This window comes from Candidatus Limimorpha sp., assembly GCF_056203535.1.
This window is the reverse complement of sequence record NZ_JBADWU010000071.1, coordinates 1-51,163: the sequence shown is the minus strand read 5'-3', so window position 1 is coordinate 51,163 and position 51,163 is coordinate 1. Positions and strand designations below refer to the sequence as shown.

47 protein-coding genes and 2 tRNA genes are annotated in these 51,163 nt (G+C 43.9%); 23 read left to right on the top strand and 26 right to left on the bottom strand.

Going from position 1 to position 51,163, the window contains the following annotated elements:
* Positions 1 to 296: 296 nt before the first annotated feature.
* From AC06MN_RS08440 to AC06MN_RS08390, 11 genes are all read left to right on the top strand, one after another.
* Positions 297 to 2,363: a leucine-rich repeat domain-containing protein gene (locus tag AC06MN_RS08440; protein WP_475671925.1), complete on the top strand. Its 2,067-nt coding sequence runs from the start codon at positions 297 to 299 to the stop codon at positions 2,361 to 2,363.
* Positions 2,364 to 2,625: 262 nt separating this feature from the next.
* Entirely contained in the window at positions 2,626 to 3,834 is a 1,209-nt protein-coding gene (locus tag AC06MN_RS08435; protein WP_475671924.1) for a pyridoxal phosphate-dependent aminotransferase, read from the top strand.
* A gap of 57 nt (positions 3,835 to 3,891) precedes the next feature.
* Positions 3,892 to 4,899, top strand: a complete 1,008-nt coding sequence (locus tag AC06MN_RS08430; RefSeq protein WP_475671923.1) for a bifunctional heptose 7-phosphate kinase/heptose 1-phosphate adenyltransferase — start codon at positions 3,892 to 3,894, stop codon at positions 4,897 to 4,899.
* Complete coding sequence (ubiE, locus tag AC06MN_RS08425) at positions 4,892 to 5,590, top strand: bifunctional demethylmenaquinone methyltransferase/2-methoxy-6-polyprenyl-1,4-benzoquinol methylase UbiE (RefSeq protein ID WP_475671922.1); 699 nt, start codon at positions 4,892 to 4,894, stop codon at positions 5,588 to 5,590. The genes AC06MN_RS08430 and ubiE overlap by 8 nt, the downstream gene beginning before the upstream one ends.
* A gap of 70 nt (positions 5,591 to 5,660) precedes the next feature.
* Entirely contained in the window at positions 5,661 to 6,476 is an 816-nt protein-coding gene (porT, locus tag AC06MN_RS08420; protein ID WP_475671921.1) for a type IX secretion/gliding motility protein PorT/SprT, read from the top strand.
* Positions 6,477 to 6,614: 138 nt separating this feature from the next.
* Positions 6,615 to 6,691 (top strand) — tRNA-Glu (locus AC06MN_RS08415).
* A 42-nt stretch (positions 6,692 to 6,733) separates the two neighbouring features.
* Positions 6,734 to 7,702, top strand: coding sequence for a lipoate--protein ligase (locus tag AC06MN_RS08410; RefSeq protein ID WP_475671920.1), 969 nt, complete (start codon positions 6,734 to 6,736; stop codon positions 7,700 to 7,702).
* 4 nt (positions 7,703 to 7,706) lie between these two features.
* Positions 7,707 to 7,877: a hypothetical protein gene (locus AC06MN_RS08405; RefSeq protein ID WP_475671919.1), complete on the top strand. Its 171-nt coding sequence runs from the start codon at positions 7,707 to 7,709 to the stop codon at positions 7,875 to 7,877.
* 312 nt (positions 7,878 to 8,189) lie between these two features.
* Complete coding sequence (locus tag AC06MN_RS08400) at positions 8,190 to 9,194, top strand: class II fructose-bisphosphate aldolase (RefSeq protein ID WP_475671918.1); 1,005 nt, start codon at positions 8,190 to 8,192, stop codon at positions 9,192 to 9,194.
* Between the two features lie 90 nt (positions 9,195 to 9,284).
* Complete coding sequence (gene purB, locus AC06MN_RS08395) at positions 9,285 to 10,631, top strand: adenylosuccinate lyase (protein ID WP_475671917.1); 1,347 nt, start codon at positions 9,285 to 9,287, stop codon at positions 10,629 to 10,631.
* Positions 10,632 to 10,772: 141 nt separating this feature from the next.
* Complete coding sequence (locus AC06MN_RS08390; protein ID WP_475671916.1) at positions 10,773 to 12,602, top strand: ABC transporter ATP-binding protein; 1,830 nt, start codon at positions 10,773 to 10,775, stop codon at positions 12,600 to 12,602.
* Positions 12,603 to 12,665: 63 nt separating this feature from the next.
* Here AC06MN_RS08390 and AC06MN_RS08385 read toward each other — a convergent pair whose 3' ends face one another.
* Positions 12,666 to 13,031: a hypothetical protein gene (locus AC06MN_RS08385; RefSeq protein WP_475671915.1), complete on the bottom strand. Its 366-nt coding sequence runs from the start codon at positions 13,029 to 13,031 to the stop codon at positions 12,666 to 12,668.
* A 155-nt stretch (positions 13,032 to 13,186) separates the two neighbouring features.
* On the opposite strand from AC06MN_RS08385, the gene AC06MN_RS08380 reads away from it, so the two are divergent.
* From AC06MN_RS08380 to AC06MN_RS08370, 3 genes are all read left to right on the top strand, one after another.
* Positions 13,187 to 14,671, top strand: coding sequence for an aminoacyl-histidine dipeptidase (locus AC06MN_RS08380; RefSeq protein WP_475671914.1), 1,485 nt, complete (start codon positions 13,187 to 13,189; stop codon positions 14,669 to 14,671).
* Positions 14,672 to 14,827: 156 nt separating this feature from the next.
* The gene (rpmH, locus tag AC06MN_RS08375) at positions 14,828 to 14,974 is read left to right on the top strand and encodes a 50S ribosomal protein L34 (RefSeq protein ID WP_475671913.1); all 147 of its coding nucleotides are present in this window, start codon (positions 14,828 to 14,830) and stop codon (positions 14,972 to 14,974) included.
* Positions 14,975 to 15,520: 546 nt separating this feature from the next.
* Complete coding sequence (locus AC06MN_RS08370; protein ID WP_475671912.1) at positions 15,521 to 16,099, top strand: hypothetical protein; 579 nt, start codon at positions 15,521 to 15,523, stop codon at positions 16,097 to 16,099.
* A gap of 30 nt (positions 16,100 to 16,129) precedes the next feature.
* On the opposite strand, the gene AC06MN_RS08365 is transcribed toward AC06MN_RS08370, so the two are convergent.
* The 6 genes from AC06MN_RS08365 to AC06MN_RS08340 all read right to left on the bottom strand — a co-directional run bounded on the left by AC06MN_RS08365 (position 16,130) and on the right by AC06MN_RS08340 (position 23,032).
* Positions 16,130 to 17,071 carry a DNA methyltransferase gene (locus AC06MN_RS08365; RefSeq protein ID WP_475671911.1) on the bottom strand — a complete coding sequence of 314 codons (942 nt, stop codon included), beginning with the start codon at positions 17,069 to 17,071 and terminating at the stop codon, positions 16,130 to 16,132.
* A 404-nt stretch (positions 17,072 to 17,475) separates the two neighbouring features.
* Positions 17,476 to 17,841, bottom strand: a complete 366-nt coding sequence (locus AC06MN_RS08360; protein ID WP_475671910.1) for a hypothetical protein — start codon at positions 17,839 to 17,841, stop codon at positions 17,476 to 17,478.
* Positions 17,842 to 17,974: 133 nt separating this feature from the next.
* Entirely contained in the window at positions 17,975 to 21,016 is a 3,042-nt protein-coding gene (gene infB / locus AC06MN_RS08355) for a translation initiation factor IF-2 (RefSeq protein WP_475671909.1), read from the bottom strand.
* Positions 21,017 to 21,060: 44 nt separating this feature from the next.
* The gene (gene nusA, locus AC06MN_RS08350) at positions 21,061 to 22,320 is read right to left on the bottom strand and encodes a transcription termination factor NusA (RefSeq protein WP_475671908.1); all 1,260 of its coding nucleotides are present in this window, start codon (positions 22,318 to 22,320) and stop codon (positions 21,061 to 21,063) included.
* A gap of 47 nt (positions 22,321 to 22,367) precedes the next feature.
* On the bottom strand, positions 22,368 to 22,820 hold the full coding sequence (locus tag AC06MN_RS08345; RefSeq protein WP_475671907.1) for an LSm family protein: 453 nt from the start codon (positions 22,818 to 22,820) through the stop codon (positions 22,368 to 22,370).
* A gap of 141 nt (positions 22,821 to 22,961) precedes the next feature.
* Positions 22,962 to 23,032 (bottom strand) — tRNA-Gln (locus AC06MN_RS08340).
* Positions 23,033 to 23,145: 113 nt separating this feature from the next.
* On the opposite strand from AC06MN_RS08340, the gene AC06MN_RS08335 reads away from it, so the two are divergent.
* Together AC06MN_RS08335 and AC06MN_RS08330 are read left to right on the top strand one after the other, a co-directional pair.
* On the top strand, positions 23,146 to 23,463 hold the full coding sequence (locus tag AC06MN_RS08335; protein ID WP_475671906.1) for a DUF6922 domain-containing protein: 318 nt from the start codon (positions 23,146 to 23,148) through the stop codon (positions 23,461 to 23,463).
* A gap of 48 nt (positions 23,464 to 23,511) precedes the next feature.
* A complete protein-coding gene (locus AC06MN_RS08330; RefSeq protein WP_475671905.1) occupies positions 23,512 to 24,210 on the top strand; it encodes a hypothetical protein in 699 nt (232 codons plus the stop codon).
* A 244-nt stretch (positions 24,211 to 24,454) separates the two neighbouring features.
* On the opposite strand, the gene AC06MN_RS08325 is transcribed toward AC06MN_RS08330, so the two are convergent.
* Genes AC06MN_RS08325 through AC06MN_RS08315 form a run of 3 tightly spaced genes read right to left on the bottom strand, consistent with a single transcriptional unit; the run spans position 24,455 to position 29,350 of the window.
* Positions 24,455 to 25,630 carry a class I SAM-dependent methyltransferase gene (locus tag AC06MN_RS08325; protein WP_475671904.1) on the bottom strand — a complete coding sequence of 392 codons (1,176 nt, stop codon included), beginning with the start codon at positions 25,628 to 25,630 and terminating at the stop codon, positions 24,455 to 24,457.
* Between the two features lie 38 nt (positions 25,631 to 25,668).
* Positions 25,669 to 28,146, bottom strand: a complete 2,478-nt coding sequence (locus AC06MN_RS08320; RefSeq protein WP_475671903.1) for a T9SS type A sorting domain-containing protein — start codon at positions 28,144 to 28,146, stop codon at positions 25,669 to 25,671.
* A 55-nt stretch (positions 28,147 to 28,201) separates the two neighbouring features.
* A complete protein-coding gene (locus tag AC06MN_RS08315; protein WP_475671902.1) occupies positions 28,202 to 29,350 on the bottom strand; it encodes an AAA family ATPase in 1,149 nt (382 codons plus the stop codon).
* Between the two features lie 197 nt (positions 29,351 to 29,547).
* Between AC06MN_RS08315 and htpG the strand changes: the two genes are divergently transcribed.
* Positions 29,548 to 31,545 carry a molecular chaperone HtpG gene (gene htpG, locus AC06MN_RS08310; protein WP_475671901.1) on the top strand — a complete coding sequence of 666 codons (1,998 nt, stop codon included), beginning with the start codon at positions 29,548 to 29,550 and terminating at the stop codon, positions 31,543 to 31,545.
* A gap of 114 nt (positions 31,546 to 31,659) precedes the next feature.
* On the opposite strand, the gene AC06MN_RS08305 is transcribed toward htpG, so the two are convergent.
* The 7 genes from AC06MN_RS08305 to AC06MN_RS08275 all read right to left on the bottom strand — a co-directional run bounded on the left by AC06MN_RS08305 (position 31,660) and on the right by AC06MN_RS08275 (position 36,564).
* Positions 31,660 to 32,298, bottom strand: coding sequence for a hypothetical protein (locus AC06MN_RS08305; RefSeq protein WP_475671900.1), 639 nt, complete (start codon positions 32,296 to 32,298; stop codon positions 31,660 to 31,662).
* A 6-nt stretch (positions 32,299 to 32,304) separates the two neighbouring features.
* Entirely contained in the window at positions 32,305 to 33,342 is a 1,038-nt protein-coding gene (locus tag AC06MN_RS08300; protein ID WP_475671899.1) for a hypothetical protein, read from the bottom strand.
* Positions 33,343 to 33,346: 4 nt separating this feature from the next.
* Positions 33,347 to 34,048, bottom strand: a complete 702-nt coding sequence (locus AC06MN_RS08295; protein ID WP_475671898.1) for a hypothetical protein — start codon at positions 34,046 to 34,048, stop codon at positions 33,347 to 33,349.
* Between the two features lie 469 nt (positions 34,049 to 34,517).
* Positions 34,518 to 34,913 (bottom strand): hypothetical protein, encoded by a 396-nt coding sequence (locus tag AC06MN_RS08290; RefSeq protein WP_475671897.1) that lies wholly within the window; start codon positions 34,911 to 34,913, stop codon positions 34,518 to 34,520.
* A 128-nt stretch (positions 34,914 to 35,041) separates the two neighbouring features.
* Complete coding sequence (locus tag AC06MN_RS08285; RefSeq protein WP_475671896.1) at positions 35,042 to 35,278, bottom strand: XRE family transcriptional regulator; 237 nt, start codon at positions 35,276 to 35,278, stop codon at positions 35,042 to 35,044.
* 552 nt (positions 35,279 to 35,830) lie between these two features.
* Complete coding sequence (locus AC06MN_RS08280) at positions 35,831 to 36,172, bottom strand: hypothetical protein (protein WP_475671895.1); 342 nt, start codon at positions 36,170 to 36,172, stop codon at positions 35,831 to 35,833.
* A 155-nt stretch (positions 36,173 to 36,327) separates the two neighbouring features.
* Positions 36,328 to 36,564: a helix-turn-helix domain-containing protein gene (locus AC06MN_RS08275; protein WP_475671894.1), complete on the bottom strand. Its 237-nt coding sequence runs from the start codon at positions 36,562 to 36,564 to the stop codon at positions 36,328 to 36,330.
* A 604-nt stretch (positions 36,565 to 37,168) separates the two neighbouring features.
* Here AC06MN_RS08275 and AC06MN_RS08270 point away from each other — a divergent pair.
* The 5 genes from AC06MN_RS08270 (at position 37,169) to AC06MN_RS08250 (ending at position 40,125) form a co-directional block, all read left to right on the top strand.
* Positions 37,169 to 37,609, top strand: coding sequence for a TPM domain-containing protein (locus tag AC06MN_RS08270; RefSeq protein WP_475671893.1), 441 nt, complete (start codon positions 37,169 to 37,171; stop codon positions 37,607 to 37,609).
* Positions 37,575 to 38,408: a TPM domain-containing protein gene (locus AC06MN_RS08265; protein WP_475671892.1), complete on the top strand. Its 834-nt coding sequence runs from the start codon at positions 37,575 to 37,577 to the stop codon at positions 38,406 to 38,408. The genes AC06MN_RS08270 and AC06MN_RS08265 overlap by 35 nt, the downstream gene beginning before the upstream one ends.
* A gap of 43 nt (positions 38,409 to 38,451) precedes the next feature.
* Positions 38,452 to 39,132: a cell division ATP-binding protein FtsE gene (locus tag AC06MN_RS08260; protein ID WP_475671891.1), complete on the top strand. Its 681-nt coding sequence runs from the start codon at positions 38,452 to 38,454 to the stop codon at positions 39,130 to 39,132.
* Positions 39,133 to 39,226: 94 nt separating this feature from the next.
* Positions 39,227 to 39,592, top strand: a complete 366-nt coding sequence (locus AC06MN_RS08255) for a type II toxin-antitoxin system MqsR family toxin (RefSeq protein ID WP_475671890.1) — start codon at positions 39,227 to 39,229, stop codon at positions 39,590 to 39,592.
* Positions 39,593 to 39,594: 2 nt separating this feature from the next.
* On the top strand, positions 39,595 to 40,125 hold the full coding sequence (locus AC06MN_RS08250; protein ID WP_475671889.1) for a hypothetical protein: 531 nt from the start codon (positions 39,595 to 39,597) through the stop codon (positions 40,123 to 40,125).
* Positions 40,126 to 40,212: 87 nt separating this feature from the next.
* On the opposite strand, the gene AC06MN_RS08245 is transcribed toward AC06MN_RS08250, so the two are convergent.
* The 8 genes from AC06MN_RS08245 to AC06MN_RS08210 form a co-directional block, all read right to left on the bottom strand.
* Positions 40,213 to 41,337: a glycosyltransferase gene (locus AC06MN_RS08245; RefSeq protein WP_475671888.1), complete on the bottom strand. Its 1,125-nt coding sequence runs from the start codon at positions 41,335 to 41,337 to the stop codon at positions 40,213 to 40,215.
* Positions 41,330 to 42,445 (bottom strand): glycosyltransferase, encoded by a 1,116-nt coding sequence (locus AC06MN_RS08240; RefSeq protein WP_475671887.1) that lies wholly within the window; start codon positions 42,443 to 42,445, stop codon positions 41,330 to 41,332. Before AC06MN_RS08240 ends, AC06MN_RS08245 begins: the two co-directional genes overlap by 8 nt.
* A gap of 356 nt (positions 42,446 to 42,801) precedes the next feature.
* Entirely contained in the window at positions 42,802 to 44,115 is a 1,314-nt protein-coding gene (locus AC06MN_RS08235) for an FKBP-type peptidyl-prolyl cis-trans isomerase (protein WP_475671886.1), read from the bottom strand.
* 1 nt (position 44,116) lies between these two features.
* Positions 44,117 to 45,025, bottom strand: coding sequence for an FKBP-type peptidyl-prolyl cis-trans isomerase (locus tag AC06MN_RS08230; protein ID WP_475671885.1), 909 nt, complete (start codon positions 45,023 to 45,025; stop codon positions 44,117 to 44,119).
* A gap of 29 nt (positions 45,026 to 45,054) precedes the next feature.
* The gene (locus tag AC06MN_RS08225; RefSeq protein WP_475671884.1) at positions 45,055 to 46,779 is read right to left on the bottom strand and encodes an FKBP-type peptidyl-prolyl cis-trans isomerase; all 1,725 of its coding nucleotides are present in this window, start codon (positions 46,777 to 46,779) and stop codon (positions 45,055 to 45,057) included.
* A gap of 3 nt (positions 46,780 to 46,782) precedes the next feature.
* Positions 46,783 to 47,307: an FKBP-type peptidyl-prolyl cis-trans isomerase gene (locus tag AC06MN_RS08220; RefSeq protein ID WP_475671883.1), complete on the bottom strand. Its 525-nt coding sequence runs from the start codon at positions 47,305 to 47,307 to the stop codon at positions 46,783 to 46,785.
* A 2-nt stretch (positions 47,308 to 47,309) separates the two neighbouring features.
* Complete coding sequence (locus AC06MN_RS08215) at positions 47,310 to 48,323, bottom strand: DHH family phosphoesterase (protein ID WP_475671882.1); 1,014 nt, start codon at positions 48,321 to 48,323, stop codon at positions 47,310 to 47,312.
* Between the two features lie 71 nt (positions 48,324 to 48,394).
* The gene (locus AC06MN_RS08210) at positions 48,395 to 48,835 is read right to left on the bottom strand and encodes a helix-turn-helix domain-containing protein (protein ID WP_475671881.1); all 441 of its coding nucleotides are present in this window, start codon (positions 48,833 to 48,835) and stop codon (positions 48,395 to 48,397) included.
* 603 nt (positions 48,836 to 49,438) lie between these two features.
* Between AC06MN_RS08210 and AC06MN_RS08205 the strand changes: the two genes are divergently transcribed.
* Positions 49,439 to 50,080 carry an AlbA family DNA-binding domain-containing protein gene (locus AC06MN_RS08205; RefSeq protein WP_475671880.1) on the top strand — a complete coding sequence of 214 codons (642 nt, stop codon included), beginning with the start codon at positions 49,439 to 49,441 and terminating at the stop codon, positions 50,078 to 50,080.
* Between the two features lie 771 nt (positions 50,081 to 50,851).
* Here AC06MN_RS08205 and AC06MN_RS08200 read toward each other — a convergent pair.
* A partial coding sequence (locus tag AC06MN_RS08200; protein WP_475671879.1) for a hypothetical protein occupies positions 50,852 to 51,163 on the bottom strand: 312 nt, incomplete at its 5' end.

Below are 51,163 nucleotides of genomic sequence, written 5' to 3'. Positions count from 1 at the left end.
CCATGTCTGTCAGTCTTTTGCTTGTTTTGTTTTCTACCACTAAGATAGGTGAAAATCCTGACATGGCAATGTCCTGGGCAACTTTTTGTTGCTCAGGATTTTATTCCTTTTAATCTATTACAGGTGTGCGGAATTAAGGGTTTTTTACATTTTTGCCGTCTAAATTTGCAGCGTAATAACTCTAAATCTTATTTGCCATGAAAAAATTTTTCCTCACCCTTATCCTCGCCGCCTTTTGCGGCATGAGCAGCGCCTCGGCCTACGACTTTTCAGCAGTTTGCCCTACGGGACAGACCTTGTATTACAACATTACTGATGCTGTGAACCATGAGGTGGAGTTAGTCTGTCCATTCCCTTGGGGTTGGGATTTCGATGAACCGTTTGGTGAAATTGTTTTTCCAGCAACGGTAACTAATAGTGGCCAGGCCTATACAGTGAAGGCGATTGGAGACTATGCTTTCTATTCATGTGACAGTTTAATAGGTGATTTGATAATTCCTAACTCCGTGACCTCAATCGGTGTTTGTGCCTTTTTCGGAAGCGGTTTCACCGGTGAAATTGTCATTCCCGAAAGTGTGACTTCAATTGGCGAACTTGCATTTTCTTGCTGTTACAAGGTCACATCGCTAACATTCAACGCTACAGACTGCAAACACATAATATCAACAAATCCCTACGGAGTCACATCCCCCTTTTCAGATTGCTCGAACTTAAAGAAACTGACTATCGGAGAATCCGTACAAAAAATTCCTGATTATGCTTTTGCCGGATGCGATTTCTTGGAAGGAGAATTAATCATTCCCAACTCAGTGACCTCAATCGGTGATTGTGCCTTTTTCGGAAGCGGTTTCACAGGTGAAATTGTCATTCCCGAAGGTGTGGCTTCAATTGGCGGACTTGCGTTTTCTTGCTGTTACGAGGTCACATCGCTAACATTCAACGCTACAGACTGCACATTTGCATTTTCAATAAATCCCTACGGAGTCGAATTCACATCCCCCTTTTCAGAATGCTGGAACTTAAAAAAACTGACTATCGGAGAATCCGTACAAAAAATTCCTGATTATGCTTTTGCCGGATGCGATTTCTTTGAAGGAGAGCTGATCATTCCCAACTCCGTGGCCTCAATCGGCAATTTTGCTTTTTACAACTGTCGCAAATTCTCCAATGACTTAATCATTCCCAACTCTGTGACATGGATTGGAAAAAGTGCTTTTGAGGCTTGTAAAGGTTTCAGTGGTAACCTTACAATTGGGGATTCAGTAACTTCAATAGGAGATCGAGCTTTTTGTTTTTGTTCGGGCTTCAAACGCAATCTTACGATTGGCGATTCAGTAACTTCCATTGGAGAGCGAGCTTTTTATGATTGCTGTGGGTTTCAAGGTACTCTTACAATCGGCAATTCTGTAACTTCTATTGGAGATCATGCTTTCGAATATTGTTCGGAATTTAGAAGCAATTTGGTTATTCCAAATTCCGTGACTTCAATTGGCAAATATGCTTTCAACGAATGCAATGGATTTTGGGGAAAGTTAGTGTTATCAAAATCCATAATCATAATCGACACAGCTGCTTTTAGGTCCTGCAGTAGACTTTATGGCGACATAGACATTCCAAATTCCGTGTCAGAAATTCGAAGCGAAGCTTTCCTAAATTGCAATGGTTTCAATGGCGATTTAATCCTGCCGAATTCTGTAGAAAAAATTGAAGGCGATGCTTTTAAAGATTGTGCTTTTAGCTGTATCAAAGCAAATTGCAATGAGCCTCCTGTTCTTGGAACAAATGCCTTTGAAGGATTAAACTCCGATTTGCCAATCCAAGTTCCCTATTGTGCTTATGAAGCATACCAAACAACGGATGGATGGAGCCGATTCACTAACTACCAACAAAATCAGCCCTATCGTCTCATTGTCAAAACAAATCTTTCCACAATGGGAACTGCCAACATAATCCAAGAACCCGATTGTGAAAATGATGCCATTGTTGAAGCTGTGGCCTCAGAGGGCTATGCTTTCCTTCACTGGACAATCAACAATGAGATTGTTTCTTATGACAACCCCTACACATTCACTTTAAGCAAAGACACTTACCTCAGAGCAATTTTCAGTGGCTTGGGTGTCGATGACCATGAAATGACTAAAATCTCGCTCTATCCAAACCCTACCAATGGCATCTTTACTATAAAAGGTGAAGACATCGACAAGATAGAAGTTTATAACGCTCAAGGACAACTTATCAGAACTCAAATGATTTCAGGCGACCGAGCAGAAATCGACCTGTGCAATGCAGCAAGCGGAATGTATTTGGTGCGCATAACAAGCGACAAAGGAACTTTGATTGAAAGGAAAATCGTAAAGAACTGACAACGACAGGCACGATTTGTTTACTGGCAATAAATAAAACCCGATTATCCGCAAAAAAAAATGCCTTTTGGTCTTCCTATCAAAAAAAGACCTACCTTTGCAAACAAGTTTCAAAGAGATGATTCCATCACACTCTGCGATAACTTAATCGGATAGCTTTTCAGAAAGACTTTTTGTCCAAATGTCAACCAGTCTAAATGTCAAAGTGTCCAAAAGTCAAAATCAACAACTAATCGATTAAACAACAATCAAATAAACAAACATGGGCGAAATCATTTTATCAGACAGAGTCTTAAACATGGCCGAATCAGCAACTTTAGCCATGACCAACAAGAGCCGCGAACTCAAGGCTCAAGGTATCGACGTCATCAGCCTCAGCATCGGCGAACCTGATTTCAACACTCCTGAATCAGCAAAACAAGCCGGCATCGACGCCATCAACAACAACGACACACACTATCCTCCAGTACCTGGCACACCTGCACTGCGCAAGGCCGTGGCCGAAAAGCTGAAGAGAGACAACGGCTTGGACTATAAAGACACCGAAATCATCATTTCGAACGGTGCCAAGCAAGCCATCACCAACACTTTCCTCGCCATCCTCAACAACGGCGACGAAGTCATCATCCCTGCCCCATTCTGGGTTTCCTACCCTGAAATGGTGAAATTGGGCGGCGGCGTTCCTGTCATCATCAAGACCGACATCGAACACGATTTCAAAATCACTGCCGAACAGTTGGAAGCAGCCATCACGCCTAAAACCAAGGCCTTCATCATCAACACGCCTTGCAACCCAAGCGGTTCCGTCTTCACAAAGGCTGAACTTGCCGCCATCGCCGGCGTTTTGGCAAAACATCCGAACATCATCGTCATTTCCGATGAAATCTACGAATACATCCAGTACAACCAGAAGCACGAAAGCATGGGTCAGTTCACCGAACTGAAAGACCGTATGGTCATCGTGAACGGCGTTGCCAAAGGCTATGCCATGACAGGCTGGAGAATCGGCTACATTGCCGCTCCACAAGCCATCGTCAAGGCCACCAACAAGATTCAGGGCCAATACACTTCGGGCATCTGCACCATCGCACAAGCCGCTGCGCTGAAAGCTATGGAACTCAATCCTGACAACTCACCTGAAATCCAGGCTATGCTGAAAGCATTCCGCAAACGCCGCGATATGCTCCACGACATGCTGAACGAAATCCCAGGCGTGAAATGCAACATGCCTGCCGGTGCTTTCTATGTGTTCCCTGAAGTCAAGTCGTACTACGGCAAGACCGATGGCGAAACCACCATCAAAGGCAGCGATGACCTCTGCATGTTCCTGCTCTACAACGCCCACGTGGCTTGCGTGGCTGGTAACGCTTTCGGCAACGACGACTGCATCCGCCTCTCTTACGCAACTTCCGAAGACAAACTCATCGAAGCCGTCAAGAGAATCAAGGCTGCTTTGGCTAAACTGCATTAAAAAAATCACATCATTTATTACAAGCATAGGGGGAAACCTCTATGCTTGTTTTTCAGCATGAATATCACTTCCGAACATATTGACAGGCTTTTCGCATCATTCAACGGAATGCGTGTCATGATTATCGGCGACGTAATGATTGACGCCTACACGGAAGGCGTTGTCGAAAGAATGTCGCCCGAAGCACCCGTTCCTGTTCTCGATGTCAGGAAACGCTACAACCGTTTAGGAGGAGCCGCCAACGTTGCATTGAACATCAAGGCTTTAGGCGCAGAACCTTACATTTGTTCCGTCATCGGAAACGATTTAAAAGGAAAGAAATTCTTTCAGCTGCTCAACGAAAACGGCCTCGAAACAAATCACATTGCACAAAGCGGCTGCCGCTCTACCACTCTCAAAGAGAGAATCATCAGCAACGGCAAACAGATGATGCGCATCGACCAAGAAGACACTTTTGACTTGACAGATGAGGAACAGCAACAACTGACCGCCATCATCAACAAAACGGTTCAATCAGAAAAAATCGACTGTATCATCCTTCAAGATTACAACAAAGGCGTGCTGACCCAAAGCCTGATTGAAGCGACCATCGCCTTAGCCCGAGAAAAAAGCATTCCCGTTGTCGTCGATCCGAAAAAGAAAAATTTCCTCGCCTACAAAAACGTGACGCTTTTCAAGCCGAATGCAAAGGAATTGCGCGAAGGTCTGGCTGCCGAAGACAACAACAGCATTGAAAGCAACACGGCAAAGATTCAAGAACTGTTGCAATGCGAAATGGTTATGACCACGCTTTCGGAAAAAGGCATCATTATCCGTGCAAATACAGAAACAACTGAATTTCATCACATTCCAGCCCATCAGCGCGACATTGTGGATGTTTCAGGTGCCGGCGACACGGTTCTCAGCGTAGCTTCGCTTTGCATTGTGGCAGGTGAAAATCCATTCAACATTGCCGCCATTTCGAACATTGCGGGAGGCTTGGTTTGCGAAAAAGTCGGCGTCGTTCCAATCGACAAGGAAAAGCTCCGTTTGGAAGTCAAAAGCATATACGCCACAAATGCCTGACCAAAAGCACGTTACAGAGATGTTCGACGACATCGCGTCGCATTATGATTTTCTCAACCATCTTCTGTCCTTCCACATCGACAAAATCTGGCGCAGAAAAACCGCCCGTTTCATTGCCCGAAACAACCCAAAGACCATTCTGGACCTTGCCACAGGCACAGCTGACCTTGCCATACAATTAGCACGGAAATGTCCACTGGCAAAAATTACCGGCATCGACCTATCGGAAAAGATGCTTAACCTCGGACAAGAAAAAGTCAACGCAAGGCAGTTTGAACAACAAATCACATTAAATCAAGGCGATGCGTGCGATCTTCCTTTTGAAAACAACAGTTTCGATGCCATCACAATCGCTTTCGGTGTCCGTAACTTTCAGGATTTAGAAAAAGGAATCAAAGAAATGCAACGTGTTGTCAAAAAAGGAGGCTGCATTGCCATTTTGGAATTTTCGACACCTACCCAGCCCCTTTTCAAGACCCTATTCGGTTTCTATTTTCACAAAATCCTGCCCTTAATCGGCAAAACCATTTCAAGAAACAAATCGGCCTACCAATACCTACCCGATTCCGTTTCCAGATTTCCATCGCCCGACACCTTTATTATATTATTGAGCCGTTACGGCCTCAAATGCCGCAAAAAATGCAGTCTTTCCGGTGGAATTGCCACATTATATTGCATTGAGAAACAATAATTCGACCTTTTTTTATAGTTTTGCAGACTTATTTCAAACAATAAACCGCGAAAATCATCGTTTGACTGACATGAAAAAAGCATTCAGAATAATCGTCATCGCCCTATTGATAACGGCAGCCGGCATTAGCAACGCACAAGCCCAAAGAAGAGCCGTCAGATACCTTGCAAATTACGAAAACGAACCTTACCATTTCGGTTTCCTTTTGGGATTCAATTCCATGATGTACACCATCAAGACCGTTGAAGGCTACCAAAACATTCCGCACGCGCCAAACCAATGGCCAGCAGGCCCTTTCAATCCCGATGAAACCCAAGGTCTTTACGTCTACAATATTGAGACGCAAACCGTTCCAGGCTTTACCGTCGGTATCATTGGCAGCAAACGCTTAGGCAAATATTTCGATTTGAGATTCATTCCTTCCCTCAGCTTTGGCGAAAGAAGAATCGACTACGCCATCGCCATTGCCGGCAAAAACGGTCAGCGGCGTCTCGACTCCATCAGCAAGCCTATTTTCTCAACTTTCGTTGAATTTCCGTTGCAAATAAAATACCGTTCAAAGCGTTTGAACAATGTCGGTGCCTACCTTCTGGGCGGCATCAATCCGCGCCTTGACTTGGCTTCGCAGAAGAAAAATGAAATTGACATCGAAGATCAAGACCATAATATCACAACTGCTATCAACAATCTGGTCACAAAACGCTTCGACTGCGCCTTGGAAGTCGGCGCTGGATTCGACATTTACAACCAATGGTTCAAGATGGGTGTAGAAGTGAAAATGAGCTATGGAATCCTAAATGTCGTCAAAAACGAAGCTTTCATCTACACCGCTCCTATTGACAAATTGCGCAACAAGATGTTTCAGGTATCGCTGACATTCGAATAGCAAGAAATTTATTCAACTTAAAAACAACAACTTACAATATATTTCAGAAATAATTTCATTTTTTTCTTGCGCGTATTGATTTTTTGCCTACTTTTGCACCGTCAAACAAACCGATAAGGGCTGCAAGACAAACCAAGTGGTCTCTTCGTCTAGTCTGGTTAGGACGTCAGGTTTTCATCCTGGTAACTCGGGTTCAAATCCCGGAGAGACTACCAAGCTCGCTGAAAAGCGGGCTTTTTTCATTTAAACTGCTCCTTATGCCAAAACTGCAAGTCATCATCAGCACACAATACGACCCGTTTTTGAACCGCGCGGTCGAAGCCTATCTCGTTGACCATCAGGAAGAAGACATCATTACGATGTACCTTTGGAAAAACCAACAGACCGTCGTCATCGGTTACAACCAAAACCCTTATTCCGAGTGCAATGTCAAGATGCTCCTTGACGAAGGCGGCCATGTCATGCGACGCGGCACTGGAGGCGGCGCAGTCTACCACGACCTCGGCAACATCAACTTTTCTTTCGTCGCTAACCGCAAGAACTACGATGTTCGCAAGCAACTGTCTGTAATTCAAGATGCTTTACTAAATTACGGCTTGAAAACCGAGATTTCCGGCAGAAACGACCTCACCTACCAAGGTCGCAAGTTTTCGGGCAACGCTTTCTCAAAAGGCAACAACAACCTTCACCACGGCACCATTCTTATTAAAACCGACGGTGAAAAAATGATGCGTTATCTTACTGTCAATCAGGCAAAACTGCAAAAACACGGTGTGAAAAGCGTCAGCAGCCGCGTCATCAATCTGAGCGAAGCCGTTCCTGAGCTCACTTCCGAAAACATCAAGGAGCCGCTGATTCATTCATTTGGGGAAATCTACGGCGGCACACCTGTCATGCTCGATTTTGAAACATTGTCGCAAAACGAAGAAGTGCAAGCCACCGCAAAGCGCATTTCATCTTTCGATTTCCTTTTCGCCCGCTGGGAGCATTTCAAAACCACCAAGCGTGCCCAATTCGACTGGGGTGCCGTTGAAATTTCGCTCCACATCAATGAAGCGGAAAAAACAATCGATGACATTCAGATTGCCTCCGACTGCTTAGACACGGAAATAATCGCTCAAACCGAGCGGCTGCTGAAAGGTTGCAGCACCTTACAAGCTCCACAATACGATAATTCAAACATGATGCTGAATAACATCATTAATTTGATTTTCAAACAATTGTAGCATTTTGCAAAACGACTCTACACTGGGACAGACTTACACATTCACAGCCAAAACCGATGACTACGCCTCGCACTTCAAACTGGTGTTCGGCATGAACCATGATGCCGTTTCGGCAAGCTCATCAGGCAACTTCGCTTTCATCAGCAACGGCAATCTGACTATCGATGACATTTAAATCAGGCCACCTTGTGAATCATTGATGCACTTGGCCGCTTGGTCAGCAGTGAGATTGTCAACAACGGCTACAATAAAGCGCTCAACCTTGATGGAATGACAAGTTAAGTGAGGAGTTAGGGACTATGAGTAATCAATTCCCGGAGCATGTCGAAGGAGCTGAGAAAACTTGAAATTAAGAGAATTTGCTCACAATTCGGAACGCAGGAATGCTCGGCAGAATATCTCTACGTTCTTTTTAATGGATTTTTATCACAAATAAGACTCAACACAAGTTAAATTACTATCTTTGCACACACTAAATTTGAAAACTATGGTAAGTTATAAGGAATTAGGGCTTGTGAACACCCGTGAAATGTTCGCAAAGGCAGTCGACGGCGGTTATGCTATCCCTGCATTCAACTTCAACAATATGGAACAGATGCAAGCCATCATCATGGCTGCTGTTGAGACCAAATCGCCTGTCATTCTGCAAGTTTCGAAAGGCGCACGCAACTACGCCAACCAGACTTTGCTGCGTTACATGGCTGAAGGCGCCGTCGAATACGCCAAGGAATTGGGGTGCGCTCATCCTGAAATCGTGCTGCACCTCGACCACGGCGATTCATTCGAACTCTGCAAATCGTGCATCGATATGGGCTTCTCATCCGTCATGATTGACGGTTCGGCACTGCCATACGATGAAAATGTGGCTCTCACGAAAAAAGTTGTCGAATATGCACATCAATTCGATGTCACCGTCGAAGGCGAACTCGGCGTTTTGGCCGGCGTTGAAGAAGAAGTTTCGGCTGCCGAAAGCAACTACACGAAGCCTGAAGAAGTCATCGATTTCGTCACCAAGACAGGTTGCGACTCGCTGGCCATCAGCATTGGCACATCACACGGCGCATACAAATTCACGCCCGAACAATGCACCGTCGACCCACAGACTGGCCGTCTGGTTCCGCCGCCATTGGCATTCAATGTGCTTGAAGCCGTTGAAAAACAGCTACCTGGCTTCCCGATTGTCCTTCACGGCTCATCATCAGTGCCGCAGGAAGAAGTCGACACCATCAACCAATACGGTGGTTGCCTGAAGGCTGCCGTCGGCATTCCTGAAGACCAATTGCGCAAGGCCGCAAAATCAGCAGTCTGCAAAATCAACATCGACTCCGACAGCCGTCTCGCTATGACCGCAGCCATCCGCAAGGCTTTGGCCGAAAAACCTGCCGAATTCGACCCGCGCAAGTACCTCACCCCTGCCCGCGACAATATGAAGAAGCTCTATATTCACAAGATTGTCAACGTTTTGGGTTCCGATAACAAACTGATGAAATAAATATAGTTACGGGTGATGGGTGAATGGTGATGGGTTATTCTCATCCCATCACCCATCACTTAATGTCTAACTTGCTCAACTTTTGGTATAATGAATCTTTCACCACTTACCGCCATATCACCCATCGATGGACGTTACCGTTCAAAAACCGTCGAATTGGACGACTTTTTCTCAGAATTTGCCTTGATCCGCTACCGCGTCATGGTCGAAGTCGAATATTTCATTTCGCTCTGCGAACTTCCGCTGCCTCAATTGGAAAAGTTCAACGGCGACTATGATGACTTACGCGCCATTTACGAAGAGTTCCAGCTTGAAGATGCCGAAGAAATCAAGGAAATAGAAAAGGAAACCAACCACGATGTGAAAGCCGTCGAATACTTCCTGAAACGCCGTTTCGACGAAATGGAACTTTCTGAATTTAAGGAATTTCTGCATTTCGGCCTGACTTCGCAGGATATCAACAACACGGCTGTTCCGCTTTCGATGATGGAAGCCCACAAACTCGTAATCCGTCCCGCATTGGAAGACCTTATTGAAAAGCTGGATGATATGGCGGAAACGTGGAAAGACATTCCGATGCTGGCCCGCACCCACGGTCAGCCAGCCAGCCCGACCCATTTGGGCAAGGAAATCTACGTCTTTGTCGAGCGTCTGAACGATCAGATGAAAATGATGAATAACATTCCGTTCACGGCAAAATTCGGCGGTGCCACCGGCAACATGAACGCCCACAAAGTGGCTTATCCCGACACCGATTGGCCAGCCTTCGCCAAGAAATTCGTCGAAAAGAGCCTGAAACTCAAGCGCCAGCAAACGACAACACAAATCGAGCACTACGACAACATGGCCGCCTATTTCGATGCCATGCGCCGCATCAACACCATACTCATTGATTTATCGCGCGACATCTGGATGTACGTCTCGATGGAATACTTCAAGCAGAAAATCAAGGCTGGTGAAGTCGGATCGTCAGCCATGCCGCACAAGGTGAACCCGATTGACTTCGAAAACGCCGAAGGCAACCTCGGCATGGCCAACGCCATCTTCAACCACCTCAGCAGCAAGCTGCCTATCAGCCGTTTGCAGCGTGACCTTACCGACTCCACCGTCACCCGCAACATAGGCATTCCTTTGGCTCACACGCTGATTGCCATCAAATCGCTGATGAAAGGCTTGGACAAACTGCTTCTCAATGAAGACAAAATCCGTTTCGACTTGCAGCAGAACTATGCCGTTGTCGCCGAAGCCATCCAAACCGTCCTTCGCCGCGAACAAATCGAAGGCGCCTACGAACTGCTGAAAGGCCTCACCCGCACCAACAAGCACATCGACAAGGAAAGCATCGACAACTTCATCAACGAATTGCCTATCAGCGAATCCATTAAGGAAGAGTTGAGAGCCATCACGCCGGAAAACTATACCGGATTTACGATTTGATATAGTTAGGAGTGAGAAATTAGAAGTTAGGAGGAATGAAGAAAAGATGTAAGAAAGTCAATAGAGTCCAATTGTCAAATCGTTCAAAAGTCAAATCATCCAAAAGTCAAAAGAGTTAAATTGTCCAAAAGCCTAAAAGTCATGGCCAAAAGAAAATTCACCCGCGTCCTCACATACGTCAAGCCTTACTGGGCATCTGTGATTTTGAACATCGTGTTCAATCTCATGGCGATTTTTTTCTCCCTGTTTTCATTCGCATTGGTTGTGCCATTCCTCAACCTGCTTTTCACCACCAATGCCATTGAAGCCGTTGCAAAGCCGGAATTTGCCCTCAACTCGCAATTTCTGCTGCAATACCTCAATTACATTATGAGCAATCTGATTATCGAACATGGCCATTATTATGCCTTGGTTTTCATTTGCTTAGTTCTCTTAGTTTCATTCCTGCTCCGTAACACGGGACGTTTTTTGGCTTGCTATTTCATGGCAAATATCCGTGCAGGAGCCGTCCACGATTTGAGACGCGACATTTACAACAAGATTCTTATTTTGCCGCTTTCATTCTACGGCAAGCAACGCAAAGGCGACGTCATGGCACGCATCACAACCGATGTCCAGGAAATTGAAATTTCAATCCTGAACTATTTGGAAATGCTTACCAAAGAGCCTTTGACTATCATCGTCTATTTCGGTTTCATGGTCAGCCTAAGCCCAAAACTCACGCTTTTCGTATTAGCTGTTTTGCCACTTGCTGCCCTACTAATCGGCAAGGTTGGGAAAATGCTGAAAAAGGAATCGAAAGAAAACCAGAAACAACTCGGCGGCATGATTTCGACCATCGAAGAAACCATTTCCGGATTACGCATCATCAAGGGATTCAATGCAATACAGTATTCTTCCGAAAAATTCGAGGAACAAAACAGCACTTATTCCAAACTGCTTCGCAGCGTGCAGCGCAAACGCGACATGAGTTCGCCCATGAGCGAATTTCTTTCGGCAATCGTTGTCATCATCGTCCTGTGGTTTGGCGGACAACTGATTTTGGGCGGAAACAGCAGCATTAGTGCCGCCGATTTCGTGACCTACATCGTTGTCTTCTCACAAATCATCTCGCCAGCAAAATCGTTCTCGCAAGGCTATTATTGCGTGCAGAAAGGCATTGCTTCTGCTGAGCGCGTTTTTGAAATTCTCGATGCAGAAGAAGTCATCACCGAAAAGGAAAACCCGATCAGAATCAATGAATTCAAGCAAAACATCGAGTATAGAAACGTGTTTTTCCGCTACAACAAGGACGATGTTTTGAAAGACATCAACCTGAACATCGGTAAAGGAAAACTGATTGCCCTGGTTGGCGAAAGCGGCGGCGGCAAATCGACCATGGCCGACTTGCTGCCTCGTTTTTACGATGTTTGCGAAGGACAAATCCTGATTGACGGCCACGACATACGCAACTACAAAATCAGCGACATACGCGGCTTGATGGGCATCGTGACACAGGAAAGCATCCTGTTCAACGATACGGTTTTCAACAACATAGCCTTCGGCATGGAAAACGTATCGCGCGAAGCCGTCATCGAAGCGGCCAAGATTGCCAACGCTCACGATTTCATCTCAACTATGGAACATGGTTACGACACGCTGATTGGCGACCGAGGCATGAACCTTTCCGGTGGTCAACGCCAGCGTCTCAGCATCGCCCGCGCCGTCTTGAAAAACCCGCCAATTCTCATCCTTGACGAAGCCACTTCATCGTTAGACACTGAATCTGAACGACTTGTGCAGGATGCGCTCTCAAAAGTCATGGAGCAGCGCACTTCCATTGTCATTGCCCACCGTCTTTCGACCATCCAATATGCCGATGAAATCATCGTTCTGCAAAAAGGTCAAATCGTTGAACGAGGCAAACACGACGAGCTGATTGCCTTGGGAGGCATCTACAAGAAACTGACCGACTTGCAATCATTCAACTAACAATAAAAAAAGCGGAGGCTAAGATTTAGCTTCCGCTTGATTTTTGTCTCAAAAATCAGGAAATCACTGATTCACTTGAAAAATGTCGTTGAAAAGTTTCTTTGTTGCAGCCTGCAGTTCAGGGTTGTTGGTGGCATCAATGGCCTGAATGTACTTCACGCGAGCCTGCTGATAGAGGTTGCGGTCGGCCTCAAACAGACGCCATTCGTTTTCCTTATAGTCCTTGCACATCATGCCGAACTGCACGGTAACGAATTCCCAGTCCTCGGCAGAATATTTCGGACCATTTTTCAAGACTTCGGAAGTGAAAGCATCGGTATTTTCAATAATGTCTTTGCCTTCAACGCTCATTTTGTACTCGGCAGGTTTTCTGCTGCAGCCTGCAATGGCGAGCAACATCAATAATAAAATCGGTAAATACTTTTTCATCGTTGCAAATAATTTGGCTGCAAAAGTACGCAATTTTTAATCACTCGGGAACAACTATATTAATAAAGGTGAAAGTTTTTATTTCATAATTCGGAAAAATAATGTAAAATTGCAACCGATTTTAAAGACATAACAACACATAAACAAATAGCAATATGAGCGAAATTAAAGATTTACAGCCGAATGGCATTTGGAAGAACTTTTACAGCCTGACTCAGATTCCTCGTCCATCGAAGAAAGAGGCAAAAGTTGTCGCCTTCATGAAACAATGGGGTGAAGAACACGGTTTTGAGACCATCGTCGACGACTGCGTCGCACCAGGATTAGGCAACGTCATCATGCGCAAGCCAGCCACACCAGGCATGGAGAACCGCAAAGGTGTCATCCTTCAGGCACACTTGGATATGGTTCCGCAAAAGAACGCCGACAAGGTTCACGACTTTGAAAACGACCCGATTGGAACCCATATCGAAAACGGTTGGGTGAAAGCCAACGGCACCACCCTTGGTTCCGACGACGGCATGGGCGTGGCTGCAGCCATGGCTGTACTCGAATCGACCGACATTGCACACGGCCCAATCGAAGCCCTCTTCACCATTGATGAGGAAACCGGCATGACAGGCGCCAACCTGCTGAAGTCAGGGATGCTCAACGGCGACATCCTGATGAACATGGACTCCGAAACCGAAAGCGAACTTTACGTAGGTTGCGCTGGCGGCGTCGATACCATCGGCACATTCACGCCTCAATTTGAAGCCGTTCCTGCCGGAATGGTAGCCTACAGACTGTTTGTCAAAGGCCTGAAGGGCGGTCACTCAGGCATGGACATCAATTTGGGCCGCGCCAACGCCAACAAGGTCCTGAACGCCATGATGCTGATGGCAGCCGAGAAATACGGTCTCCGCATGGCATGCATCGACGGCGGCAGCCTTCGCAACGCCATTCCAAGAGAAGCCACGGCCATCGTCGTCGTGCCAGCCGGCAAAGAAGCACAATTCAAAGCCTACGCTGCCGAATTCGAAGCCATCACAAAAGAACAATTCGCTGGCATCGAACCTGAACTTGCCATTTTGTGCGAACCAGCCGAAATGCCAAAACAAGTCATTGATGTGAAGACACAGGACAACTTCTTCCGCGCCATCGCCCAATATCCTAATGGTGTCATCGCCATGTCAGCCGACTTTAAAGGCACAACCGAAACCTCAAGCAACCTGGCCACCATCAAGATGGAAGACGGCAAAATCATCACGGCTTGCCTCACCCGCAGCTTAGTTGATGCCGCAAAGGACAAACTCGCCGAACAAATCCGCAAGAACCTCACCGACAATGGTGCCGAGGCCTACTCCACTGGCGATTATCCAGGCTGGAAGCCGAACATCAACTCTCCAATCCTACACACCATGAAGGAAGTCTACAAGGCTAAATTCGGTGCCGATGCCAAGATCATGGTCGTCCATGCAGGCCTCGAATGTGGCATTTTGGGTTCGAAATATCCGCATTGGGACATGGTTTCCTTCGGCCCGACCCTCGTTCACCCACACTCACCAGACGAAGCCCTGTTCATCGAAAGCGTTCCGAAATTCTGGGATTTCATCGTCGAGACCTTGAAGAACATTCCTGAAAAAGAGACACTTGCATAAGTTTCAACTTCAACAAAAAAGGAGGCGGAATCTTCGGATTTCGCCTTTTTTAAATTTTTCTCAAAAAAGATTTGGTGCTATTGAAAAAAGTTGTACTTTTGCAGTCCCAAAACAAGGGGTAATATAGTTGTAAGAACATAAAATAGATATACGAAAATGAAACGCACTTTTCAACCATCGAACAGAAAACGCAGAAACAAGCACGGTTTCAGAGAAAGAATGTCAACTGCCAACGGCCGCAAGGTATTAGCCAGAAGAAGAGCCAAGGGCAGAAAAAAACTTACAGTTTCTGACGAATATTAAAATTAGAAGCCGTTTCTATTTCTTATTTAAGGTCCAACAGAAGACAACCCATTTCGGATTGCCTTCTGTTTTGTTGTATTTTCAAAAGCCGAGCTGTGGGAGGTTCTATGAATTAATCATGGTTATTGGTGCCCACGAATTGTGTGGGGAACGCAAGCCCACGCTGTTTTAATCCATCATAGCGACTGCATATTTTTTGGAACGTATAGACGCACATCCTTGCGTCTCTACATACCAACAGATTGGGACACGACAAAATCTTACCTGTTATATCCGTCATCCGTTTTTCACCCCGACAATGATAACTTGAAAGAAAGGAGCCAAAGTTCAAGGACAAGATAATCGGCTCAACGCACGGCCAGCCCATAGACTTGACCTTCAGGAAATATGGCATAAACACAACTTCGTGAAGATCAAATCTCCGTCTCTTTGGCGAACGCTGCCCCGCCTACCACGAACTGGCATTCGACACTCCAGTCAGAACAAGAAGACACAGTTGCAACTTTTGCAAAAAAGAGGTAAATTTGCATCAAAAAACGAAATGTCATGACATTAAGCAACGACACCAAACGGATCATCAAAAAGGCCTACGGCATCATTTTGCGCAACGCTTTCAAGGCTGATGAGCAGCATCGCGACGTTGAGCCTTTGATACGTTTTGTGGATAAATGCGGATTTTTCAAGGCCAGAAGTTATTCCCATCATCACTACTCGGGCGGTGCGGCGCAGCACTGTATGGAGGTGATGCTGTGGAGCTTAGGAAACAAAAATCCCGAAAAACTTTCAAGCTGGGTCATCGTAACGCTGCTACACGACTTGTGCAACACCTACGGTTTCACGGGACACGGGCGTGATGGCGAAAAATCGGTTTTCATGATTGAGAAATATGCACATTTCCCGCTTACCGATGATGAACGCGAGGCCATCCATTACCACATGATGTGCGACATGAGGACGCTGCCAGCAGAAAGGCAAGCCAGCATCAAGGCCAATAATCCGTTTTGGAGGACACTGAAAAGAAACGACTGCCGAAGTGCAGCGCAAGGCTCCAGCGAAGAACCACTCAGCGAAGATGAGTTTTGCGAAATGGTAAATGAGTTTCTTGAAAGGCGAAGCTGGAAATGAACTATTTACAACGCAATATTTCTATCATCATCAATCAAAAAGGGAGCCTTGGACAATCAGATTACCTCGTCTTGCCATAACTATTTGTTGGGTTTCGTTGACGCCATATTTGTTTTTGACTTCTTCCAAAAAAGCGTCAATCCTATCAGGATGGTTTTTTAAGAACCATTTTATATGATTCATCACATATTCCATTCTGACATTAGCATCATTCAAATCATTTGGCACGCGGAGCATTCTTTCATCAATGCTATCAAATCCAACAAAAGGGCTGTTCAAGCGTTCTTTTGCAAGTTCAACATACGTTTCATTCAATTCAATGCCCACCGCATTTCTTTCCAATTGCTGACAAACGCGAAGCGTTGTCCCGCTACCAGAAAACGGGTCAAGGACCATATCTCCTTCATTACTTGATGCAAGCACCATCCTTTCGACCAAAGCCTCTGGTTTTTGCGTCGGATGCGGCTGTCTGTTTTTCTGACAATAATGGATATGTGACACTTCCCAGACATCGCCAGGATTGGCACCTCTCATATTATTTATTTTTCTGTAATACTTTTGAGGTATGCGGACATCATCATTATTGAATTTGTAATTTAATGTTTTTGAAAACATCAAAATATCATCATGTCGAGGCGAAAAGCCTTTAGTCTTCCCTGTTCCTTGCGTATAATGCCAGCAAATCCAATTCACGAAATTCACTTTCAAATCCTTTTCCATAATCTGATACAAATAGGAAATGAATCTGAATCCCACAAAGACATAGATCGTGCCATCATCACGCAATACACGATGACATTCCGAAAGCCAATCTTTTGAAAACTGCATATAATCATCAAACTCTTGCCTATCACTCCCGTTTCCATAATCCTTGCCAAGATTATAAGGAGGATCAGCAACTATCAAATCAACGCTGTTACTCTGAATCAACTTCAGTTTTTCTATGCAATCACCTTGAATTATATCTATCATTTCACCCAACCATAATTTTTTGCCAGCTTTAACCAATCGTCAAATGTCCTTTTTGATGAAGACAAATATTTCTTATCAAGCAATTTACAGAAATCCCATGCAGTTCTATTCACCAAACTAACATAATGGATGTCACAAATTTGTATTTGCCCAGTTCCCAATGCCGGATTATAACTCAAATCGGATTCCGAAATATATTTCAAATCATACGCATTATACTTTACCACCTCCATAATCCCATCTGTCAATCCCGAAACAATGTTTTTCTGGCAATAAACCCTATGTTTGAGTGACAAAATAACGAACATGAAATCTGCATCTTCAACATAGGCACTCCTTATCCTTGCAAACGAAGTTATATTTGGTGACTTGCCCGAATTTTCGAAATCCTCGGAAGTCGCTTTCTAGTCGACATTAGCCGTCACAACTGAGCCGAAAGTTGAGGATTTCTTGAATTGGAGAATAATGTCAGCCATATCAAGACGATGGCAGAATTCGGAATGAACAAGATTCCAGCGATTATCCGAATCATCTGTTACCGTTTCTAACAATTCGCCTGCCCAAGCCTCAACAATTGGTCCTGCAATTTTGTTAATATTCTCCATAGGCAAACCATTTTTCAGGTTTGTATTAAGGATAATCTTATTTCTTCCTGTTTCTATAGCTTCTTCGACAATACCTTCTATCGAATTGATAACAAAATCAGAACATGTCTTATAGTCGGAAGACTCCTGTGGTATTTTAAAGTTTTGACTTTCGTATGTTTCCATATTCCAACAGAACCGCTATTTAATCATATTTATGCGCAAAGATACACGATTTTTCACAGTCACAAACGTAAAAAACAATTATGGGGAAAAGATTTCGCTTTTCCCCATAATTAATATTGGCTATAGTAATGATTTACAGTTTTCTGGCTATTTCCTTTTCGGTGTAGCCTTCAATAATGTCACCGACCTTAATGTCGTTGAAGTTTTCGATGTTCAGACCGCACTCCATGCCGGCGCTGACTTCCTTGACATCGTCCTTGTAACGTTTCAGGGAGCCGAGGGCACCTGTGTAAATCACGATGCCATCGCGAATGACACGGATTTTAGTGTTGCGGTTGACCTTGCCATCGAGCACCATGCAGCCTGCAATCGTACCGACCTTGCTGATCTTGAAGGTCTCGCGGATTTCGATATTGCAAGTGATGACTTCTTCGATTTCAGGAGCCAACATGCCTTCGATAGCCGACTTGATTTCCTCAATGGCTGTGTAGATGATGGAATACAAACGAATATCAATCTTTTCCTGCTCGGCCAGTTTACGGGCCTGAACCGTAGGACGGACATTGAAGCCCACGATGACGGCATTGGAAGCCGAAGCCAGATTGACATCGGATTCGCTGATGGCACCCACCGACTTGTGAATGACATTGACCTGAACCTCTTCAGAGGAAAGTTTCAGCAAACTGTCGGACAGAGCTTCGACGGAACCATCCACGTCAGCCTTGACAATGATGTTAAGCTCCTTGAAGTCGCCGATGGCGATACGACGTCCGATTTCATCCAGAGTGATGTGCGGATTGGTACGGCGCGACTGTTCACGCTGCAACTGCTCACGGCGGTTGGCGATTTCCTTCACTTCGCGTTCGTCGGTCATCACGTTGAACACATCACCTGGCTGAGGTGCGCCATTCAAGCCGAGAAGCAACACCGGTGTTGATGGACCAGCCGACTGTATCTTCTGGTTGTGGTCGTTAAACATGGCCTTGACCTTACCGTAAGTCGTGCCAGCCAAAACCATGTCGCCTACGCGAAGCGTACCGCTCTGCACCAAAATCTTGGCCACATAACCACGGCCTTTATCCAAAGCCGATTCGATGACGGTTCCCTTGGCCAGCTTATTCGGATTAGCCTTCAAGTCGAGGAATTCGGCTTCGAGCAGCACCTTTTCAAGCAAGGCGTCGACATTCAGACCTATCTTAGCGGCGATTTCCTGTTCCTGATACTTACCGCCCCAGCTTTCAACCAAAATATTCATCTTGGCCAGCTGTTCACGGATTTTGTCAGGCTGAGCCGTTGGCTTATCAATTTTATTCAAAGCAAACACGATAGGCACACCGGCTGCTTGGGCGTGGTTGATGGCTTCGACGGTCTGCGGCATCACGTTATCATCAGTAGCAATCACAATGATAGCCACGTCGGTCATCTTGGCTCCACGGGCACGCATAGCGGTAAATGCTTCGTGACCAGGCGTATCGAGGAAGGTAATTTTTTTGCCACTTTCGGTCGTCACCTCGTAAGCACCGATATGCTGTGTGATACCGCCGGCTTCGCCAGCCACCACGTTGGTGTTACGGATGTAGTCCAAAAGTTTGGTCTTACCATGGTCGACGTGACCCATGACGGTAACCACAGGAGCGCGTGGCACCATATCCTCTTCCCTATCCTCTTCTTCCGTTTCGGCGATAGCTTCCTGAACGTCAGCACTCACGAAATCGACTTGGAAGCCAAATTCGCTGGCCACCACCGACAGGGCTTCAGCATCGAGACGCTGGTTGATGGATACAGGCATACCCAGGCTCATGCAAGTTGCAATGACCTTGACGACAGGCACGTTCATCATGGTTGCCAACTCATTGGCAGTCACAAATTCAGTGACTTTCAGGATTGATTTTTCCTCTTCCTGACGAGCCAGTTCCTCCATCATGTTGCCAGCCACCTGCTGACGCTTTTCACGACGGTGCTTTGAAGTCTTCGACTTACCCATTGGCGACAGGCGGGCCAAAGTATCCTTAATCTGCTTCGAGATTTCCTCATCGCTCAATTCAACCTTTTCCTCTTTCTTGAAGCCTTTCTTATCTTTCTTTGAAGGCTTCGGGCTGTCTTTCGGATTATCCTTCTGGCCCTTCTTAGGAGCATTGCCGCCATCGTTGCCGCCTTGCGGTTTCGGGCCTTTGGCGGGTTTGTTACCGCCTTGCTGCTGCTTCGGGTCGATTGGACGTTCCGAAGAACCTTCCAACTTGCCAGCTATGCGCTTGCGCTTCTTTTTCTTTCCATCACCAGACTCACCGCCTTTTGAACGCTTAGGCTCGACAGGCAGTTCGATCTTATCCAGAATCTTCGGGCCTTCCAGTTTCTTGACCTCAATCTTAATGACTTTCGGTTCAGCCTTTGCCTCCTGCTTCTGCTCAGGTTTTGGCTGAGGCTTTTGCGGTTGTTGAGGCTTTGGCTGCGGCTGATTCTGAGACTTTTGAGGCTGCGGCTGTTGCTTCTGCTTTGGCTGTTGTTGCTGCGGCTGCTGTTGCTTCTGCTTATCCTCTTTTTTCTTGCCCTGATCCTTATGCTTTTTATCAGGATGAGTCTTGGTATTCAGGCTATCCAAATCGATTTTGCCCACAACCTTGAAAGGAGAATCGGAAGCGGGTTCAGCCTTTGGTTCAGGATTATCTTCCTTTGCCTCTGGTTTCGGTTGCTGTTTTTCCTCAACTTTTTCTTCCTTTACAGGCTCTTCCTTAGGTTCCTGAACAGCAGTCTTCTCCTCAACAGGTTTTGGTGCTTCAACGACCGGCTTCTCCTCAACGGGTTCAGCAGCAGGAACTTCCTCAACGGGTTTAACGGTTTTCTTCGATGATGTTATCGTATTGGTACGGATAAACACGTCATCACCGAAGTCTTCCTCTTCATCTTCTTTTGACGATTGCAGTGCCGATTCAACGGAAACAGAACCTCCCTTATACGACAGGTTACCCAATTTCTTGGCTTCGTTTTTCACTTCTTTTTCGCCCTGATACTCCTTCACGACGAGATCGTACATCTCCTTCGTGAGCTTTGTGTTCGGTGAAGAATCCACCTGAAATCCCTTTTTGGTGAGGAATTCCTGAATGGTCGACACCGCCACATTAAATTCTTTTGCCGCTTTCGACAATCGAACTGTAAATTCTTTTGATTCGTCGGACATAGTTTCTCTTTCTTTGTTTCTCGTTTATTTACAATGCCTTAGCATCATTCGGCATCTGATTCAAATTCAGCTTTCAGGATATTGAACACCTCGGTGACGGTTTCCATTTCGAGGTCGGCACGGTTGGCAACCTCTTCCGGCGTATGTGCCAAAACGTTTTTAGCCGTATCGCAGCCCATGCGGATAAGGGCATCGATGACCCAGCCGTCGATTTCGTCTTCAAATTCCTTCAAATCAACGTCTTCCTCAACATTGTTGACTTCGCTGTTACGGTAAACGTCGATTTCGTAGCCCGTCAGTTTGCCAGCCAGCTTGATGTTGTAACCGCCCTTACCGATGGCAAGGCTGACCTGGTCGTTTTCCATGTAAACGTTGGCAGCCGTGTTGTCGTCATTGATAACGATTGACGAAATCTTGGCCGGACTTAACGCACGGGTAATGAACAAGGTAGGATTGTTCGTATAGTTAATGATGTCGATGTTTTCGTTGCGCAATTCGCGGACGATACCATGGATACGGACACCCTTAGGGCCAACGCAAGCGCCGACTGGGTCGACACGGTCGTCGTATGATTCGACGGCGACCTTGGCACGCTGACCAGGTTCACGCACAATCTTCTTCAAAGTGATGAGGCCTTCCTCGATTTCATGCACTTCGGCTTCGAGCAGACGCTGCAAGAAGATTTCGGAAGTACGCGACAAAATCACGATTGGCGAACCATTGACGCTTTCAACGCTCTTGACGATGGCACGAATGGTATCACCTTTCTTATAAATGTCGCTCGGAATCTGCTCGGCGCGTGGCATGTAGAGTTCTATGCCTTCGTCATCAGTCACGACGATTTCGCGCTTCGAGCTGTGAGCCACTTCGGCCGTAATCATGTCACCGACTTTTTCCTTATACTTTTGGAAAATGTTTTCCTTTTCGTATTCAAGGACTTTGGTCTGCAAGTTCTGGCGCAAAGCCAAAATGTCGCGGCGGCCGAAACTCGAGATTTTCAGCACTTCCGAAACATCGTCACCGACTTCAAAATCAGGTTCAATGCGGATGGCATCACTCAGCTTGATTTCGCGCAGCGGGTCTTCCAGTTCGTCGTCATCGACAACGGTGCGGTTGTGATAGATTTCGAAGTCGCCCTTATCGACGTTCACGATAATATCGATGAACTCTTCGGTATCGGTTTCGTACTTCTTGTTGAGCATGCCTCTGAACACATCTTCCACGATACGCATCATGGCTTCGCGGTCGAGGTTTTTGAATTCCTTGAATTCGGAAAAGATTTCAACTAATTTGTAATTTTCCATTGTATATGTTTATTTGTTTATTGTTTATCTGTTTAATTATTAAATAATTAGAAAATAATCGCCGGCTTGATTTCTACAGCCTTCCTTTCAAAAATGAGGTTGCCTTCGACGACAGGTTTTTTCTTGCTCGCCTTTTTCTTCACCGGTTCGATTTCAACCGTTTCGGCATCAAAACGAACCAGTTTACCCTGCACCTTACCCATTTCCTTTGTCTTGACTTCCACATCCTGTCCGAGATATTTGTTCATTTGGCGATCCATGCGCAAAGCACCGCTCAAGCCCCACGACAAGACGCTCAGTTCGTAATCTTCGACATCACGGTCCTGCTTGCTTTCAATGAAACGGCTGATTTCCACGCAATTGTCAATGGTGACGGAAGTGTCGGAGTCGACATAAACCTCAATGACATTGCCTGGTTTCACCTTGACTTCAACCAGAAAACGGTCGCTTCCTTCAAGGGCTTCTTCAGTTAATGTGGCAATTTGTTCTTCTGTAATCATTTCAGATTCAAATATTTAATGATTAAAGATTTAAAAATTCAAAGATTCAAAACTTAAAATTCGGGCCTGACTTGCAGGAAAAACAAAACATACAACAAAAAAACCTGTTACTCTCAGTAGCAGGTTTTCTTCCACTTCAAGTTGTCGAGCAAGGATTCGAACCTTGACAGGCAGAACCAAAATCTGCAGTGCTGCCATTACACCACTCGACAGTATTCATTTCTGAATGCGAGTGCAAAAGTACAACTTTTTCATTACACACAAGCGTTTTTTCTAACTTTTTTGAAAAAAATGCTTATCTTTGCATATTAAAAGGTAGAAACAAATGGAAATCGAAGACTACAAGAAGCATCCCGACGCCAAATTTTCGCCAAATCTGTTTTGGGAATATGATATGGAGCATTTCGATTGGCAAAAGATGGCTGTCATGGTTGCCCAAAGGGTTGTGGAAAGAGGTTGGCCTGAAGATTTCTTTGCCGCCATCAATCTATACGGCTTGGATGGTTTTGTAGCCGCCATCAAGGAAATCCCCTATTTGAGCGATCGCGACATCAACTACATCTGCTTGAAATTTCACCTGCAAAAAGAGGAACTGAGATGTTACACAAGGAAACAATCGCGCCTGCAACACTGGAACTCCTGAAAACTCTGACAAATGACAAATAATCTAATTCCAAGCACAATTTAAACCATGAAAAGCAGAACATATTTACTGATTATGTGCTTTGTTATAGCATTAACATCATGCAATCACACAAACTCACCAAAAGACTTAGCCGTCACCGATATTTATTGTGATTCGTGTAATGAAGTTTCTGCCATGCTTTATGAGCAGTTTTATTATTCAAATGATTCCGCATACTTGGATTCGTCATTAATTGTAATTGACAAAGCTTTGCATGAATGTCAAAAGCCCGAACTTTATTTGATTTTATATTTTCGCAAACTGAGCATTCTCACCCAAAAATGCGAATTCGACAAAGCAATTTTATATTTGGATTCCATTGACCTAAAAGAATTCATCATATTTCCTTATCTTCAAAATGTTTACCACAACAGATTGCTTGCGATGAAGTATTATAAAAATGGCGATGTGGTTTCACGAGACAGCTGCATAAATCTAATCATGGACGAGATTTCCGCTTATCTTACAGAGAATAGACAAACGGTTGACTCAATACTCTGCGAAAAAGATGCTGCTTCTATAGCAAAAAGTCGCATTGATTTTCCAGTAAAACAGTATTTCTACTATCTGACTTTCTTAAAAGGCGAACAAGAAATCAATTCAATTATTGATTCCCTCCAACAAATCGGAACTTTCAATCCTGATTATCTAGAAAGACTTAGATATCTTTACGATGAGGATTTTATGGTGTTTTCTGGTGTATAAATTCTGGTAACAAGACTACCATCATAATCAATGACTGCTTTTAAGCCAAAACTCATACACTAACCTATCATAAAGTTACGCAAATGGGACAATTTTGCCAAAACCATTCAAGAAATGACTGACAAGCCAAACGACAAAATCAGGTAATAAACCCTCATTCCTTCATCACGCTCTACACAAATATATAACGTTAATTATCAACATATTACAGCACCACAAAACTACAGAACATTATTCTGACCTATCAAAAATTCACATCCATCCGTCCCTCCAAGAAATGCTCCCGGATGCCGTATTGACGTTTCAAATCGGCAATTTGGGCGGCAATGGCGGCGCGTTTCGCTTCTGAAGGAATACCGTTGAAGATGCCTGCAATCAGCACATTCTTAGGCGTATGCTCCATTTCGATGAACTCCATGACCTGCGTCTTGTAGCCGTAATATTCCAGAATCAGGGCACGGATGGTGTCGGTTATCATCACGGCCTGACGTTCCATAAAAATGCCGTATTGCGTAATCGGATTCAACACGCCCGACTTTTCCATTTCCTGACGGATTTGCTTGTGGCAGCATGGTGCGCACACAATGAGTTTTGCGCCCGCCTTAATGCCCGAAGCAATAGCATCATCGGTGGCCGTATTGCAAGCGTGCAAGGCTATCAGCACATCGAGACCATCAAAATTGAACGTGTCAATTGCACCTTCCACAAATTCAAGGCCTTGCAGATTATCCGTCTTGATGATTTCGTTGATTTTCTGCACCAAATCGGGACGGATTTCAACACCTTTCATATCGACATTAAGATGCATTTTTTGCGTCAGGAATTCATGCAAGGCAAAAGTGAGATACCCCTTCCCTGCCCCCATGTCGGCAATGCGGACGGCACCATCGAAACGCATCGGCTTCAGCAAGCCTTCAACAATTTCGGTGTATTTGCAAATCTGCTTGAACTTATGCTGCATGTCAGCTGTCACCTTGCCTTCGCGCGTCGTCAGTCCCAGCTGGAACCACCAAGGATTTGCCGGATTGATGAGACGGTTTTTCACATTGTCGTGTTCAAGGTTCTGTTCGCGACATTCCTGCACTTTTTTAGTCTGCATCGTAGCCGTTCCTTTCAGGCTAACAAGCAAGGTTACATCCTCGTTTACAGTGAAAAGCGATGCATTCAGCAAACGCTGCGGCACCATTTCGGCAAGGATTTCGAGCATCTGTACGGCATCATAGTTTTTCACTTCGTCGCGTCGCTCGTAACGATAGGTGAAAGCGAAAAGGCGCGCACCTTTTATTAATACAGGCTTCACATACACATTGCGCAATTCGTCGTGCTTTTGCGCAGGCTTGCTCAGCGTCATTTTGACGAAATCACCCTTTTCGAGTGATTCCGCCACACGCGCCATGAATTTTTCAATCGGATTCTGCATGATTTGAAATTTGCGGCAAAAATAGCGAAAAATGAGTCCTACTCAATGGTAATTTTCTTTGTCAGCACACCATCAGCAGTGACGATGCGCAACAAATAAAGACCTTTGGAATAAGCCGACAAATCCATGTCAAGCGAAGAGCAATCCATGCGTTTCGTTTCAACGGCAAGGCCATTCACACTCACCAATTGCAACATTTCAATGCGTTTTTCCGATTCAATATGGATTTTTCCAGTCGTAGGATTCGGGTAAACCGACAGTTTCAAATCAGGCATTTCATTGACATTCACATCAGTAGTGTCAGTCGGAACAACCTTGACATCATCGACGAACCAATCCCAAGCCAAAAACTCGCCAAAATCGTTGTAACCACGGAAACCAATCTTGATGTTCTTGCCTTGATACTCATCCAAATTGATGGAAATCGGTTCTTCATATTTATTAATTTGGCCGTATGGCAAGTCGGTTGCATCCCATTTGTCTTCCCAAGTGCCTTCACTGCAATCGAGCACGCGGACTGCATAATGATCATAATAAGGTGAACCATATTGCACCCAGGTCCAGAAAGTCAAGGTCGTCGGGCGATTGATAGTCAATGTTGGTGTGACGAGCGTTTGATCCTGTGGCGCATTATCATAATCGTCCCATTCCAAAACGGCATGTCTGCTTCCCGAATGAGGTTCGACATAAAACGAATTTTCATCGTAATCGGTATAATAAGTTGGGCCAAGCACCCACCACTGCCACATGGTTTCATTGCCTTGCTGCGACCAGCCTTCAGGAATGGAGAGGATGTCATATTCGTCGAAAGGTTCATAGAGCAAAGGACGCTGATAATCCCAAGTAATCGGAATTTCCTCCGAATCGGCACTATTGCCCAAATCGTCAACAAGCTGCACTATCATTGTGCCGTGCGTGTGGTTGTCGTAAGCAGGAATCGTTGCCGTGTAATCATAGTTACCTCTTGACTTTGTGAAGGTTAGATTATTCGTAACACCCCAGATGGTATAAGTAGCGTTCAAGGTATTCGGCATTCCCGAAGCATCGCGCAAACGCAAAGTGAGGTTCATTTCGGTATCGGCATATTCGTGATTGCCAGCCACCGAGACCACAACCGGCGGATTATTATCCACAGCGGAATTGCTGATGAAAACATCATCAATGTAAAGGTTCCAGCCGTATTCGCTGCAACCTTCGAAAATCACGAAGCCGTAATCCGATGGGCAATCGAACTGATAGGAATATTCGTACCAGTCATCGACATCGGCAATGACAGGTTCCATGAACGTGCAACGATGCACAGTGCCAAGCAGTTGCGCACCTTCGGTATTCGGCTGCGTGTTGAAATACACATTGATACGGTCGGCCTTGTTGATGTTGTGGTTACTGTTTCGGTATATCCAGAAGCGGACGATATTGCCGCTTTCGCTCAACTCCATTTTCGGCGAAACCAGTTCAGCCTTGTTGCCAGCCGCATTGGTATAGGTGTAGAAACGCGCCATGAACTGACTGCCATCATGCGGCAAAGCATCAGGCGTGGAACCTTCCGAAATCTGGTCAAAAGCCCTCTCCCCGACTGTTGCCTGATTCAGCCAGCCAAAAGGCGGGAAGGCTTGTTCAAAACCTTCTTCCAACGGGAAATCATTGTAAGGCTCTAAAGCCGTGACAAGGAAATCCAGTTGCTCACTGTGAGAATTGTGCGTTGAAGTCAGCACCGGACGGATATGCAAATCCTGGTTTGGAGCCAGATTCAAAGGAAGCGTAACGGCAGCAACGACATCAACCGATGAAGCATACGGAATCGTAACATTCTGCACCTGCGCGCCATCAACATAGAAAGTGCAGTCCAAATCGCCAACGTTGCCAAAGTTCACCGTCTCATTTTCTTGTCCCGTATTGTCGATGCGGAATCGCAAATAGGCAGGTTCGCCGAAATAGGCAGTCGTGTCGGGCGTGAGTTGCTCCGCATAGAAATTGTATTGATTGGTCTGCTCAATGATGATGTCGTCAATCGACAAATACCACGGCCCGTTGTCAGCCACGCTGTGGAAACCCACGTAGAACGAACCTGAACTTGGCGCCTGAAACACCGCTGAAGTCTGTTCAAATTCCTCATTGGCAACCACCATCTGCGGCAAAACTGAAACATTCATCGCCGACGGAGCAGCATTAGCACCCGCTTTGACTTCCAGATTGAAATGATCGACATGCCAAGTGGCATACCAGAACGAAACGCGATAGTAGTTTCCGGCAGTCACATTTATCTCCTTATAAATCCACACATCGGTGTTGTAGGTGGCATACATGTACCAGTCGCCGGAATGAGGCTTTCTTCCACGCGCCTCATTGTCGTCAGGAATAGTGATGCCGGCTTTCCAACCGCCATCGTTGCAAATCCAACCCGTTGGTGTCTGACCAACAGTGTTTCCCGTTTCAAAACCTTCTTCAAAAATGGTCTGTGCTGACAAAACAAGACTCAGCAACATGAAGACCATAACCAGATATAACTTTCTCATATTTGTAATTTTAATGACGCACAAAAATAGCAAATGTTAGCTTTGACAATAACATTTAAAACGAATATTGGCGAAACCAAATCTCAAAGACAGGGTCCACAAACTCAAAGCCCTCGCCTACCGAAGCAATATAATCGTTATTCAAGAGAATTTTCCTGTTTTTAGCAACACTGGCGGAACTGCCAAGATTGTACTTTTTAATCACTTCGGCTGACGAAAGTTGCTTTTCGCCTTTTGCAATGGCCTTCAAAAGACCCACCTGCGGGCCAGTCAAAACGCCATAAAGGTTCTGAAAATTAGGCAGATTCGTTTCTATCATCCACTCCATGGCATCATCCAACGAATTTTCAGTCACGCTTTTGCCTTTCGGCGTAAAATTCCAGACGCAACTCGCATATTGCTGCACATACCAGGAATGGTTTCTAACCGTTTGCGCAATGCGCGTTGCAAGTTCTTCAGAAATCGTTTTTTTCGTCCTGATAAAGCCGTTCACAATAAACGTAATCCATTCACTTTCAGCAATTTTATTTAAATACATGCTTTGTCCAAACTTAAAAAACGGCTTTTGTGGCGAATTGAAAATATCCTCCATCATGTGACGCTGGCTTCCGTAAAGGCAATACGAAACACTGGGCTGTTTTTGCCAGACGCTACGCATCATATCCTCCAAAACGGAATAATCGGACAAACGCGCCAACGACTGAAACTCATCAATACAGACTATCACCCTGATTTGCTTATCTTCCGCGATTTTTTCAGGCAATTCGAGCACCTCCGACGTTTCGGCAGGAACGTTCTCATCAAAATCGAAGGAAAGTGAAAAATCCGACATGGGATCCGCTCCCAAAGATATGACAGGCTTTATCGACTTGAAGTATTTTTTTGCAGAAGTCACCCAGTTTTTCCATGTAGAAGAAGTCGATTTTATCACTTCTTTTGAGAAAATACCGTAAAATTCCGACACAGAATGAACCGAAAAAGCATCAATAAAGCACACTTTTATATCAGAATATTCTTTCAAAATCTCAATCATTGACTGCTTTACAAGCGATGATTTTCCCCATCGGAGAGGCGACATCAAGATGACATTCGTAGCTGAAACCAATAAGTTTTTCAAGATTGAGCGGTCTTTATTTCTATCAATAAAGAACTCATTATCAACAAGTTTTCCGTATCTAAACGGATTCAGTTCACGTTTTATCATAAGTTTATCATTTATCAAGGCGCAAAGATAACACTTTTTCTATTCATGTTACCAAAATGGAAGTAAATTTTGTTACCATTCGGTAAGTTATCGATTAGTTACATAAGAGAGGAAGCAATTTTGCGACAAAATGTCAGTTTTCGGCTTGGCACATTATTTGACCAATAGGCGGCAGAAAATTCTAAAAACACAAAGATATGCAATCAGGAAACATTGGAGTCAAGACAGAAAACATTTTCCCTGTCATTAAGAAATTCTTGTATTCGGACCAGGAAATATTCCTTCGCGAAATCATCAGCAATGCCGTCGACGCCAGCCAGAAACTGAAGGCTTTGGCTGCTTCCGGCGAGTTTAAAGGCGAACTCGGCGACCTTACCATTAAGGTTGAAGTCGACAAGCAGAAGAAAACCATCACCGTGCGCGACCGCGGCATAGGCATGACCGCCGAGGAAGTCGACCGCTACATCAACCAAATCGCTTTCTCGGGCGCTGAAGAGTTTATCGCCAAGTTCAAGACCAAGACCGAAGCCGAATCGGCCAACATCATCGGTCATTTCGGATTGGGCTTCTATTCCGCTTTCATGGTTGCCTCGAAAGTGGCTTTGATCACCAAATCGTGCAAGGAAGAAGGCAACAACGGCGTCATTTGGGAATGTGACGGCAGCCCAGAGTACACGATGAACGAAATCCCAAAGGGCGACCGAGGCACCGATGTCATCCTTTATGTGGCCGAAGGCGATGAGGAATTTTTAGAAGAAGGCCGCATCCGCGAACTGCTCAACAAATACTGCAAGTTCCTGCCCGTGCCGATTCAGTTTGGCACCAAGAAAGTTCAGGAACCAATCGAAGATGTGATTGAAGACGCAGAAGTGGTTGACGATGCTTCGACAGGCTCAGCAAGCGATGCTTCCGAAGACTCAGCAAAAGATGCTTCGACAAGCTCAGCAACCAAAGAGCCAAAGACACGCGAAGTTGAAAAGCCATGGATCATCAACGATGTGGCTCCGCTTTGGAAAAAAGCGCCAAGCGAAATCAAGGATGAGGAATACGACGAATTTTATCACGTCCTCTACCCGATGAATTTCGGCGACCCGCTGTTCCACATTCACCTCAACGTAGATTATCCTTTCGACCTCACCGGCATTCTGTACTTCCCGAAGGTGAAAAACCGCTACGAATTTCAGCGCAACAAGATTCAGCTCTATTGCAATCAGGTTTTCGTAACCGATTCAGTAGAAGGCATTTTGCCTGAATTCCTTTCGTTGCTTCACGGCGTCATCGACTCGCCCGACATTCCTTTGAACGTCAGCCGCAGTTTCCTGCAAAGCGACCAAAGCGTGAAGAAAATCTCGACCTATATCACCAAGAAAGTCGCCGAAAAACTCGAAGAACTCTTCAAAAAAGACCGCGAAGCCTACGAAAAGAACTGGGACGACATCCGTGTTTTCATTGAATACGGTATGATTTCCGACCCGAAATTCTACGAACGCGCCGAAAAATTCTTCCTTTTCAAGGACACCGAAGGCAAATATTACACCATCGAGGAATACAAGGAACTCATCAAGGAGAAGCAGACCAACAAGGACAAGAACCTTGTTTACCTATACGCCACCGATGCCGACGACCAATACACCAACATCGAAAACGCCAAGTCACGCGGCTACAACGTGCTGATGATGGACGGCATTCTGGACAGCCATTTCATCAGTGCCTACGAGCAGAAGGAAGGCGAGAAAAACGAAGGCCGCACGCAGTTTGCCCGCGTCGACTCCGCCCCGACCGACAAGCTCATCGTCACCGAAGAAAAGGAAAAGGAATCGAAACTCGATGACAAACAGAAAGATGCCATCAAGGCTGAGTTTGAAAAAGTCATTGACAAGATGCGTTTCAACGTTGAATTCAGCAACGAAAACGAAACGGATGCACCTGTCGAAATCACGCAAAACGAATGGATGCGCCGCATGAAGGAAATGGAGCAGCTGAACGGCGGCATGTCGTTCTACGGCACCATGCCCGACAGCTACACCTTGATGCTCAACGCCAATAATCCGGTCATCGCCGGCCTGATGGACAAGAGCGAAGAGGAACGCGCCACCACGATTCAGCAGATTTACGACCTCGCACAACTCTCAAAGAACCTGCTGAAAGGCAAGGAACTGAGCGAATTCGTGAAACGGAACATGGAGAAATTGTAAGGTTTTCCCGAATATGGATTTCAAAAACACCTGACTGAAAACCAGTCAGGTGTTTTTTTAGCTTGAAGCAAGAAATTAATAGCCAAATTCAATTCGCAAAAGTTATTTTAGTAATCAACGTAATGAAGAAACCATAAATCCCAACCGAAAACCAAACGAATGACCATTGAGTTCGGTGGGTTGAAGGTTAATTGGGCCCAACTGATTCATGAGCTTGAGTATCGGATTATGCGAATGATTATATTCGTAATATGCATTGATGAAAAACGCATCACCAATAAAAAGGTTCAAACCTGCGTTCAAGCTACCAGAAACATAAAAAGCATCTTTGTAGTTTTGCAGTTTAGTGATTTTCAGCGCATCCCATCCAGCACTGATTTCCAATTGGTCAGACAATGGAATATGGAATTGCATGGTGGCAAAAGCAGGAAGAAGAAACAGTAATCCTTCTTGGGCGGATAGACCTTTTAATCCATCGGTAAATAATCCAGGCATAAACCACAACAAACCAAATGGGCTGTATGAAACATAATCCTTTCCGTAAGTCACTCCAGCTTTCCCACCCGCAAAGCTATACAAAACTTCCATTTGGAACGAACCAGCGTTGTAATTTCCTGTAGGATGGTTCAGATGCTGATAACCAAGCGAAAAGTAATAATCAGCGTACGAATCATGATATGTAGGTTGTCCCATTGCACAATTCACAGCAATGACTAACACTACAACGACAAGGCATTTTTTCATAGTTTTCATAGGCAATTATCTGAATTTATGATATATGACATTATCGCAATACTCAGGTTCAGGTATGTCACATACCTTAATTGGACCTGAAGTTTCTGTAGTCTCTCGTGTTCCTACAAGATATTCATTGTCGTATTTTTTGACATCAAATTTAAAAACGTAAGTCCAAGGCCATTCATATTCTTCACATTTCCCAATAAACTTTTGTTTGGTCGTAAAAGAAAATGAAACCTCTCCGGAATAATCGTTGGGGAAAATTTGCACCACATCTGACTCTCTGTCACCCCGAGCATTATCAAAAGAAATGTACTTGACATAGTAATTTCCGTCTCTTACAAATATTTTTATACGAAAGTCATCGTTACTATACCTCATCCTTTCATTAATTCTTCTGTAGCCATCTTCGTAATACCACGAGCCTATCAAGAATCCAAATTTGTAATCTTTCGGATTGCAATTTGACAGTTCGTCAATTTCTCCATTCTTATAAAACCTCTCAATGTTTGTCTTGTCGCTATTGTAGAAATTCACTTGTGTTGTAAAGGGTTCGTCACCAAAAGGGAAAGCCGACACCTTTCCTCTTCTTTTGGCCTGTTCTATAGTTTTGAATCTGACACAACCTCGCTCATTCACAGGTTGACACAGATAAGACTTTTGCTCCCACGTTTCCGAGCCAACCAATTGACCATCCACAAAGAATAGCTTATATGAATGTTCTTCATATTCTCTCCATATCTCATGGTCTCTCCTGTCAAATCCTGATCCTGTTCTTTTCAGACCAAATTTTATCGTTCCATCATAATTAACCTTTACGGAACAAACACCAAATTCATGAAAGACTTTATTATTGTCCGAAGAAATCGAATAATCTGCAACATACCTCACCATAAGATTGTTACCCTCAAGATAGAAATCCAACTGCCTTGGATCATCAATATCATTACTATATGAAGAATGCCATGTTCCGACAAGAGATTGTTTCAGCAAATCGACATCAACTGCATAGGCAGATAGGGAAAAGGCTAATAATAGAATTGCAATTAGTTGTTTCATATACCTAGTATTTTACAAAATAAACATTCCATTTGCCGCCAGGGCCGTCAGCAAATATTGTTCCGCAATCATCAGGATCATCATAACCCTCACAACTTAAGCCGTGATAGTATTGTGTACGATCAATATTTCCTTTCAACTTTCCGTCAACGTATTTTAGGTCGATATCACTATGTTCATTTGTAATGGCAACTCTTCTCCTTCTTTCACTTTTTGAATAATTAAGAACCACGTACTGCAATTGCCAAAAATGAAAACACACCATACCATTTTCAACATCAATATCTTGATCTCGTTCAGTACAATCATTCGCATTCGGCGTGTCATAAGGATACCGTTTCAACGCATTATCATTACTTAGATAGCTTATATAATACACATAACTCACCGAATAAAATCCCTCGTTTTCACTGATTACCATATCGTATGTTTTATCCCTTTCACCATTGGCCTTGTAGCATGCCCAACGCCCAATCAGGACTCTTGGATTAAAAGCAACTTCTTCCTGTTCCATCGAATCAATTTCATTCATGTCGATGGTCAATGTCCGGCCATTTTCGGTTTGCAGGATGATTTGGCTTTCGGTACGGTTGGTGATTGTTCCTCGTGCATCGAAGCCGTTTTTCAAGTGGACAACATCAATGGTCTGTGCATATATCGTCGATAGTGACAGACAAAACGCTATCAGAAATAACAGTCTTTTCATAATGCTTGAAATTTTCATTACTGCGTTATTTTACCCGTGCCATTGCATTTTGGGCAAGTTTCCACGGCGGAATATTTATCAACGCCAGTGCCACTACAGGCACCACATCTCTCAGTTTTGGGTACAGTGATTTTACCGTTCCTGCACAATGAATAATTACAAGGCACCTCAACCAATTCCCCGTTTTTCGGAACTTCCATTTTCGTAGTGCCTTTACACTGTGGACATGTTTGAATCTCATTGACAATCACAGTTCCCGTGCCTTTGCATGAAGAGCAGTTCCTTGAGGCTTGAACACGAACAGATCCGCTTCCATTACATTTATTGCAAGTAACAGAGTTTTGTGCAAACAAAGTGACCGAGAAAACGGCCAACACAAACGTAAAAAGTATTTTTTTCATTGTATTGTTGCTAATATGCATGACGGCAGTCATATTAGAAAAGGCTGCCGTCATTTTTGGTTAAACAATTATTTAATAAGTTGTACGCTATTCAATCTATATCTAGTAGTATTGTCATCATAATAAGGACTTGCATGACCGATAATCAAAGAATTCCTACGGTTCCAAAGTGTAGTAGTTGTTTCTTCATCGTTTCTTATTGATCCATTTTTACCATATTTAACAGAGTAAGTTATTTTAACAACGACAGGATCATCACAGTCACAATCATAAGAAATTTTAAGATACCAACCATCATCGGTTTGTCCATTCTCATAAACATTGTAACTCCACTGAGGATTGTTTGCATCAGTTTCGATATTGCTTCGGCCACTTAATACAAACGAACTACATAGTACTAACACGATAATCGCAATAGGTAATACTGCTTTTTTCATCTTTCTTTTTGCCCAGTTATATCCCATTACCCTCTTCGGTTTTAATTCGTGATTTTAACGTAGCAAATATAACAACAACAATTGATTGTCAACCATTTATGTTGAAACAAGTTATTTTACATAAGCGAAACTTTTTGTTTTACGGATGTGTAAAATCAGATTTTACGGTTCTTGTTTTCCCAATAGTCGGAATAGACCTTGAAGAAATTACAACCCATTATGTCACAGATTTTCAAAAGAATGTCAGTCGCAATCCATTGACAATCAAAAATGTGATATATGTTTTGTCGCGAATAGTTCAGTTTTCGGGCAAGCCAGGCCACAGTACGCTCCTGCCGAGCCAGTTCCTCCTTGATAATGTGTCCGATATGTGGGGCTTCCTGCGTAATCATGGCTTGGAATTTTTGGGTATAGAAAAAGCGTGGAATTCATTTCTTGCCTGAACATCAAGGGTTTCCACGCCCTACTTCTCTAACAAGTCATTCCACGCCGTACTAATTACGGCATTTACAAACTTGCCCTTGAGAAGTATGCCTCGTACGAGGACTTATGTGGAAAATTCGATGTTCAAGGACAGCTATAAACGCTATCTGTTATATGTCAAATGTTTGTCGTTTTTCTATTTGCTCGTACTAAGGATTTAATGGATTAATATTATCGTTATCTTTTTGAAGGACGAATATTTCATTTGCTCATAGCCTAATGAGTAGACATTTTCGTTTTTTACACCGCAAAAATAAACAATTTCAGTAAATACAATACCATTCAGAAATATCTAAAGCAGAATTTGTGCTTCTTATTCCATTTTCGGTTAGTATTCAACAAAACATCAGACACTTCCGATGTAGTCAAATACAACATAAAAACAAGCCCCCATTTTTAGCATTGTCAAATGGAGGCTCTTGTCTCAAGCAAAACTATTGTTTGCCTCTTTCGCATTCAGATTACTTTGTTTTAGATTTCTCTTTTTTGGGTTCGCAATTGTAATAGTCTGTTTTCTCCTGCGTACATTGCTTAGTTGTAGTAGTTTTGGATGTCGTCGCGCCTGTTCTTTGATACTCTCCACCTACTACTTTAACCCCACCAGATGCCTTCACATTGCTTTGTCCGCTATTGGTGGTGGTGGTTGTAGTTGTACAAGTACTTGGAGTTACAACCTTTACTTGGTGATTGTTGTTGCTTGCAGGAACTGCTTTATAACCTGATGGACAGATGTTTCCATCTTGAGCAAATGCAAAAGTTCCCATTCCAATTAGGAAAAGAGCAGTAGCGATTACTTTTTTCATCTTTCTTTTTGCCTAGTTATATCCCATTAGGCTCTTCGGTTTTAATTGGTGATTTTAACGCAGCAAATATAACAACAGCAACTGATTATCAACCATTTAAGTTGAAATAAGTTATTTTACACAAACGAAACTTTTTGTTTTACGGATGTGTCAAATCAGATTTTACGGTTCTTGCTTTCCCAATAGTCGGAATAGACCTTGAAGAAATTGCAACCCAGTATATCGCAGATTTTCAACAGAATGTCAGTTGCTATCCATTGACATTCAAAAATGTGATATATGTTTTGTCGCGAATAGTTCAGTTTTCGGGCAAGCCAGGCCACAGTAGGCTCCTGCCGAGCCAGTTCCTCCTTGATAATGTGTCCGATATGTGGGGCTTCCTGTGTGGCCATGTTTGAGAAATTTGGGTATAGAAAAAGCGTGAACTTTGTCTTATCCACGCTTCGAGGCCCTGAGAAATGCCCGCAATCATTAATAAGTCATCGTCCACGCTACGCGCAGACGTTTAACGGACTTATTCGCATGATTGCAATTGGAAATTTCTCAGGTTTCGAAGCAGTGCCGAATAAATAAGCAAACGCTTGGTTTAAATATGTCAGTTTATTGTGTTATATATCTTAATGTCAGCTATTTAATCAGTTAATAACTCAGTTTTCCTGTATTTCCATCTTTGAGAAGGCTTGCAAACGATTGAGGTTTCAATTTACACCCACCAAACTCTTATTTTGTCCTGCAAAAATAAACAAAATCGGTTAATGCAGCACTTAACAGAAAGATTTCAAAAGCAAGATTCGAGCACATTCTCTGAAGCACCGCCTTTACAACCTCGCGCAACTTTCAAAGAATCTGCTGAAAGGCAAGGAACTGAGCGAATTCGTGAAGCGGAACATGGAGAAATTGTAATACCGCTTTTTCGGAACAAGATTTTCGCAATTTCATATAAAACAATCGCACAATTAAAAGCATTTGACTATTTTTGCAGTCAAATGCTTTTTTATGTCAACCGCACAAAACATACTGAACCGAGAAGAAGACCAACGCATCGTTGAAGCCATAAAGACTGCCGAGCGCAACACTTCGGGCGAAATCAAGGTGCATATCGAAAACCATTGCAAAGGCGATGTGGAAGAACGAAGCATAGTGGTTTTCAACAAGTTGAAACTCAACGAAACAAAACTTCGCAACGGCGTGCTCATTTACATCGCCGTGAAAGACCACAAGTTTGCCATCCTTGGCGACGAAGGCATCAACCAAGTTGTTGAAGAAAACTTCTGGAACGATGTGAAAGACATGATGGCCGCCAAATTCCACGAAGGCTTTTTTGAAGAAGGCTTGGAAGCTGGCATTTTGCGCTGTGGCGAGAAACTGAAGACTTTTTTTCCTTATCAAAACAACGACATCAATGAAATCAGTGACGAAATATCATACGGAGAGTAACGAGGCTGCGAGACTGCGAGACTGTGAAACTGCGAGACCACATACTGATGGGATTTTGAGGTTGTTTTGGGTCTACCTTTTACTTGTGCTTTGCAGCACAATCAAGGCTCAGATTCCGAGCAAGCCTTATCCGCCACGTTTGGTGAACGATTTCACAAACACATTGAGTTACAGCGAAATCGAAACTTTGGAACGGAGGCTTGTGGCCTACAACGATTCCACTTCGACGCAATTTACCGTGGTTTTGGTCGACGACCTTCACGGCATGGATGTCGCGCAATTTGCCACGCAACTGGGCCACGATTGGGGCGTAGGACAAGGCGCAAAAGATAACGGCGCAGTCATTCTGGTCAAACCCAAAAACGAGAAAGGCAACGGGCAGGTCAACATCAGTGCCGGCTATGGTTTAGAGCCTTACATTACCGATGCGGCAGCCACAGCCATCATACAAAAGGAGATGATTCCTTATTTCAAGGAAAACGATTATTACCAAGGCATTTACAATGCCGTGACGGTGATGATGGACTTGTGTTCCGGAAAATTCACAGCCGATGAATACACAAACGGCGACAATACAGGCGCCATCATTGCGCTCATTCTCATTATCATCATTATCATACTGGTTGCCAAGTCGTCAGGCGGCACCACCTACTCCGGCGGCGGTTCCAACGGTCATGTCATCTTCATGCCAGGACCAGGCAGTTTTGGCGGCGGCAGTGGCGGCTTCGGTGGTGGTGGCGGCTTCGGCGGTTTTGGCGGCGGCCATTTTGGAGGCGGCGGTGCCAGCGGAAGTTGGTAAAAACACAACATTTTTCTTTCATTTATCTCAAAACGAACACGATATGGCAAACGCACCAATCATAGAACTCGAAGACGCTTCTATCTTTCAGAAAAGCAACCTGATACTGTCGAATGTCACTTTCACCATTTGCAAAGGCGAATTCGTTTATCTCATCGGCAAGACCGGCAGCGGGAAATCGTCGCTTCTGAAAACCTTATACGGCGAATTGCCCGCCAAAGACGGTAAAGTGTTTGTCGCTCAATACGATTTGACTGACATTCGTCGCCGCGACATTCCTTATCTGCGCCGCAAAATCGGCATCGTCTTTCAGGATTTCCAACTGCTTTTCGACCGCACGGTTGAAGCTAACCTTGAGTTTGTGCTGCGCGCCACCGGCTGGAAAGAAGAAGATGAAATCTCAAGCCGCATCGACGAAGTCCTTGACAAAGTCGGGCTGAAAGATAAGCGTCAGAGCATGCCCCACCAACTTTCCGGCGGCGAACAGCAAAGCATTGCCATTGCGCGCGCCTTGCTCAACGACCCGCTCATCATTCTCGCCGATGAGCCTACCGGCAACCTCGACCCTGAAACCACCATCGACGTGATGCGCCTGCTCCGCAAAATCAGCGAAAGCGGCACAGCAGTTCTCATGGCCACCCACAATTACACATTGATGCAAAAATATCCGTCGCGCGTGATCAAATGCGACAATGGGACGATTTCTTGCTCGGTGATGGATTAAAGCAGTTTACCAAAAATAACAAAAATCCACTATAAAGTGGAATTTTTATTGCATCATTACAAAAAAAGTTGTTCCTTTGCACAAAATTAGAATCATGAATAACAAGGAAATAACTTTGGAAGATGTAAACGAATTTCTTGAACAATTCAAGGTTAAAGCAAGTGTTTTCGGCATCATTTATCGTCTTCGCGACAAAAACGAAGAAACACTATTCAACCTTGGCATTTCTGCACGGTTGAGAGAAAAGATTGTCCTGTCTTTGGAAGGCACGGACTTCAGTCACACTACTTTAGGAGATGTATTTGACGAAGGAAATGTTTTGTGGGTCTTTGGAAAAGATTACAAAGGAACGGAACTATACATCAAGATTACCATCATAGACAATGGCCGTTGCCTATGTGTATCGTTTCATGAAGCCGAACATCCAATAAACTATCCGTTTAAACCGAAAAAAGATTAACCATGAAAAGCCCATTTGCAAACTGCGAGGCACACATTGTGCAGGAATCTAAGACTGTGAAATTCAGGGGTGATGAATATACATACACATATTCATGCTATGAGTGCGAACAGACAAAAGAGAGATTCACAACTACAGATTTAGATGAAGAAAACGTTCAGCAGGTTTATCGTCAATATCGCGCAAAATATGGAATACCAAGCAGTGAAGAAATTGAACAACTGAAAGAGAAATACCACGTTTCCGCATCCCGTTTGGCCTTGATTTTAGGTTTTGGCGAAAACCAGATTAGCAACTATATTGATGGTGAGATCCCCAGTAAAGCCAATGGGAAAACTCTGTCAGCCATCAAGGAGCCACTGGTTTTTAAGCGCTACATTGAACTGGCGAAAGAGCAACTGAAACCTTCTATTTATGAGAAATTGATGTCACTGGTCAACGAACTTATTTTTTCAAATTCCGACAAAACCAATGATGGTCCATCAATGGTTGCTGAAGATGCAGCACCTTACGGAGAAAAATGTTCCAAATAAGAGACTATTTTGCCATGTAGTGACGCACGACCGTGCGTCTTTACGTTCCACAAATTTAGATGAAAATGCAAAAGTCCGAAATAGGTTCTAAGCCGAAAAAATCGTGTTAATGAGGATTTTAGCATTCTCCTCATTCCGATACAATTGCTTCATCATGGCATCGCGTTCATCAATGTCGTCTTCGGTGAAATCCTCATCCATCAAGCGCTTGATTTCAGCAATGATTTCCTCGGGTTCATCTTTCACGATGCATAGCGGTTGCAATGCCGTTCCTTTCAGCATATCCGAATTGACCAAGCAGAAACGCCCATTATACAAGGCATTTAACAATTTCAGTTTCAATCCGGTAGGTTGACTGGTCACCAAAATATTGATTTGAGCCTGACGCAACAAGTCGATCATTTCGGCATCATCGGGATTGGCCGTCAAAGTGATGTTCGGATATTCCGAGACCAATTTCTGTAACTTTTCCGACGGATTCAAACCCGCAATTACGCAAGGAACTTCCAATTCGGAAAACACGTTTTCAATCAGCCACTCAGCAGCATCGGCATTTTCGCGCACTGACAGATTGCCGTGATAAAGGACGTAATCGCCCCTACCCGACTCCGAACAAACCGAATCCTGAGCATTGAAGCCTGGCAGCAATATCGTCTTGCCATAGTGCTTCGAAAAATAGTCGAAATCCTGCTGCGCAATGGCGAAAATCCCCTTTGCCTTAGCCAAAACCGGTTCATAACGACGCAGTTTCACCGATTCCGCCAAATAGAAAATCCTTTTCCAAAGGCTGTGTTCCGATTTGCCCAAGGCGCGGTAATAATCATGCTCGACATTATGCGCACGGACAAAAATCTTTCTGTCTTTCATTCGGTTATCATTCAAAATGGCTGTCGTATGCAAACCTTCGCAAAGAATGGGATAATTGTCTTTCTGAAGCTGCTTTGCCAATTCCTCCGAACTGCGCGAAGTGACGATATAAGGCAAAAGACTCAACTGGCGGGCAAACGAAGTGTCGCGTTTGTAATACAAAACCTCATAACACAACCTTTCCAAAGCAATTTGACGCCCGCGACCATATTCATAGCAATGCAAATGGACCTTTATTCCACTGTCGGTGAGTGCCTTAATGCGGTAAAACACATCAATGACACCGCCATAGTTGGCAGGATACGGCACATCAAAAGAGATAATATGTAAATGTTTGTCAGCCATAATGTTGATAAATTGCGAGCAATGCCTTTTCTTCGTTTTCCCAGCGCAAATCCTGGGCGGCTACAGTCAGATTCTGTTTCCATTTTCCATATCTTTCTGCATCGGAAAGCGCATTCTGAATAGTTGCTGCAATCGTTTTCGGGTCGTGATTTTCAATGAAGGATCCTATATCATATCTTCGTATAATCTTCTCTATTTCAGTCAAATGAGATGCGACAATCGGCACACCTGCCTGAATGAAATCGAAAAGTTTGTTGGGCAGACTGAAACGGTAATTCAAGTTGGTATCCTTATCCAAGCAGAAACCCAATTCCGCATTTTGCGTATAGGCCATCATGTTGGCATACGACATGCGTGGCAAGAAACGAACACGGTCAACAATGTTCAATTCTATGACCATTTGCTTCAGAATCGGCAAAACATCACCGCCACCGATAATCATCAAATGGCAATCATTCAGATACTGCATGGCCTGAACCAGTTCTTCAGCACCGCGCTGAATATTGATGCCAGAACCTTGAAGCACAAGCAGATGCTTGTCGAGCGGCAACCCCAGTTCAGCCTTATCACCTTTTGGCGGCAATGCTTTTTGCGGTGGAATATTACGGATGACATGCACCTTGACACCATATTTTTCGCGGAACAAATCGGCAATCGAATCGCAAACCGTAATCATTTCACCCAATTTCGGAACGGCAAATTCCTCAATGCGTTTCCAAACGCGCTGCACTTTCGGGCGATGAATCAATTCCGGCGTCTCAGTGAAATATTCATGGCTATCGTAAATCATCTTGATGCCTTTCAGACGAGAAACGAAAAAATTCGGTAAAACCGTATCCAAATCATTGGAAAGCAATAGATTAGCGCGATGAAACAGCAAGAAAATGAAAAGACGGATATTGTATTCCGCATAAAAAAAAGGCCCTTTTTCAAACAGCAGTTTCATGCGGTGCGAAGCATACGGGCGTTCATCCATAGGCGGACTATTACGCTGCTTACGGCCAACCAAAAGAACCTCATAACCAGCCTTTTGCAATGTCAAGCAAGACTTGTTCACCCTTTGGTCTGTCACCAAATCATTGATTACCGATACGATTACGCGTTTCAAAACTGAAAGATTTGATTGCAAAGTTAATTAAATAATCGGTCAACGGCTTTCTATGGACAAAAAAAACTATTTTTGCTCAAAACAAGCATCATGCAAGAGAAATTTTCATTAAAGGAATCGATGTAATTAGCGCAAAATCCTATACCTACCATTACGAAATGATATTCTCAAGGCCCGTAGCTTAACTATTCTTTGAAGAAAAACATCATCATTGAATTTCTGCTTCACAAAAAGTTGTGTTTCCCAGAAAAAGGTTGACTCTTGTCTTTTTGAGCCAACCTTTTTCAGGGAAATATAGTCTAAAAATTTCCAAAACAACCAAAAAGGAGCAACCTCTCGGCCGCTCCTTTTTCGGTTCATTCAATGGAGACCAGCTCCAAATCGATTACCAAAGGCGAATCAGCAGGCAGCAACTGCGGGTCGATTTCAATCTCGCCGAAACCAAGGTCGGAAGGCACTATCAGCCTCACCTTCGAACCTATGTTCATCTGCATCAAGGCTTCTTCAATGGAAAGAATCATTTCACCATTACCTATGGTGAATTGCATCGGCATATCATACTTGTAACTCGACTCAACTTCCTCACCATTCAGATTATAAATGGTGTAATGAATGGCAACTTTGTCGCCCCATTGAGCCATATCGCCAGTGCCGTTTTCTTTCCAAATCACATACAATCCCGTTTCCGATGGCTCCTCTGTGATATTATTGTCTTTCACATATTTGGCAATCAGCTGACGCTGTTTTTCCATCACTTTTTCATGTTCCGCCTGATGTTTTGCCTTCTCTTCGGCAACAAACTTGTCGTGTGCTTCCTTGCTCATGATGCTGTTCATCTGCAATTCCAAACGCAAAGGCATATAAGGCAGAATGATTTGCTGATAACCGACACTATCGAAAGCCAATGAAGACGGCAACACGCAATTCAGACGGCCACCTTCCTTCACCATGCCAACGGCTTCAGTGAAACCTTTCGACAGAAAATCTTCCGAACCATACTGGAAATCAAGCGATTCAACGTCAAACGAATTCATAATGGTATCGCCTTCAAGCGAGCATAACAGAAAATCAAAATTGACATAATCGCCCATATTGGCAGTCTTGCCATTTCCAGTTTTTCCGAGAACGATAATTCCAGATTCGGTGATTTCGTTTTCAGCATTTCTAAAAGGCTCCAAAACAGTCTGTTCAGCCATGCGCAGGCTATCAAGATACTGCATGTAGGATGCCTCGATTTCTTCGTATGGCGTTATGGAAAGGAGCTTCAAATCGTAGTAAATCGCCTTGCCGGCATACTCTTCAGGGGTTTCCATTTCCATCACCGCCGAGAATACGGAATCGGCAATGACCACCATCCGGGCCGAATCGCCGATGTGCATGTTCATCAAGGCATCGGTAACGTCGCCAACAAAAGCCGCTGGTTCCAATACAATATCGACTGGCTCATCGCCAACCGTCGTAAACAGCAGCGTATCATTGAAATACTGTGCCATTTCAAAGGTTACGCCGTCCTTGAGGCGCGGCGTAACCTTTTCGTTGCTTCTTTCGTAGAATTTCATGTAGGCGCCATTGTCCATTCTCTTGAATCCCGAATAAATGGAATCGCTCTGGCATGATACCATCAACGCCAAGGCCAAAATGGAAACGACTTTGCCAAACACTTTATTCATCTTATTCAAAATCAATCAGTTCAACTTCAAACATCAGGTTTGAGAATGCAGGAATGTCAGGACCAGCACCTCTGTCGCCGTAAGCAAGGAAATAAGGTATGTAAAGCACACCCTTTTCACCTTTCGACATCAACATAATGCCTTCGTCCCAGCCAGGAATGACTTGGCCAACGCCAATCGGCATCTGGATAGGTTCGCCGCGTTCAACTGATGAATCGAACACAGTGCCATCCAACAGTTTACCTGTGTAATGGACTTTAACCATCTGACCTTCAGCTGGTTTTTCGCCATTACCTTCTTGGGTCATCACATAAACCAGACCTGATGCCGTAGGTTCAGCCACAATACCCTGTGCGTTCAGATAATTCTGCAAATCCAAAGCAGCCTTGGCGGTTTCTTCAGGATAATCGGCTTTCATCTTTTCAATTCTTTCAGCAGCAGCTTGTCTTGCTTTTTCTGCCATTTTAGCCTTGTATTCGCTTTCGGTGCAGAAATCGGTCACTTTAACATCGAATCTCATGACATCCGTAGAATTGAACTCTTCAGGAAGGCTTGGCTGACCGAAGAAAGTGGTGAAAGTCGAATCAATGTTCACGATGAATGAAGCAGAGTCGCCCTTGTGCATCATGGCAAGACCTTCGAAGAAGTCGCCGGCAAACAAAGGTTCTTCCAAACGGAATACGTTTGGCATGGTAGGGATAATGGCATTGGTGTCATTCACCGTGCAACCAAACTCGACATCAATAATGTCACCGATAGCAGGTGTTTCACCTTCATTTTGCGTGTAGAACCGATAATTCAGTCCGTTTTCGTTGATTTCATAACCCTCGTAAGGGCTTTTTTCCTGACATGAAGTCATGCCAGCGAGCATCATGGCAGCAGCAGCCATGCAAAAAACACTTTTTTTCATTGTTTAAATAGTTTAGTTAATTTTGTAATTTATTTAATGTCAATTATTTCAATATCAAATACAAGATTCGAATAAGGAGGAATAGGACCCGTTTGACGGCTACCGTAAGCCATATCAAAAGGAATAACCAATGTGGCTTTTTCACCCTTTTTCATCAGGGCAACGCCTTCATCCCATCCCTTGATAACGCGGCCTTCGCCCAAAACGAAGTCGATAGGTTCGCCACGTTCAACCGACGAATCGAAGACACGGCCATCCATCAGCTTACCTGTGTAATGCACCGTTACCGTCTGACCGGCAGTCGGGCATTCGCCTGAGCCTTTCTTGTTGCAAACATAAACGAGGCCAGAATCACGTTTCTTGGACTTAATCTTATTGTCAGTCAAATACTTGTCAAATTCCTGATGGGCTCTTTCCACCCTCGACTGATTGGCATCTTCGGGGCTCAGAATATCCAGCATGACGACATCGAAAATCAGGTTGCTGTAGGCAGGAATCAAACCGTAAGGGTTTTCGCCGTAGGCCAAATTGTAAGGCAAAACGAAACGAGCCTTATCGCCAGCCGACATCAGACCTATACCTTCTTCCAGGCCCTTCAGCACTGTACCCTGGCCATAAACTATGTCGTAATACTCGCCCAGCTTGTCAGATGAGCCTAATTCATTGCCACCCATGATTTTAGCTTCGAATTTCACTCTTGCCGTTGAACCAACGGTCGGTGTAGTGCCCTCATTATCTACCTCGAAGTTATAATAAAGTCCGGATTCCGTGTGATTCACGATTTTATTCTCCTTCACATACTGAGCGAAATCCTTTTCCGACTTTGCCTTGAGGTCTTTCATTTCGCGTTCAGCCTGACGAAGTTGTTCATCCTTGGTCATAATGTTCAGTAATTCAATATCATAAACAAGATTCGAATAAGGCTTCACATTGCCCATGTTGTGCTCACCGTAAGCCATTTCGTAAGGAATAATGGCACGCACCTTGTCGCCTTGATGCATCATCGGCACCACTTCTTCCCAACCGGGAATTGCGTAACCTTCGCCCAAAACGAAGGAGAACTTCTCATTCTGGTCGTATGATGAGCCTACTTTCGTACCATCAAGGAGATAAACTTCATAATTGACATCGACTTTCTCGCCTTGTTCAGGGCAACGGCCTTTGCCATTTGAAATCGGTATAATGTAAATACCAGATTCAGTAGGAGTTACATCAATATTATTGTCTGCGATATAAGCAGCCAAGGCTTCTTTCGATTCATTTTGCATATCAACCTTCATCTGGTCAATTTCAGCCTGAAATTCCTCAGCCGTCTTGACTTCCAACATCTTGATTTCATAGCGGAAATAGTCATCGGCCTTCAAGCCAACGGCCACAGGATCCTGTGAATAGTAAATGGAGGCGATGGAATCGGCCTTAATATAGAACGAAGCGGAATCGCCCTCACGCATCATGGCAACGGCTGAGTGCAAATCGCCCTTGAAACGTGGTTCAGCCAGCTGAAGATGAATGATGCCTTGGGTTTCAGCCCAGTCATAGTACAGTGAATCATCAAGATAGCACAATACCGACATCTTCATGAAATTCGTCTTCTCGGGCAAGGCATTAGCCTTGTTCTGGTTGTAAAAACGATAATACAGACCATCGGAAGTTTTCTTATACCCCGGAAACCTCTGGTCTTTTTGGCCACATGAAGCAAATAGCGTTACAAAGGCCACGCACAGTAATGCGAATGAAAAACATTTTCTTTTCATAAGTTATTGAATATCTATTATTTTAATCGTGTAAATTAGTGTCGAATAGGCAGGTATCTTGTTATCGTCGCCATGAAGCCCGTAGGCCAAATGCGATGGAATGATTAAGGTTGCTATATCGTTTTCATGCAAGTATTTCATGGCTTCATCGAGACCTGATTCGACAGTTCCCTCTCCCACTTTGAACACCTTAATTCCTTCATTTTTAGAAGAATATATCAAATCGCCAGTAATGGAACGCAATTCGTATTCCATGTGAACCGTCTGCCCCTCCTGAATCAGCTGTTCGGAACCCTGCTTCAAAATGACGTAACGCAATCCCGTTCCCGTTGAAATCATGTTCAGCCCGTGACGGCTCACATAATCCTCAATATCAGCCTCTTCGTCGTTCACCATATAGCAGTTGGCTTTCTCCATGCTTTGTTTCAAAGCATTCGGATCAGTCTTTTGCGGTGCCTCCTGACTATGGTCGCAAGCAAGAAGCACAATAAGGAAACCGAAGAACAAACATTTAATAAATCTATTCATTATCAAGCATTTAACATTTTCTTATAATCAGGCAATACCGATTTCAGTTTCTCAACCGCTTCCTCAATCGTGCAATCCATAGTGCCACCGGCTGCGTTGGTATGTCCACCGCCTTTGAAATGCTTGTTAGAAAGTTCATGCACCGAAAACTCGCCTTTCGAGCGGAACGAGAACCGTATCTGTCCCTGCCTTTCGGTTATCAGAACCGACATTTTTATCTTTTTCAGCGATAGCGGATAATTCACAATTCCCTCAGTATCACCAACATGATAGTCGAAGGAGTCAAGTTCGCTCTTACTCAAGGCAATGATGGCAGTAGAATAGTCATCCAAAACCTCCATCTTATTGATAGCATACCCCAACAGGCGCAATCTGCTTTCCGAGAAAGTATCGTATACCAGACGGTGAATATCATTGTAAGATATTGATTTCTTGACTAATGCGCCGACGATTTCGAAAGTGCGCGGGTGATAGATTGAATGTGCAAACGAACCCGTATCGGTCATAATGCCGACCAGCAAATCCGTGGCAATGCTTTCGTCCAAATAGTTCTCGTCGTAATGCAGAATGATTTCGGCCACCAATTCTGAAGCGCTCGAGACATTGGTTTCCGACCATCCGCAACAGAACTGGCTCATGTCGGGGTCGCGGTGGTGGTCGACCAAAACACGCGGAACACGCGTCTTTCCAATCTCGTTATGGAGCAATCCGGAACGCGATAAATTGTTGAAATCCTGCATAATAATACACTCAGCAGTCGAAATCCACTCCTGCGCCAGCTCCGTTTGACTTTCATAAATCAGAATATCGTGCGCTCCAGGCATCCACGACAAGAAACCTGGAAAATCGTTGGGTACCAAAACTTTAGCATCGACACCAAACTTCTTGAGGAAAAAACACATCGCCAAAGAAGAACCTATGGCATCGCCGTCAGGATTGACATGAGAAACCACGAGAATCTTCTTAAACGAATGAATTACAGTATCAAACTGATTATAAAATGATTCCGTCTGCATAATTTTGCGCAAAATAAGTGGGCAAAATTACATAATTTCTCAATAGGTTCACCTTATTATATATAAAGAAATCACATTGTTTTCGGCTGCAGCACTTCAAAACTATTATCGTCATACACCAAAACTATGCTTTTCAGCAGCGATTTTTTTGTTTCACGCTGATTATCAGCAGTCAAAGGAACATCAAAATTCCGTGTATCAAACAAGGTGTTGGCAAAATCATCAGCAGGTGCAGGCTCGTTTTTTTCCTTTTTCTGTTCAACTACAGACTCCGAAACGGGATTCTGTTCCTTAAATGGTTCCGACACTGTAACAGGTCCTTTGCCAAAAACAATCCAATCGAGGTTGTATTCGGGAAAAGTCTCCTTCAGCTTTTTCACAAACTCCAGACTCGGATTGTTACGTCCCGCCAAGAGGTGAGAAACATTGGAAGGCTGAATGCCCAACTTCATGGCAAACTCCGTTGCCGTCAGATTTTTCGCCCTGATGATTTGCTCGATACGTTCTTTCATAGTCACCGAAATTTTCAATTTTACCTCATTTTGAGTTTACAAAAGTAAAAAATAATTCTTTACAAAATGATACTTTTTTCAATTTACATTTGTATAATAATAGAATATCATTCATTTCATTATAATATCACTTTATATAATAATAAATAAATTATTATTTATCAGATGATTACAATATAATATTATTAAAGCAATAAAATTTGATTTTTAGACAATTTATTTAATATTTAGCTTTATATAATAACAATTATTTAATTGATATACAATTATTTATTGATTACATTTATACATTTTTCAATATATTGACACATATATAAATATTTACAATAATACAATTGTATTTTAGTATTGTAAATCACAAATACATACAATTGATTTTGTGTTATTTATAAAAATTAGTAATTACATTTGTAAATATTTCATCGCCGTAAAAATCGGAGGCAAGAAATCGCGTTTCAGGCATCATCTTCCCCACATCGACCATCAAATAGGTTCAAAAATGAAGTCCGCTCAAATCGCCTAAAAACGGCCTCATTCATCACCTACCCGATTCCGCAAATTCATTTTCGCGCTGCATGAAAAATTGCTACCTTTGCACCCTCAATGAAAACCCAAGACAAGCACATACAAAAACTCATCGAGGAAGGCGAACACCAGATGCTCGATTTTAAGTTCGAGATTTCGGACAGCAAACGCATCGCCCGTTCCCTTGCGGCTTTCGCCAACACCGATGGCGGTCGGCTACTCGTAGGCGTAAAAGACAACGGTGCCATTGCGGGTGTCCGCTCCGACGAGGAAATTCACATGATCCAGGCCGCCGCCGAAATGTATTGCCAGCCTCAGGTTTTCTACACCACCGAAGAATGGGAAATCAACGGAAAGACCGTTTTGGAAGTCATCATCCCAAAAGACAAGCAAAACAAGCACAAAGCTCCCGACAATCAAGGCGAATACAAGATATTTGTCAGGGTCAAAGACGAAAACCTTGTTGCAGACCCTGTCCTGCTGCGTGTCTGGAAATCGGACAAATTTGCAAAAGCAGCAAAAATTTCCTTCACCGAGACCGAGTCGCTCCTGCTCCACTTTCTCGCCGAAAACCAACAAATAACACTATCTGAATTTCAAGAAATCGCACATATTAATAAAAGGGAGGCCGAAGCCATCCTTGCCGATTTCATTCTTGTCGGAACCATAAAAATCATCCAGACAAGCCAAAAAACCTATTTTATCCTCACCGAGAAGTAAACGTCTTCGGAAAATCAAAACCGCAATATACCAGGCCGCCACCATCCCAATGCCAAGGCTGGGTTCTTTGCAGCCCGTCAAATTGTCTTTTGAAGGTTTTCTCCGCTGCGCAGCGAAGCGGAGTGAAAGAGGAACGGTAGGAGACTGGATGCGGAGATAGCGTTGGTATAGCCCGGGTATAGTGCGCATCTCCGTCTGGTGATTTTGTCATTTTGTCATTTGTCAAAAAATCACAATAAGCGATTTCGATATTTTCTCCTTTCTCTTTTCTCCTACTTATTATACCTAATTAATAATATATTATTAATTATTTTACTGAATAGGTGACAAATGACAAGAGGTTTGAATTTGCTTATTGTGACAAAATGACAAATGATTTTTTGACAAAATGAATTCTATCATATTATTGATAATAAGTTTGTTGCACAAAAAACAAGCATTATCATTTGTCATAAAAAGGTCGGAAAAAACGAATTCCTTTGTTTTGTCAACTTATCGTATCTAATCAAGATGTGCCCGCCGACTTACAAGACTTTGGCAGTAACATGGATCAAAAAGTATATAATCATCAAGATTTATGAAAGATTTATTTCCGAAAAAGAACACGACCTCCGCAATACCTATTTTATATGTTCACATCTCCCAAAAGCTCTATTTCGACTGTAAAGAACTGACAAAATAGAAAAAGTTCAGTAACTATTTTCATCGAAATACCTGAAAAATATAGATAATTCCAATACATTAAAGCCTCATTTCAACTTATCACACATGCTATTCTTTCCAAAAAACGTCGATAAAACATATTTTTACAAACTGATTATCAATAATATAAATCATTTTATTAAAAATAATGTATTTTTTTCTTGCCATGAATGGAAAAAGCCGTACTTTTGCAATCCCAATCACGAAGAAAAGAGGCGAAAGACAATATAAAGATTGGGAAGTTCTTTGAAAGCTTGAAGGCCAGCATAAGAAAGTCAGAGGCGCATCTGCCGCGAGGCGGGGCGCCGGTAAGGAAGAGAGACGGAAAGGACACACAGCGAGCCCTGTAATTTCAGGAAAACAGATTAAGTAGTACAATAA

Coding starts and splice junctions, on each gene's coding strand:
- AC06MN_RS08435 (WP_475671924.1), top strand. CDS start 2,626: ATGGGCGAAATCATTTTATCAGACAGAGTCTTAAACATGGCCGAATCA.
- AC06MN_RS08430 (WP_475671923.1), top strand. CDS start 3,892: ATGAATATCACTTCCGAACATATTGACAGGCTTTTCGCATCATTCAAC.
- ubiE (WP_475671922.1), top strand. CDS start 4,892: ATGCCTGACCAAAAGCACGTTACAGAGATGTTCGACGACATCGCGTCG.
- porT (WP_475671921.1), top strand. CDS start 5,661: ATGAAAAAAGCATTCAGAATAATCGTCATCGCCCTATTGATAACGGCA.
- AC06MN_RS08410 (WP_475671920.1), top strand. CDS start 6,734: ATGCCAAAACTGCAAGTCATCATCAGCACACAATACGACCCGTTTTTG.
- AC06MN_RS08400 (WP_475671918.1), top strand. CDS start 8,190: ATGGTAAGTTATAAGGAATTAGGGCTTGTGAACACCCGTGAAATGTTC.
- purB (WP_475671917.1), top strand. CDS start 9,285: ATGAATCTTTCACCACTTACCGCCATATCACCCATCGATGGACGTTAC.
- AC06MN_RS08390 (WP_475671916.1), top strand. CDS start 10,773: ATGGCCAAAAGAAAATTCACCCGCGTCCTCACATACGTCAAGCCTTAC.
- AC06MN_RS08385 (WP_475671915.1), bottom strand. CDS start 13,031: ATGAAAAAGTATTTACCGATTTTATTATTGATGTTGCTCGCCATTGCA.
- AC06MN_RS08380 (WP_475671914.1), top strand. CDS start 13,187: ATGAGCGAAATTAAAGATTTACAGCCGAATGGCATTTGGAAGAACTTT.
- rpmH (WP_475671913.1), top strand. CDS start 14,828: ATGAAACGCACTTTTCAACCATCGAACAGAAAACGCAGAAACAAGCAC.
- AC06MN_RS08370 (WP_475671912.1), top strand. CDS start 15,521: ATGACATTAAGCAACGACACCAAACGGATCATCAAAAAGGCCTACGGC.
- AC06MN_RS08365 (WP_475671911.1), bottom strand. CDS start 17,071: ATGATAGATATAATTCAAGGTGATTGCATAGAAAAACTGAAGTTGATT.
- AC06MN_RS08360 (WP_475671910.1), bottom strand. CDS start 17,841: ATGGAAACATACGAAAGTCAAAACTTTAAAATACCACAGGAGTCTTCC.
- infB (WP_475671909.1), bottom strand. CDS start 21,016: ATGTCCGACGAATCAAAAGAATTTACAGTTCGATTGTCGAAAGCGGCA.
- nusA (WP_475671908.1), bottom strand. CDS start 22,320: ATGGAAAATTACAAATTAGTTGAAATCTTTTCCGAATTCAAGGAATTC.
- AC06MN_RS08345 (WP_475671907.1), bottom strand. CDS start 22,820: ATGATTACAGAAGAACAAATTGCCACATTAACTGAAGAAGCCCTTGAA.
- AC06MN_RS08335 (WP_475671906.1), top strand. CDS start 23,146: ATGGAAATCGAAGACTACAAGAAGCATCCCGACGCCAAATTTTCGCCA.
- AC06MN_RS08330 (WP_475671905.1), top strand. CDS start 23,512: ATGAAAAGCAGAACATATTTACTGATTATGTGCTTTGTTATAGCATTA.
- AC06MN_RS08325 (WP_475671904.1), bottom strand. CDS start 25,630: ATGCAGAATCCGATTGAAAAATTCATGGCGCGTGTGGCGGAATCACTC.
- AC06MN_RS08320 (WP_475671903.1), bottom strand. CDS start 28,146: ATGAGAAAGTTATATCTGGTTATGGTCTTCATGTTGCTGAGTCTTGTT.
- AC06MN_RS08315 (WP_475671902.1), bottom strand. CDS start 29,350: ATGATAAAACGTGAACTGAATCCGTTTAGATACGGAAAACTTGTTGAT.
- htpG (WP_475671901.1), top strand. CDS start 29,548: ATGCAATCAGGAAACATTGGAGTCAAGACAGAAAACATTTTCCCTGTC.
- AC06MN_RS08305 (WP_475671900.1), bottom strand. CDS start 32,298: ATGAAAACTATGAAAAAATGCCTTGTCGTTGTAGTGTTAGTCATTGCT.
- AC06MN_RS08300 (WP_475671899.1), bottom strand. CDS start 33,342: ATGAAACAACTAATTGCAATTCTATTATTAGCCTTTTCCCTATCTGCC.
- AC06MN_RS08295 (WP_475671898.1), bottom strand. CDS start 34,048: ATGAAAAGACTGTTATTTCTGATAGCGTTTTGTCTGTCACTATCGACG.
- AC06MN_RS08290 (WP_475671897.1), bottom strand. CDS start 34,913: ATGGGATATAACTGGGCAAAAAGAAAGATGAAAAAAGCAGTATTACCT.
- AC06MN_RS08285 (WP_475671896.1), bottom strand. CDS start 35,278: ATGATTACGCAGGAAGCCCCACATATCGGACACATTATCAAGGAGGAA.
- AC06MN_RS08280 (WP_475671895.1), bottom strand. CDS start 36,172: ATGAAAAAAGTAATCGCTACTGCTCTTTTCCTAATTGGAATGGGAACT.
- AC06MN_RS08275 (WP_475671894.1), bottom strand. CDS start 36,564: ATGGCCACACAGGAAGCCCCACATATCGGACACATTATCAAGGAGGAA.
- AC06MN_RS08270 (WP_475671893.1), top strand. CDS start 37,169: ATGTCAACCGCACAAAACATACTGAACCGAGAAGAAGACCAACGCATC.
- AC06MN_RS08265 (WP_475671892.1), top strand. CDS start 37,575: ATGAAATCAGTGACGAAATATCATACGGAGAGTAACGAGGCTGCGAGA.
- AC06MN_RS08260 (WP_475671891.1), top strand. CDS start 38,452: ATGGCAAACGCACCAATCATAGAACTCGAAGACGCTTCTATCTTTCAG.
- AC06MN_RS08255 (WP_475671890.1), top strand. CDS start 39,227: ATGAATAACAAGGAAATAACTTTGGAAGATGTAAACGAATTTCTTGAA.
- AC06MN_RS08250 (WP_475671889.1), top strand. CDS start 39,595: ATGAAAAGCCCATTTGCAAACTGCGAGGCACACATTGTGCAGGAATCT.
- AC06MN_RS08245 (WP_475671888.1), bottom strand. CDS start 41,337: ATGGCTGACAAACATTTACATATTATCTCTTTTGATGTGCCGTATCCT.
- AC06MN_RS08235 (WP_475671886.1), bottom strand. CDS start 44,115: ATGAATAAAGTGTTTGGCAAAGTCGTTTCCATTTTGGCCTTGGCGTTG.
- AC06MN_RS08230 (WP_475671885.1), bottom strand. CDS start 45,025: ATGAAAAAAAGTGTTTTTTGCATGGCTGCTGCTGCCATGATGCTCGCT.
- AC06MN_RS08225 (WP_475671884.1), bottom strand. CDS start 46,779: ATGAAAAGAAAATGTTTTTCATTCGCATTACTGTGCGTGGCCTTTGTA.
- AC06MN_RS08220 (WP_475671883.1), bottom strand. CDS start 47,307: ATGAATAGATTTATTAAATGTTTGTTCTTCGGTTTCCTTATTGTGCTT.
- AC06MN_RS08215 (WP_475671882.1), bottom strand. CDS start 48,323: ATGCAGACGGAATCATTTTATAATCAGTTTGATACTGTAATTCATTCG.
- AC06MN_RS08210 (WP_475671881.1), bottom strand. CDS start 48,835: ATGAAAGAACGTATCGAGCAAATCATCAGGGCGAAAAATCTGACGGCA.
- AC06MN_RS08205 (WP_475671880.1), top strand. CDS start 49,439: ATGAAAACCCAAGACAAGCACATACAAAAACTCATCGAGGAAGGCGAA.